Genomic DNA, 54,582 nt, shown 5'->3' with positions numbered 1-54,582 from the left:
AGAGCGCACAATTATTAAGCTGTTTCCCCGTTCGGACCGCAATTCGGCGGGGAAAATTTGCCCAATCCCGCCCATGCTCAAAAGGTATGCATGCCCAACGCCACGCGGGGACATCGCGTCAGGGGGTGTGTGACGGCCCACCATTTGCAACCGGAGGCCGCCACACGGATGCAACGAAGTTGCGGGGACAGACATGGGGAGCGAATGCCCGTTGGGCAAGTGCGACCTGACGTCCCTGCTTGGGAGAGTCTTATGAAATTCATGAAATCCGTTCTTGCCGGCGGCGCTGCCACGCTCGCTCTGTCGACCGCTGCCATGGCGCAGGATTGCCCGATCAAGGTCGGTGTGCTGCACTCGCTGTCCGGCACCATGGCCATCTCGGAAACCACGCTGAAAGACACGATGCTGATGCTCGTCGAAAAGCAGAACGAGGCCGGCGGGCTGCTGGGCTGCGATCTGGAAGCTGTCGTCGTCGATCCGGCTTCGGACTGGCCGCTCTTTGCCGAAAAGGCGCGTGAGCTGCTGACCGTGCACGAAGTCGACGTGATCTTCGGCAACTGGACCTCGGTGTCGCGTAAATCCGTTCTGCCGGTCATCGAAGAACTCAACGGTCTGCTGTTCTACCCGGTGCAGTACGAAGGCGAAGAATCGTCCAAGAACGTGTTCTACACAGGTGCTGCTCCGAACCAGCAGGCGATCCCGGCGACCGACTATTTCCTCGACGAACTGGGCGTCGAAAAATTCGCGCTGCTCGGCACCGACTATGTCTATCCGCGCACCACGAACAACATTCTGGAAAGCTACCTGAAGGATAAAGGCATCGCCGAAGAGGATATCTTCGTCAACTACACCCCCTTCGGTCACTCCGACTGGTCCAAGATCGTCGCTGACGTCGTCGCGCTGGGCGCGGACGGCAAGAAAGTCGGCGTCATCTCGACCATCAACGGCGATGCCAACATCGGCTTTTACAAGGAACTCGCCGCTGCGGGCATTTCGGCCGACGATATTCCGGTCGTCGCCTTCTCGGTCGGTGAAGAAGAGCTGTCGGGTCTCGACACCTCGAACCTCGTCGGTCACCTCGCCGCGTGGAACTACTTCATGTCCGCAGACACCGAAGCCAACGCCGAGTTCATCGCGGACTGGCACGCCTTCATCGGTGACGAAGCCCGCGTGACGAACGATCCGATGGAAGCCCATTACATCGGCTTCAACATGTGGGTGAACGCGGCCACCGAAGCCGGCACCACAGACGTGGACGCCGTGCGCTCGGCCATGTGGGGGCAGGAATTCCCGAACCTCACCGGTGGCACCGCGGTCATGGGTGTGAACCACCACCTCGCCAAGCCGGTTCTGATCGGTGAAATCCTTGAGGACGGTCAGTTCGACATCATCTCGGAAACCGATCCGGTTCCGGGCGACGCCTGGACCGACTTCCTGCCGGAATCGGCGGTCCTGACGTCGGATTGGAAAGATCTCGAGTGCGGTATGTACAACACCGAGACCGAGACCTGCGTCCAGCTGACCTCGAACTACTAATCCCAAAGACTGGGGCGGCGGGCTGACCCGCCGCCCCGACAACCCATCGAGGTGAGGTCGATGCTGAAGCGACTTGTGGTGGTCGTGCTGGCGCTTGTGTGTCTGGGAACCCAGATCGTCGCGCAGGACACTCCGAACGGCGACACGGAAACCGGAACAGACCTTGGCCCGATGCAGCAGGTGTTGCAGGACAACGCCGAGATCATCGTCGAAAGCTCGCGGCGCACGATCCAGCCCGCCATCGACGCGGTCGCAAATTCGGGGCTGGAGGCAGCGCCCTTCGTTCTTGGCACATGGCAGGACCGCGATATGTGGCAGCGTGTGTCGGACGGTCTGTTCTTCAAGGTCGAAAAATCGGGCAGCGATTACGAACTGACCGACTTTGACACTGGCGAGGTTGTGGCGACGGTCACAAAGGACGACATCGAGCAGATCAAGCCGAACTCCGGTATCCGGGGGCTGATCGCGACTGCACTCGTCACCTTTCAGTTGAACGACCCCGATCCCGCGAAACGGCGCGAGGCGCTGGATTCGCTTGAGCGGAACGCGAATGCCGACCTGCTTGGTCCACTGCGCGACTCGATCGAGACCGAGGATGATCCGACGATCCGCGCCCGCAAGGAGCGGCTCGAAAAACTTATCACGATTACTTACGGCGACGACCCCGAGGCGCGGATCGCGGCAATCGAGGCGATGTCGGGCGATCTTGGCGTCGATGTGCGCGCCGCGCTGAACCCGCTGGTCGCGACCCGGACCCGCGCCTTTGATGGCGAGGTGCCGGAGAGCGTGAACGTGGCCAAGATCCTGCGTCCCGGCACAGATGATCTGAGCCGCGAAGACGCCTATGCCCTGACGGACGGCGAGCCGCTTTTGACGGATGACGCGCTGCGCGGCGTGCTTCAGGCCAACATCGTCGACGGTCAGGTGGGCGGTGTCCCGGTCGCGGAACTGTCCGACCCGGCGCGCCGTATCGCTGCCTTCGAGGCGCTGGAAGCCGCCGGAACCGTGCCCGCCGCCGCGACCGAGGCCGACGTGGACGCCGCCATTGCCACCAAGGTTTTCGCGTCCGTCTATGCCGAACCCAACCCCGACATCACCGCCGCCGCGAACCGTGCGCTGGGCCGGATCGAAACCAAGGTCGGCATGAACCAGGTGCTGGATCTTGGGCTGGATGCGCTGTCGCTCGCGTCGATCTACTTTCTGGCCGCCATCGGGCTGGCCATCACGTTCGGCGTCATGGGGGTCATCAACATGGCCCATGGCGAGTTCATCATGATGGGCGCCTACACCGGCTACGTGGTGCAGCAGATCATCCCGAACCACACGACCTCGATCATCGTCGCCATCCCGCTGGCCTTCGCCGTGACGTTTGCCGCGGGCGTGGCGATGGAGCGGCTGGTCATCCGCTGGCTGTACAACCGCCCGCTCGAGACGCTGCTGGCCACATTCGGCATCTCCATCGCGCTGCAACAGCTGGCCAAGAACATCTTCGGTACGCAGGCGCGCCCCCTCACCTCGCCCGACTGGCTGGGCGGGGCATGGGTGCTGAACGACGTGGTGTCGATCTCGACCGTCAGGATCGCGATCTTCGTGCTGGCGCTCATCTTCCTCGCCGTTTTCCTGTTCATCATGAAGCGCACGCGGCTGGGCCTTGAAACCCGCGCGGTGACGCAGAACCCCGGTATGGCGGGCGCGATGGGGATCAATCCGGGCCGGGTGAACATGCTGACCTTCGGGCTGGGCTCCGGCATCGCGGGCATCGCGGGTGTTGCCATCGGGCTTTACGCACAAGTCACGTCCGAGATCGGGCAGGCCTATATCGTGCAGTCGTTCATGACAGTCGTGGTCGGCGGCGTCGGCAACATCTGGGGCACGCTTCTGGGCGCTGGCCTGATCGGATCGCTGCACAAGGGGATCGAATGGTTCAACCCGTCCAACACGCTGGCGGCGCAGACCTACATGATCATCTTCATCATCATCTTCATCCAGTTCCGGCCCCGAGGGATCATCGCCCTCAAGGGCCGTGCGGCGGGGGATTGAGCCATGCGCAACACCTTCATCAGTCGCAACCCGTCGATCCTGATCTTCCTCGCCGTGCTTGCGGCGTTCACCATCGGGGTCACCTTGATGTCGGAAGCTTTCGGGGCTGGCGTCATCTCGACCTCGTTCGTCAAAACGCTGGGCAAGACGCTGTGCCTCGCCCTCGTTGCGGTCGCGATGGACCTGATCTGGGGCTATGCGGGCATCCTGTCGCTGGGCCACTTCGCCTTCTTCGGGCTGGGCGGCTACATGATCGGCATGTGGCTGATGTACGAGCGCACGAAAGAGATCGTGGCGGGGTCCATGGCGGGCAACCCGATCCCGCCGACCGAGCAGGAAATCGTGGACGGCATCGGCACGCAGATTTTCGGCGTCGTCGGCTCGTCCGAGTTTCCGATCATCTGGATGTTCGCGGATAGCCTGTTCCTGCAATTGGTGCTTGTCGTTCTGGTGCCCGGCCTGTTGGCGCTCGTCTTCGGCTGGCTGGCTTTCCGTTCGCGCGTCACCGGCGTCTACCTGTCGATCTTGACGCAGGCGATGACGCTGGCGCTGTCGCTTTACCTTTTCCAGAACGATAGCGGGTTGCGCGGCAACAACGGCCTTTCGGGGCTTCAGAACGTGCCGGGCGTCACCGCAAGTCAGGACTTCGTGTCGATCTGGTTCTTCTGGGCCTCGGCGCTCGCCCTTGCGGTCGGCTACATCTTCGCGGCTTGGATCGTGTCGGGCAAATTCGGCAGCGTCATTCGCGGCATTCGTGACAACGAGGCGCGGGTGCGGTTCCTTGGTTACTCGGTCGAGGGCTACAAGCTGTTCCTCTTCACCGTCACCGCCATGATCGCAGGCATCGCGGGTGCGCTCTATTACCCGCAGGCGGGCATCATCAACCCGGCGGAAATCGCGCCCATCGCGTCGATCTATCTGGCCGTCTGGGTCGCGATCGGCGGGCGGGGGCGGCTTTACGGCGCGGTGCTGGGCGCCGTCTTCGTCAGCCTCGTCTCGACGTTCTTCACGGGCGGTCAGGCCCCCGACATCAACCTTGGCTTCTACACGATCCAATGGGTCGACTGGTGGACCATCCTTCTGGGCCTGTCCTTCGTCTTCGTCACGCTGTTCGCGCCCAAGGGCATCGGCGGGCTGTTCGACTTGCTCGCACACCGCCGCCACCCCGACCGTCACGGTGCCGACCTTGGCCCGGACAAGGGATCGCTTCAGGAACGGGAGGCGACGGAATGAGCAGTCAGCTTCTGGAAGTGAACGGGATTTCTGTCACCTTCGACGGGTTCCGCGCGATCAACAACCTGTCGTTCAACATCGGTTCAGCCGAGTTGCGGGCGATCATCGGGCCGAACGGCGCAGGCAAGACGACTTTCATGGACATCGTGACCGGCAAGACCAAGCCCGACGAGGGCAAGGTGCTTTGGGGCGAGATGTCGAAGAACCTGATCGGCATGAACGAGGCTAAGATCGCGCAGGAAGGCATCGGGCGGAAGTTCCAAAAACCAACCGTGTTCGAGGATCAGTCGGTCGAGGACAACCTGCTGATGGCGCTGAAAAACAACCGCAAATCTTTTGCGGTGCTGTTCTGGAAGCCCACGGATGCCGACATGAACCGGGTGTCGGACCTGGCCGCCGAGATCGGGCTGTCGAACGAGTTGAAGCGCAAGTCGGGCGAACTTAGCCACGGGCAGAAGCAATGGCTCGAGATCGGGATGCTGCTGGCGCAGGAGCCGCGGCTGTTGCTGGTCGATGAACCGGCGGCGGGCATGACGCCTGAGGAGCGCGAGCATACGACCGATATTCTGGTCGAGGCCGCCAAGACCCGCGCGGTCGTTGTGGTCGAGCATGACATGGAATTCGTGCGGCGGCTCAATTGCAAGGTTACGGTGCTGCACGAAGGCTCGGTTTTGGCCGAGGGGTCATTGGATCATGTGACCGCGAACCAGCAGGTCATCGACGTTTATCTGGGGCGCTGAACATGCTGACGATCCGCGATTTCACACTGCACTACGGCCATTCCCAGATCCTGAACGGGATCGACATGGAGGCGGCGACCGGCCAGATCACCTGTGTCATGGGGACGAACGGGGTGGGGAAGACCTCGCTCATCCGGGCGATCTGCGGGCGGCACAACCGGTCCGGCGGGACGATGGAACTGGACGGCGAGGCGCTGGGCGTGCTCCCCGCGCATGTGCTGGCGCAGAAAGGCATCGCGTTGGTGCCGCAGGGGCGCGAGATCTTCCCGCTCCTCACCGTGCGCGAAAACATGGAGACCGCCTTCGCCTGCCTGCCCAAGGGCGAGCACGAGGTGCCGGAGGCGATGTTCGAGCTGTTCCCGGTGCTCAAGGAAATGCAGAACCGGCGCGGCGGCGACCTGTCGGGCGGGCAGCAGCAACAACTGGCCATCGCCCGCGCGCTTATCACCAAGCCCAAGCTCCTGCTTCTGGACGAGCCGACCGAGGGGATTCAGCCGAACATCATCCAGCAGATCGGGCGTGTCATCAAACTCCTGCGCGACGAGGGCAACATGGCCATCGTGCTGGTCGAGCAGTTCTTCGATTTCGCGCACGACCTTGGCGACCGCTTCGTCGTGCTGCGGCGGGGCGCGGTCACGCTGGCGGGGCCGAAGGGCGAAGTCACGCGCGAGCAGCTTCTCAAGGGTGTTTCGGTCTGACGACCTTTCGCTGGGCCTGATCCGTGGCTAACCTTCGCAAAAGCCGAAAGGACGCCCGATGGTTCAGACAATTCCCGCCGGTATCGCCAAGGTGCTCGACCGTCTTCATACCGAGGCCGCCGAAGATGCCGGGCGCTGGCAGGCACGCGTCGGCACGACCGACCCAGCCACGCTCAAGGCGGGGGGCGGCGATCTGGTGCGGCTTGGGGAATTCTACCTTGCCGTCACGCCCGACGAAGGGCGGCTTCTGCATATTCTCGCCCGCACGAAGGGGGCGACGAACGTCGTGGAGTTCGGGGCGTCCTATGGGTTGAGTTCGCTATACCTCGCCGCCGCGATTGAGGGGCGGGGCGGGCGGCTCACGACGACCGAGGTGCACCCCGATAAATGCGCGGCCCTGCGCCGGACGTTCGACGAGGCGGGAGTGACCGATACCGTCACCCTTCTCGAAGGGGATGCGCGCGAAACGCTGGCCGATGTCGAAGGACCGATCGACATGCTGGTTCTTGACGGCTGGAAAAGCATGTATCTTCGCGTGCACGACCTTCTGCGCCCGCGCCTTGCCCCCGGTTGCCTGATCGTCGCGGACAACATCGACCACGAGGCCGCCGCCGATTACCTCGCCTTCGTACGTGGCCCGGACAGCGGCATGATGACCACGGTGATCGGCGATCTTGCTTTGAGTTACGTGGGTCAATGAGCGTCGAGGCGGTTCTGTCTTATTGCTTCCCGGATGGTCTGGATGCGGACCTCGACCGGCATCTGGACTACTGGGGCTGGATGATGCGTGGGGGTGCGGATGCGGGCATCGTGGAGCGTTTTGCCCATCTCGTCCCGGATGCGGCCGAGGGGGCGCTCGATGATTGGGCCGCGACATCGCGGGGGCGGCTGGCCCTGATCCTCGTGCTGGACCAGTTTCCGCGCTCTCTCTACCGCGACGACCCGCGCGCCTACGCGACCGACCCGTTGGCGCTGGCGCTTGCCGAGGACGGGATCGCCAACGGGGATTTCGCCGCGCTGGAACATCCGTGGGAGCGGACACTGTTCGCGCTTCCGCTCGTCCATGCCGAAGGGCCGGATCACACGGGACGGGCGGCTTTGAACGAACGTCTCGCGCTTGAAACGCTCGACATGGCGCCAGAGTTGCTGAAGCCCGCCTACGCGTTCTGTCTGGCGCAATCGCGGCGTCACCGGGCAGTGATCGACAGGTTCGGACGCCACCCGCATCGGAACGCCGTCCTCGGGCGTGAGAGCACCCCGGACGAGGCGGCCTATATCGCGGACGGGACGTTCCCGCACCAGCACGCCATCGACGTGTGATCCGAATCGCGGTCGCGACAGGCGCGGACCCGTCCCCCTGAGCCCCCCTAGGGTGACGACCTCCTGCCAGTTCTGCGTGTGAGCTTGGCCGCCGAAACCCGGTTGCCGGGTGCGATGAAAATTTGTGCGCCTGCCGCGGCCCGGCAAGTTTCGCAGACATTTCCGAAGGGTAGTCGGGGGTGCGTTCCGCTTCCGCATATACCCCGAAACTTGACGCTGGACGCGTGCGAGTCTGGTGGTCCAGAGTGGCCTACGGCTGGGAGCAGCCATCAAACAAAATCACACGGCAGACGCGGCGAGGCGTGATTGAAGAGGCGAAAGTTATCGCTTTTTCAATGAGTTATTCCTGTACCTGCCAAGGACCGGTGACGGCCGGGGGCCGCCTTTCGGGCGCATGGAACGCCGTTGCCAAAGCACTGGGGGACCCACTCACATGACGCTCATCCTCGGCTGGCCCGACGCCACCGAAAACACCCGCCGGATCGGCTTTCGCCCGGCTGCCAAATCGCAACGCAACACCGATGCGCCGGTGCGTGCGAACAACGGCGAAAGCCATTGGCTTTGCGCCGCCCCGACGGGCGCGGGAAAGACCCGTGGCTTCGTCATTCCCCAACTGCTCGACTACCCCGGTTCCGCCGTGGTCGTAGACGTGAAGGGCGAGATTGCGCATGTCACGGCACGCTACCGCCGCCAGATCGGCGAGGTGCTTGTCATCGACCCTTTCAAGACCGTCACGCAAGGCGGTGGCACCTTCAATCCGCTCGCCCATCTGGACACCGATGACCCGGATTACGCCGACGACATTTTCACCCTTTCGGATCTGTTCAACAACCAGACGATCGACAAGGACCGGTTCTGGGACGACAGCGCGCAGAACGTGATCGCCGGGCTGATGGCGGCTGTCGTCCATCTCGCCAAGAAAAGCGGCAAGGACGCGGCGTATTTTCACGAGATTCATGAGAAGTTCCACACCGAGAACCGGATGTACGAGCTTGCCAAAATGCTCGACCTGAACGGCGACCTGCCGCCGCTGGCCAGCGCCTTCATCGGGCAATTCCTTTCCACGAACGAAACCACGCGCGCCAGCATCGCGGCGGTCGTGGCGCAGCAGTTGCGGATGCTGGCGAGCCCCGGCGTGCAGCACAGTTTCGCGGGCGATACCGGCGCGGTGGACCGCTTGATCGAAGGGCGGCCCGTTACGGTCTATATCGTTCTGCGGCCCGACCGCCTGTCCTCACATTCCGGCTTCGTGCGGATCATCCTGACCGCGATCATGCAGCGGCTTATGCGCCGGATCACGCGCCCGCACCATCCGACCCTGTTCCTTGTCGACGAGGCTGCACAACTCGGCAAGCTGGCCAGTCTGGAGACGGCCGTGACGCTGGGGCGTGGCTATGGAATCCGCGTCGCCATGCTGGTGCAGAGCCTGTCGCAACTCGAACGGGCCTATGGTGAGGGCCACAAGGTGTTTCTCGAGAACATGGCGCTGATGACGATGGGACCGCCGAACAACATGGCCGCCTCGCGCGCATTGGCCGAATTCGGTTTCGGAGACGTCACAGCCGAGGCGGTTCATGCGCTGACGCGCGGGCAGGTGATGGTCAAGGACGCCGGTGTGCCGACACGCCAGCTGAGAAAGCTCGATTACCTCGGCGACAAGTTGTTCGCGGGCCGGTTCGATCCGAATCCGGCCTATGGTCCGCCCTGCGACAATTCGGGCGAACAGCTACGGCTGTTCGGGTGATACGATGGGGCCGTGGCAACACGGGGGACGTCATGGCGAAAGACAAGGTGATCGTTCAAAGCTCGCTCGGGATACTGTGGTTCGCGGGGTGGCTGTTCACCCTCGGCTTTCTGCATCTCGGCTTCTTCAAGGGCATCCTCGCCCTATTGCTCTGGCCCTACTACATCGGGATCGAGATGGCGCCGGGCGGCGCGGATTAGAACATCCCGTTCGGGTTCGCGCTCTCGCCGGGCAGGACCTGAAGCACATCCCAGTGCTCGACGATCTTTCCCTGTTCGTCGAGCCGGAAGATGTCGATCCCGGCGTATTCGAGGCCTTCGGGCCAGATCCGGTGGCAATGCAGGATCACCCGGTCGCCCTCGGCCCAGGCGCCTTTGAACAGGACTTCCTTGCCCGGATAGTCGCGCGCCATGCGTTCGAAATAGGCGATGAAACCGTCCTTGCCGGTCGCGACGTGGGGATTGTGCTGGATGTAGTCCGCGCCGACGTATCGCTCGATCGCCTCGCGGGGGCGGCAATCGTTGAACATCATGGCGTAGAACTCCATGACGTTGCGCTTGTTCGTGGCGAGGTCGGGCATAGCGGCTCCTCCGGGTCTGCCCGACCCTAGCACGTTTCCGGGGTCAGCCCAGAAGGTGCCTTGCCATGGTGTTATCCAAGAAGCCGTCTTGCGATGACCTGTGCCTGAATTTCGGCGGCACCCTCGAAGATATTCAGGATGCGCGCGTCGCAGAGGATGCGGCTGATCTGGTATTCCAGCGCAAAACCGTTGCCGCCGTGAATCTGAAGCGCGTTGTCGGCGCAGGCCCACGCCACGCGGGCACCCAGCAGCTTGGCCATCCCGGCCTCGAGGTCGCAGCGCCGGTCGTTGTCCTTTTCCCATGCCGAGAAATAGGTGAGCTGACGCGCAACCATGATCTCGACCGCCATCATGGCGAGCTTGCCGGCCACACGGGGGAAGTTGATGAGCGACTTGCCGAACTGTTTGCGGTCGATGGCATACTGCATGCCCACTTCCAGCGCCGATTGCGCCACGCCGATGGCGCGGGCGGCGGTCTGGATGCGGGCGGATTCGAACGTCTGCATCAGCTGCTTGAAGCCCTGACCTTCCTCGCCACCCAGAAGGTTGGCGGCGGGCACCTTGAACCCGTCGAAGCCCAGTTCGTATTCCTTCATGCCGCGGTAGCCCAGCACCTCGATCTCGCCGCCGGTCATTCCGTCGGTCGGGAAGGGGTTTTCGTCCGTGCCCGGCTCTTTCTCGGCCAGGAACATCGACAGACCCTTGTAGTTGTCGGTCGACGGGTCGGTGCGGGCCAGAAGCGTCATGACGCTCGCCCGTGCGGCATGTGTGATCCACGTTTTGTTGCCGGTCACGGTGTAGGTGTCGCCGTCCTTGACCGCCCGCGTGCGCAGGCTGCCGAGGTCCGATCCGGTGTTGGGCTCGGTGAACACGGCGGTCGGCAACACCTCGCCCGAGGCGATCTTGGGAAGCCATGTCGATTTCTGCTCGTCCGTTCCGCCCGCGAGGATGAGTTCCGCCGCGATCTCGGACCGGGTGCCCAATGAGCCGACTCCGATGTAGCCGCGCGAAAGTTCCTCGGACACGACGACCATCGAGGCCTTGGACAGGCCGAGGCCGCCGAGGTTTTCCGGGATGGTCAGGCCGAAGACGCCCATTTCGGCCAGTTCCTCGATCACCTCCATCGGGATCAGATCGTCCTTCAGGTGCCACTCATGCGCGTGCGGCACGACTTTTTCGTCTGCGTAGCGGCGGAACTGCTCCCGGATCATCTCAAGCTCTTCGTCCAGCCCCGATGCACCGAAGGTCGCGTGGCCGGCGTTGTCCTGCATCAGTTCGACAAGCCGCATCCGGGCGGCCTGCGTGTTGCCCCCAGCCACCAGCGTCATGACGGCGGGCTGCATCATCGCGCCGATGTCCTGCGGGGCGAGGCCCATGTCGATGAGCTTGGCGGTTTCGTTCTGGCTCATCGGGATGCCGCCCTGAATCTGCCAGAGGTATTCTCCGAAAGCGATCTGAAGCAGAAGTCGCTCCATTTCGCCGAGCCGTCCCTCGCCATCCAGTTTGACGGCCCAAGCGCGGGTCTGGCGCAGCGCCTCGACATAGGTGGCGAGCCACGCGAGTGCATGGGCGGCGAACTGGTGTTCCTCAAGCAGAGCCGCCGACACCTTGCCGTCTTGCGAAACCGTCTCGCGCACCTTGGTGGTCGCGGCCTCCAGAACGCCCTCGACCGGGGCGAGCGCCTCGCCGGTCAGGGTCAGAAGATCGTCCAGCAGCGGCTTTGTCATGGCGGCGTCCTTGGGCATGTCAGTCTCCGGTGAATCTATCTCGTCGGTGATATTTAGTTTGCAGGTGCAGCGCAACATTAATTCGCAAACGCTTGTCCAATGGTATGAAAATGTCGCGGATGAATTGGGCTGCATGTGGCCGGCAACCAGCGTAGGAGGAGGCATGGACCTGTTCGGTGTGTTCTCAGACATGGCCGCGACGACCCTGATCGCGGCGACGCTCATCATCCTGTTCGCAGGCTTCGTGAAAGGCGCGGTCGGCTTCGCCATGCCGATGATTATGATTTCCGGGCTGGGGTCCATCCTGCCGCCCGAAACGGCGCTGGCCGCGCTGATCGTGCCCACGCTCGTCACGAATATCCGGCAGGCCTCACGCGGCGGATGGGCCGCAGCTTGGCAATCGGTGAAGGATTATCGCGTGTTCCTGATCGCGATGCTGATCCTGCTGGTCCTGTCGGCGCAGCTTGTCGGCGTGATTTCCTCCAAGGCCCTGTTCCTCGTGATCGGCGTGCCGCTGGTCGCGTTCGCGGTCCTGCAACTCGCGGGCTTCGCGCTCCGCCTCGATCCCGAAAACCGGACGCGTGACGAGGCTTTGATGGGGGGATTTGCGGGCTTTCTTGGCGGTATGTCCGGCATCTGGGGGCCGCCCACGGTGATGTATCTGACGGCCACCGATGCACCCAAATCGGCCGCGATGCGGGTGCAGGGGGTGATATACGGCATCGGGTCGATCGCCCTGCTGCTCGCACATCTTCGGTCTGGCGTGCTGAACCCCTCGACCCTCCCGCTGTCGATTGCATCGGTCGGGCCTGCACTGATCGGCATGTGGATCGGCTTCAAGCTGCATGACCGGATGCCGCAGGCGACCTTCCGGCGGGCAATGTTGTTCGTGCTGGCCGTCGCCGGACTGAACCTGATCCGCCGTGGGCTGTTCGGTTGATCTAGTCTGCGGATACTTCGAGTTCCTTGAGGAAATCGAAATCCCCGGAGCGGTCAGACGAAGCCCAGCAGCCAAGGCCCTTCAGGTCCGCGACTTTCGTGTATCCAAGCCCGCCGAGAAATGCGTCGCATTCAGCGAGGTTATCTTCGATCATCACGAGCGGCCTTTGCGTGCGGATTGTCTGTTCCGCCCCTTTCAGGGCAGACAGCTCATGCCGTTCGACGTCAAGCTGGATGATCGACAGGTCCGAAAGATCCAAGCTGTCGATCGAAAGCCCGGTCATCAGTTGCCCGCTTTCGGCAACGCGAGAGCCCCCGCCGAAGTGTTCGCCATCGGGGGCGGAGGTGTTGATGCGAACCGAAGTCACCTCTTCCGTCAGAGCGGCGTTGAACAGGACGACGTTTTGCAGGTCGTTCGCGTCCTTGCACAGGTTCGCGAGCACGAAGTTTTCCAATGCGGGTTCAAAAGCATATACGCGCTGCGCCCTGGCAGAAAACGAGGGAAGCATGTCGCCGAAAAACGTGCCCGCATGTACCATGGCACCGGGAAAGCGCGACATCACCTCACGAACCGCGCGGTGCGTGTCCGGTTCGTAGTAGGTGTCTGCAAGGATCGCTCGTGCCGCGCTGCGATATGCGGCATAGCGAGGCACCAAATACGTGTTGCCTTCGAAATCGTGGCGGATGAATTCGATCCGGTACTCGCCGTCGTTACCTTTAGTCGGGGACGCGCCGGTCGAGCCCTTCGGCGCGCGAACGATCATGTAGCCTGAACTGCGAATGAGTTTCTTCAGGATTGCTTTCACGTCACTTCGTCCAATCTTCTTGAATGTACCTCAGAGACAATGACGTGGTTTGGATGTCAAACGATACGCCAAAATGACTTACAGGATTCGGCCTGCCGAAAAGTGAGTATCCGAAGCGCGAGTGATGGCTGGTTCGCCTATCCGTTCAGCTCATCAAAGCCGGACCTCGGCACATATCGGCGCTGATGAAGCTGTCTTCCGGCGGGACGATGGTGAATTCCTGCGACAGCACCATTTCGCCGTCGATTTCGACCCCGATGGTCCAGGTGCCGATGGCGACCTCGTACGGGAAATCGAAGGTGAAAAGCGAGGCGTTCGCGCTGTCGTCGTAGACGGTCGTCGCGTATCGCTCCACCGTCACCGGCGGGGAGCCGAACGGCGGGTGCTCGGTGACGATATAGGCGGTGCGCGCGCCCATCCCCTCTTGCAACTGGAACCTCACGCCGAAGCCGATGCCCAGTTCGCCGGGGATGATCGTGGTGTGAAAGTTGGCGGTCAGCTCGCCGTCGATCAGGTCGATGTAGCCGCGTTCCGTTCCCGGCGCCTCTTCGCGGCCCGAGGCTTCGCGGGGGCAGAAGATGCCGGCCTCCACGAAAATCATCGGGTCTTTCACGACGCGGGCGTTCTCGGCCCAAGCGCCATGGGCCAGAAGCGCGAACGCCCCGCCGGTAAGGGCGAGGCGTCCGACAGGTCTGGTTGCACCGATCAGCATCAGCCGATGGCGGCGGCTTTGACGTCGTCGTCGATGTATTCGAGGTACTGTTCGAAGTTCTCGGCGAACATCTTGACCAGTTTCTCGGCCTGCGCGTCGTAGGAGTTCTTGTCGTCCCACGTGCGGCGCGGGTCGAGCAGAACCTCGGCGACGCCGTCGACGTATTTCGGCACCTCGAACCCGAAGTTCGGGTCTTTGCGGTACTCGGCGTCCGACAGCGAGCCATCCAGCGCCGCGGCGAGCAGCGTGCGGGTCGCCTTGATCGGCATGCGCGAACCAACGCCATAGGCGCCGCCGGTCCAGCCGGTGTTGACGAGCCAGCAGGTCGCGCCGTGCTTCGCGATCTTGTCCTGAAGCAGCTTGCCGTATTCCTCGGGACGACGCGGCATGAACGGCGCGCCGAAGCAGGTCGAGAAGGTCGGGATCGGCTCGGTCACGCCCACTTCGGTGCCCGGCGTCTTCGAGGTGAAGCCCGACAGGAAGTGATACATCGCCTGCGCCGGGGTCAGCCGCGCGATCGGCGGCAGCACACCGTAAGCGTCGCAGGTGAGCATGATGATGTTCTTGGGATGCCCGCCCAGCGACGAATTCGACGCGTTCGAGATGTAGTGCAGCGGGTAGGCGCAGCGCATGTTGTCGGTGATCGAGTTGTCCTCGAAGTCGAGCTCCTTGGTGTCCTCGTCGTAGACCATGTTCTCGATCACGGTGCCGAACATCGAGCAGGTCGCGTAGATCTCCGGCTCGGCCTCGGCGGACAGGTTGATCGTCTTGGCATAGCAGCCGCCTTCGAAGTTGAAGGTGCCGCGATCCGACCAGCCGTGTTCGTCGTCGCCGATCAGAACGCGGGTCTCGTCGGCGGACAGGGTCGTCTTGCCGGTGCCCGAGAGGCCGAAGAAGATCGCGGTGTCGACCGGGTTGCCCGGTGCGTGGTTCGCCGAACAATGCATCGCCATGATGCCCTTGCCGGGCAGGATGTAGTTCAGGAGCGTGAAGACCGACTTCTTGTTCTCGCCCGCATATTCGGTGCCGCCGATCAGGATGATCTTCTTGGCGAAGTTCAGCGCGATGACGGTTTCCGACCGGCAGCCGTGCTTGTCGGCATCCGCCTTGAACGACGGGCAGTTGATGATCGTGAATTCGGGCACGAAATCATCCAGCTCGTCGCGTTCCGGGCGGCGCAGCATGTGGCGAATGAACAGGTTGTGCCAGGCAAGCTCGGTCACGAGGCGCACGTCCAGACGGTTCGCGGGGTCCGCGCCACCGAACAGGTCCTGCACGAAATAGTCGCGGCCCTTCATATGCTCGATCATGTCGGCGTAGAGCACGTCGAACTTGGCCGGGTCCATCGGCTTGTTGTTCTCCCACCAGATCGAATCCTCGACGTCCGGGGTGCGGACCACGAACTTGTCCTTGGGTGAACGCCCTGTGTGCTTGCCGGTCTCGACCAACATCGTGCCGCCTTTGCCGAGGTGGCCTTCGCCACGCTTCAGCGCTTCTTCGATCAGCGAGGGTTCGATGAGGTTGTAATAGACGTTGCCAAGCCCCGTGATGCCTTGCTCCTCCAAACGGTACGAAGGGTTCACCCGTCCAATGGTCATCTCGTGTGCTCCTGTTACCGGCCCACCGCCGGCCTTTATGATAGTGCTAGGGGGCCCATACGCCTAACGGGAAAAAGAGCCTCCACCACGGTGCCGGTGCAGCAGCGTGTGGAGCGGCTATAACATGCAGTTTTCGTGTAGGAACAGGGCGCTTTGTCGCGTTAGCGCAAGCAATGCGGCTGTTTGCGCAACCACCAGTGGAACCGTCTCCGGACCCGCCACAAATCAGCCAAAATTAACCCCTATTGGTGCTGAATAGACGCATTCCGGTGGCCGATTCGCACTTGGGAGTTGATTCTGCACGAGAAAGTGGATTCTATGAGTGCAAAAAATTGGCAGAAACGAGCAGAACAAGGACATCTCAAATGTCGAAGATTGCCCTGGTGGACGACGACAGGAATATCCTGACGTCGGTTTCCATTACACTTGAGGCCGAAGGCTTCGAGGTTGAAACGTATAATGACGGTCAGCAGGCGCTCGACGCCTTCAACAAGGCGCTTCCGGACATGGCCGTGTTCGACATCAAGATGCCGCGCATGGATGGCATGGACCTGCTTCAGCGGGTGCGCCAGAAAACGAACATGCCGGTGATCTTCCTCACCTCCAAGGACGACGAGATCGACGAAGTGCTCGGTCTGCGCATGGGGGCCGACGATTACGTGAAGAAGCCGTTCTCGCAGCGTCTTCTCGTCGAACGCATCCGCGCGCTCCTGCGCCGTCAGGAGGCGATCGAGGGCGTGGTCATGCCCGACACCGAAGAAAACAAGGTCATGCAGCGCGGCAACCTGTCGATGGACCCGCTGCGCCATGCCGTGACGTGGAAGGGCAAGGACGTGTCTCTGACCGTCACCGAGTTCCTTTTGCTTCAGGCACTTGCACAGCGTCCGGGCTTCGTGAAAAGCCGCGATCAGCTGATGGACGTGGCCTATGACGATCAGGTTTACGTGGACGACCGCACCATCGACAGCCACATCAAGCGGCTGCGCAAGAAGATGCGGACTGTGGATGACGAGTTCTCTGCAATTGAGACGTTGTACGGCATTGGGTATCGTTACAACGAAGAATGATGGCTAGGCGGGGGGCAACCGCCCGAGCGGAGTGAACTTGGTGCGTGACACCGACACCGTATCTGACGGCGCTGACGTGGTGCTGGGCGAAGACTGGGTCGATCCCCAGTCTTCGGTCGACGTCGAATTGCGCGACTCCCGCCGCCGGCGGAAGGCGATTTCCGTCAATCGTTCACCGCTCGCCCGCAAGATCATCACGTTCAACCTGCTCGGCCTCGTCGTTCTCGTGGCCGGGGTTCTGTACCTCAACCCGGTGCGCGACAGCCTCGTCGCGCAGCGGGAACGGGCCTTGGTCAGCACGGCCGAGCTTCTGGCCGAGGTGTTCGTCGTTCAGCAGTCCGTGGGCATCGCGCCGAGCGATCCGGGCACATCCCCCGATGCGACCGATGCGCCCGACACCCAGCCCGAAGCCGATGGCGGCCTCACGCCCGAGCTTGTGCGGGACATTCTGGCCGAAACCAATATCTACGACAGCGGCGACATCGTCGTCTTCGATGCCGCGGGTGAGGTGCTGGGCACGAACGAAGGCATTCCACGGACCGACCGCCCGGCGGTCGTCGGGCTGGAAAGCGACGAACGATCCACCATCATCACCGATTTCCTCTCGAAGGTGTGGGAGGCCGTTGCGGGCCTGATCGCCGCGCAATCGACCGAGCCACCGATGCCGGTGGACAGCGTGGCGCTCGCGAAGGAATTGCTGCCGGACGTCTACAACGGCAACACGCGGATCAAGGGCGGGCAGGACGCGAGCGGGGCGACCCGATTCACGGTCGTCACGCCGATTACCGTCGACGGCGCGGTCCGTGGTGCGGTTGCGCTGACATCCGTGGGCGGGGAACTGGACGCACTGGTGCGGGCGGAACGCGAGCAGGTGCTCCAGATGTTCGTGATCGCCATCCTCGTCTCGATCGGCCTCTCGCTGGTCCTTGCTTCGACCATCGCGAACCCGCTGGCCGATCTGGCCGCCGCTGCCGAGATCGGGCGCGACAAGAATGCTCAGGCCGCCGTGAACGCAGGCCGGGTGCGTATCCCCGACCTGTCGGGGCGACCGGACGAAATCGGCCGCCTTTCCAAAGCGTTGCGCGGCATGGTCTCGGCACTTTACGACCGGATCGACGCGAACGAGCAGTTCGCAGCCGACGTGGCGCACGAGATCAAGAACCCGCTCGCCTCGCTCCGCTCCGCGGTCGGCACCCTGCGGCTCGCCCGCAAGGACGAACAGCGTGAACGCCTGCTGGACGTGATCGATCACGACGTGCGCCGGCTCGACCGGCTGGTGTCCGACATTTCCAACGCCTCGCGGCTCGACTCGGAGCTTGTGAAGGAAGAGGAAGAGCCGTTCGACCTCATCAAGATGATCCGCAACCTGACCGAATACCTCGGCAACGAGGCGGAGGGGAAAGGCGTCGACTTCATTTCCGATCTGCCGTCGGAAAGCATCGTGATCCACGGCCTCGAAGCGCGGCTCGCACAGGTTTTCGTCAACCTCATCACCAACGCGCTGTCGTTCTGTGAAGAGGGCGACGCGATCCGCGTCTGGGCGCGCCACCGCGACAACCGCGTTCTGGTGGTGGTCGAGGATACCGGACCGGGCATCCCGGAAGAGGCCCTGACCAAGATCTTCAACCGCTTCTATTCCGAACGCCCCGAGGGCCAGTTCGGCAACAACTCCGGTCTCGGTCTGGCGATCTCCAAGCAGATCGTCGAGGCGCATGGCGGCGTGATCTGGGCCGAGAACATCCGCCCGACCGATGCCGACATCACCTCGGAACCGCTGGGCGCACGCTTCGTCGTCGGTCTGCCGGTTTGACCCCGGCGCCTCCGCGCCAATCCAAAGACATCCTTCACGCCACCTCGGTCGCGGTCGACGGCAAGGCCGTCCTCATCACCGGCCCGTCCGGCAGCGGCAAGTCTGGGCTGGCGCTCGACCTGATCGCCTATGGCGCGGTGTTGATCTCGGACGACCTGACCCGCGTGAGCTCGGGCGAAGGCGGCTGGCCCGTCGCGCAGGGCACAGGCCGGATGACCGGCGTCATCGAAGCGCGCGGCATCGGTCTTGTCACGGTCCCGCACGCAGTCAGTGCGCCGATTTCCCTGATCGTCGATCTGTCGCACACCGAGACCGCGCGTCTGCCGGCGCCGCGTCGGACCGAGCTTCTGGGTTCACGGATCGTCACGGTGTCGCGGGTTGACACCCCGCACTTCGCCGCATCCATCATGGCACTGATGAAAGGTGGGATGGTTCAATGAGCGATCAGGGTCCAGGCGAGGTTTCGCCCCGTGTCGTGCTCGTCACCGGGCCATCCGGTGCCGGTCGGACGACGGCACTCAGGGTGTTCGAAGACCTCGGATACGAGATCATCGACAACCTGCCCATCAGCATGATCCCGCGCCTGTTCACCGGCGCGGCCCCCGAGCATCCCATCGCGCTCGGCATCGACGTTCGGAACCGCGATTTTTCGACCCATGCCATTCTCGACCTGATCGACGCGGGCGAAGCGGGCTGGTCGGACCGAATTCAGGTTCTTTACCTGGATTGCCGCCCCGATGTTCTGGTGAACCGCTATTCGGAAACCCGACGGCGCCATCCCGTTTCACCGAACGAGACCCCTGAGGCCGGGATCGCCAAGGAAATCGATCTGCTGCAACCGATCCGCATCCGGGCCGACGTGCTGATCGACACGTCCGAGATGTCTCCGCACGACCTGAAATCCGAACTGCTTGCGGTGTTCGAGGCGGGCGAGGACGCGAACCTATCGGTGTCGGTGCAGAGCTTTTCCTACAAACGCGGGGTTCCGCGCGGTCTGGACCTCGTGTTCGACGTCCGTTTTCTGCGCAATCCGCATTGGGACCCGACCCTTCGGGGTCTCACCGGCCAATCCGAGGGTGTCGTCGACTATGTGACCGCCGACGAACGGTTCGCGCCGTTCTTCGACAAGACCCGCGACCTGATCGAATTCCTGCTTCCGGCCTACCGGGACGAGGGGAAATCTCACCTCGCGATCGGCTTCGGATGCACCGGCGGGCGTCACCGTTCGGTTACCCTTGCGGAAAGAATGGCCAAGGCCCTTGCAGACAAGGGCTGGCAAGTGTCAATTAGGCACCGGGAGCTCGAGCGTCAGGGGGGCGGTGGCGCATAGGGCAAGGGATCAGAACTCGAGGTTCATCGCGTGATCGGAATCGTGATCGTTGCGCATGGCGGCCTTGCCGGTGAATACCTGTCTGCGGTCGAACACGTCGTCGGTAAACTTGAGGCCGTGCGGGCGATAAGAATCGCCGCGGATTGCGACCGTGGTCGCAAGCGGGCCGAGATCATGGCCGCCGCCGATGCGGTCGACCACGGCGATGGCGTGATCGTTGTCGTGGATATGTTCGGTGGATCGCCGTCGAACCTGTCGTTGCCGGCCTGTGCGGGGCGCAACCGCAAGATCCTGTACGGCGCGAACCTTCCCATGCTTGTCAAACTGGCGAAAACCCGCCACGGAACGGTGGAGGAGGCGACACGGGCAGCATTGGCCGCCGGTCGCAAGTACATTGACGCCATCGACGGCGTGCAAGCGGAGGACACGCATCCATGAGCACGTCGCTCGCACGCAAGATGAAGATCGTGAACGAAAAGGGCCTGCATGCCCGCGCATCCGCGAAATTCGTCGATGTCGTCGAAAACCACGATGCGCGCGCCCGCGTCTCCAAGGACGGGATGGAGGCCGAGGGCGACTCGATCATGGGTCTGCTCATGCTCGCTGCGTCGCGGGGGAGCGAGATCGAGGTCGAGACCTCGGGGCCACAGGCCGAGGCGCTTATGGAGGCGCTCGATGCGCTCGTGGCTGACAAATTCGGCGAAGGCATGTAGAAACACGTCTTGCGCGAGTCGAGAACAAAGGGGGCATCCCGTTTGGATCAATCTGTAAACACCGTTGCGCGGGCCCGGGCGGCCCGCCGTGCCGCATCCGATCGGAGTGATGCGGCCAAGCAGGGTGAGCAGTATTCGCCTGAAAAGCCTGCCCTTGGGCACACCTATACCAAGCGCGACCTCAGCTACGCCGACACCTTCGACAACAAGGTGCAGGCCCGTCTCATCCGCTGGATGGAGATGCTGACCGGCAAGCTGATGATCTTCCACATGATCAACAAGTTCGAGAAGCTTGGCGCGCCGACCGGTATCGACTTCTGGTCCGGCGCGATGAAGGCGATGGGGATCGACGTCAACACGCCGAAAGAGCAATATCTGAACATCCCGAAAGAGGGCCCCGTGGTGGTCGTGGCCAACCATACGCATGGCCTTGTCGACGGTATGGTGCTGGGCGACATGATCTCGCGCGTGCGGCCGGACTTTCAGATCCTGACGCGCTCGGTCCTGACTGGGCTGGACGAAGTCGCGTCGTCCTTCCTGATCCCGGTTCCGTTTCCGCACGATCCGGACGCACAGGAAAAGGGCAAGGAAATGCGGGCGCAGGCGCTGGAACGGCTGAAGTCCGGCGGTGTCATCGCGGTGTTTCCGTCAGGTGTCGTCGCGGCGTCGGAAACGTGGTGGGGCCCGCCTGTCGAGGCGGAGTGGAACCTTTTCACGGCGCAGTTGATCCGCAAGACGGGCGCGACGGTCGTTCCGATCAAGTTCCATGGGCGCAACACCCGCGCCTACAACATCGCGAACAAGGTGTCCGCGACGATGCGGCAAGGCCTCTTGATCCATGAGATCGTCCGGGCCTGCAATCAGCCCCATGCGCCGACGATCGGCAAGGCGATCACGCCGGACGAGGTCGACGAGAAATGGACCAGCCCGCGCGAGTTCATCAAGTGGCTGCGCGAGCATACGCTGTCTTTAAAATCCTGAGGTTCGGGGCGCGCGCGGCCTGAACGCCGCTTCGGTCAGCGCGTCGGGACTGGCACGTCGCCGCGATAGTCGTAGAACCCGCGCCCGGTCTTACGCCCGAGCCAACCGGCCTCGACGTATTTCGTCAGGAGCGGGCAGGGGCGGTATTTGGTGTCCGCCAGCCCGTCATGCAGCACGTTCATGATCGCCAGACAGGTGTCGAGACCGATAAAGTCGGCCAGTTCCAGCGGCCCCATCGGGTGATTTGCGCCAAGCTTCATCGACTGGTCGATCGACTTCACCGAACCGACGCCTTCGTAAAGCGTATAGACCGCTTCGTTTATCATCGGCATCAGGATGCGGTTCACGATGAAGGCCGGGAAATCCTCGGCGCTCGCGGCGGTCTTGCCAAGGTTCTCGACCACCTCCTGGCAGGCTTCGAAAGTCGCCTGATCGGTGGCGATCCCACGGATGAGTTCGACGAGTTGCATCACCGGCACCGGGTTCATGAAGTGGAATCCCATGAACTTTTCCGGCCGGTCGGTGCGCGAGGCGAGGCGCGTGATCGAGATCGACGAGGTGTTCGACGTCAGGATCGTCTCGGGTCCGAGATGCGGCAGCAGATCCTCGAAGATCGCCTGTTTGACCGTTTCACGCTCGGTCGCCGCCTCGATAATCAGGTCGGAAGGGCCAAGGTCGGTCAGCGTCAGCGTCGTCTTGATGCGGGCCATCGCGGCGTCCGCGTCCGACTGCGAAATCTTGTCGCGCGACACCTGACGCTCGAGGTTCTTTCGCACGGTGTCGAGCGCGGCGTCGAGCGCATCCTGGCTGATGTCCGTAAGCAGAACGTCGTACCCGGCCAGCGCCATCACATGCGCGATGCCATTGCCCATCTGCCCTGCGCCGACCACGCCCACCGTCTTGATTGCCATTTGCGACCCTTCCACTTGTCTGACGGACCATAGGCGCGGGCGGGTTCAGGGGGCAAGACCCAGCCGTTAACCGTGCCGCCAGAAAAGACCCCTCCCGGCGCGGCTGTCCTTAAGTGTTTGGCAACGAGTCCCTGACAGATTGTCTGTCGGGTGAAAAAAATGGAGTGGGTGGAATGGCCTATGAAAACCTGGGCGAGAGTGCCCTTGACTATGTCCCGTGCCGGTACGGGAAATCCAAACTGTTGTTCCGGGGACCGAAGCGCAAGTTGACGGCGCCTTACGTCGCGATGATCGGGGGGACCGAGACATATGGAAAATTCGTCGAGACGCCCTTTCCGGCGCTGACGGAAAGCGTGCTCGACATGCCGGTGGTCAACCTTGGCTGCGTCAATGCAGGGATCGACGTGTTTTCACAGGACCGGACGGTCGTGGACATCTGTTCCAAGGCCGAGGTGACGGTCGTGCAGGTTACCGGTGCACAGAACATGTCGAACCGCTTCTACGCGGTGCATCCCCGGCGCAACGACAGGTTCCTGCGGGCCTCGAACCTGCTGAAAACGATCTACCGCGAGGTCGATTTCACCGAGTTCAACTTCACGCGCCATCTGCTCACGGCACTTCGCGCGACTTCAGCGGAAAAGTTCGCCATGGTCGAGCAGGAATTGCGCGAGGCGTGGGTCGCGCGGATGAAGACGTTGGTGTCGCGGATCGACAGCCGGGTGGTGCTTCTATGGCTTTCGAGCCATGCGCCGGACCGGGCCGAGACCGACACTGCGGACGGCGCTGACCCGCTCTTTGTCGACAGCGACATGCTGGATGCGGTGGCCCCGTTCGTCGAGGAGATCGTCGAGGTCGTGGTGACACCGGAAGAAATCGTCGACGGGTTCGCGGGCCTTGCCTTCAACGAGTTCGAGGAACCCGTGGCGCGCGGCATGTTGGGCACCGTCGCGCATGCAAGGGCGGCCGCCGCGCTGGATGCGTCGCTCCGGCGATTGCTCTGATCCAATCAAAAAAAAAGGCCCGCCGATCCGGCGGGCCTTTTCGTTGTGCATGTCGCCTGCGCGCCCTGTGCGGAGGACGTACGAACGCCTTTCCGGCTCAGAGCTTTTCGATCAGCTCCGGGACGGCGGTGAAGAGGTCGGCGACGAGGCCGTAGTCGGCGACCTGGAAGATCGGGGCCTCCTCGTCTTTGTTGATCGCGACGATGACTTTGGAGTCCTTCATGCCCGCGAGGTGCTGGATGGCGCCCGAGATGCCGACGGCGACGTAGAGTTCCGGTGCGACGACCTTGCCGGTCTGGCCCACCTGCCAGTCGTTCGGGGCGAAGCCCGAGTCGACCGCGGCGCGGGAGGCGCCGACGGCGGCGCCCAGTTTGTCGGCCAGCTTTTCGATCAGCGCGAAGTCCTCTTCCGAGCCGACACCACGCCCGCCCGACACGACGATGCCCGCCGAGGTCAGTTCCGGGCGGTCGCTTTCGGCAACCTTGTCCTCGACCCATTCGGATTTGCCCGAGGCATCCGGCGCGCCGATGGTCTCGACACTCGCCGAACCGCCGTCACCGGCCGCGTCGAAGGTCGAGGTCCGGAAGGTGATAACCTTCTTTTCATCTTTCGACTTTACGGTCTGGATCGCGTTCCCGGCATAGACCGGGCGTTCGAACGTATCGGCATCCACAACCGCGGAGGCATCCGAGATCACCATCACATCCAGAAGCGCGGCCACGCGCGGCATGATGTTCTTCGCGTCCGTCGTCGCGGGTGCGCAGATGTGCGAGTAATCCCCGGCGAGCGAGACGATGAGGTCCGCGGTCGCCTCGGCAAGGCGGTGGCCGAGGCTGTCGCCTTCCGCGACCAACACCTTGGCCACGCCGTCGATCTTGGACGCGGCCTCACCGGCGGCCGCAGCCGAGGCGCCCGCGCAGAGCACGGTCACATCGCCAAGCGCCTTGGCGGCGGTGACGGCTTTCGCGGTGGCGTCCAGCGCGAGTTCGCCGGAGTTGACTTCGGCAAGAAGCAGAACGGCCATCACACGACCCCCTTCTCTTTGAGTTTCGACACGAGCTCATCGACGCTCTCGACCTTGATGCCCGCCGACCGCACCGGCGGCTCGGCGGTCTTGACCACCTCGAGGCGGGGCGCGACGTCGACGCCGTAATCGGCGGCGGTCTTTTCGTCCAAGGGCTTCTTCTTGGCCTTCATGATGTTGGGCAGCGACGCATAGCGCGGCTCGTTGAGGCGCAGGTCGGCGGTGACGATGGCGGGCAGGCCCACCTTGATCGTCTGAAGACCGCCATCGACTTCGCGCGTCACGGTGGCCGCGTCGCCGTCGATGTCGAGCTCCGAGGCGAAGGTCGCCTGACCCCAGCCGAGCAGGGCGGCCAGCATCTGGCCGGTCGCGTTCATGTCGTTGTCGATCGCCTGCTTGCCGGCGATGACCAGCTTGGGCTGCTCTTCGTCCACGATCGCCTTCAGGATCTTGGCGACTGCCAGCGGCTCGATATCGGTGTGAACGTCGTCGGCCGCCACCACGAGGATCGCGCGGTCAGCCCCCATCGCCAGCGCCGTGCGCAGCGTTTCCTGCGCCTGTTTCACGCCGATCGAAACCGCGACCACTTCCTCGGCCTTGCCCGCTTCCTTCAGCCGGATCGCCTCTTCCACCGCAATCTCGTCGAAGGGGTTCATCGACATCTTAACATTCGCAAGATCGACACCGGAGCCGTCGGACTTAACCTTCGCCTTCACGTTGTAGTCGATCACGCGCTTCACAGGCACAAGCACCTTCATGAGCGTTCTCTCCCGTTGCGCCCCACCGGGGCAGTTGTCTGGGGCATGGTGTAGCGAGAATGTCGGGGGCGTCACAATGCCAAAGCGACCAAAAGTTGCGCTGCGACGCCGCGTTTCGGGGAATTGTGATACGGTGGCGTGACGTCAAATCGGCATGGGAGCGCAAACATGGAGAAGGTCACGGGAATCGGAGGCGTGTTCTTTCGGTCGAACGATCCGACCGCGCTGGCGAACTGGTATCGCGACATGCTTGGCGTGAACCTCGTGCCGCAGGATGCCGATGGAATGCCGTGGATGCAGGAAGCGGGGCCGACCGTGTTCGCACCTTTCGCCGCCGACACCGATTACTTCGGCCGCGACAGCCAGCAATTCATGCTGAATTTCCGCGTGGCCGATCTGGATGCGATGCTCGCCCAGTTGCGTGGTGCGGGGATCGAGGTCAGCCACGAACAGGCGATGGACGGCATCGGTCGTTTCGCGCGCGTGCACGATCCGGAAGGCAATCCCATCGAGTTGTGGGAACCCGCCGGCTAGGGGTTTAGGTTCGGCAACAGCCGCGCTACCGTCCGCGTCAGGAGGTGCCCATGGTCACATTGCCGAATGCCGCCATCGTCGAATCGCGTGCCAAACTGATTATCGGTCTGGTCGGTGACTATTCGTTGGATACCCGGGGCGAGATCCCCAAACTCTACGAACAGTTCTTCGCCATTCGGGACGGGATCAAGCATCGCGTCTCGGACGTGCTGTACGGGATTTCGATGGGCGCAAAGCCGGATGGTTCGTTCCGCTATGGCGTGGGGATCGAGGTCGAAGAGGCCGAAGACCTGCCCGAAGGCGCGTGTGAAATGCACCTCGTTGATGGCGAATACGTCGTCTTCTCGCAGCGCACGCCGATTGCCGAACTGCCCGCGCGCTTCGACGCCGTCTTTGCCGAGTGGTTGCCGCAGTCGGATTTCGTGCAGCGTGAGGGTGCGGTGTTCGAATGCTATCCGGACGACGACAGCCCGGAAGACGGCAAGATGCTTTACGAGATCTGGGTGCCGGTCGCGCCGAAGTAGTCAGCCCTGCTGTTTCAGCAGGCGCTGTTTCTGGCGATTCCAGTCCTTCTTGGCGGTATCCGCGCGCTTGTCGTGGACCTTCTTACCTTTCGCGATGCCGATCTTCATTTTCGCGATGCCGCGATGGTTGAAGTAAAGCACCAATGGCACGATCGTCATGCCCTTGCGTTGGGTGTCGTTCCACAGGCGCGCCAATTCCTTTTTTGAACACAGAAGCTTGCGCCGCCGACGCTCTTCGTGGCCAAAGGTCTTGGCCTGCTCGTAGGGCGCGATATAGCCGTTGACCAGCCACAGCTCTCCGTCCTCCACCGCCGCATAGCTTTCGGCGATGTTGGCGGAGTTCACCCGCAGGCTTTTCACCTCGGACCCTTCCAGCACGATGCCGACTTCGAGATCGTCCTCGATCGCATAGTCGAAACGCGCCCGCCGGTTCTCGGCGATCACCTTGTAGTTCTTGTTTTCATCGGTCTTGGCCATCGACCCCATGTAGGCGGGCGCGCCTCGCCTGTCCAGAGTGGCGCCGGGATGGTATGATCGGGGCTATTGGAACAGACATTTCGGGGGGAGCCATGTTCAGGAGGTTATTTCTTGCGGCCAGTGCCGCGTTGCTCGCGGCGCCGCTTTGGGCCGAGGAAAATCCGGCGCCCGCCACGGCGGACGGTTTCGACTTCGACAGGGTCAGCCCCATTCAGGTGCGCTATTCCGGTTCGCTCGCGGATGGGACGTTCACGATCACGGTTCTGCCGGGGTGGGTCGCCGTGAACGGCGGGACGGATGGGGCGATCTACGGCGATTTCGCAGGCGGAGACATCTGGATCGCCGACGACAAGAACGGACGGTTGATTTCGCAATCGGGCGCGGCGGCGATGCGTGATGCGACCAGTGGCGACGAGATCAGATCGACGCAGGCGTTGGACGAAGCCTTCGCAAAGATGGAAGCCATCCTTCAGGAGCGGCTGGAGGGCGTGCCCGAGGATCAGAGGCCCGCGATGGAACAGGCGATGCGCGACGCGATGGGCCTGCCCCCGATGATCGAAACGGTGGGCGGGGAAGCCATGTCGCTCAACATCTACGAGCTATCGGATTTTCAGGACGATCAGGGCCGCGACGTCTATCGGGCCGAGGCCCGGTCGGGCGGTGAACTGGCCCGTAGCTTCGAGCTGGTCGGGCTGGGCGATGTGCCGGAGGCCGGGAATATCGTGAAAGCCGTGGCGCTGCTGGTCGCGATGCACAGGCAGATCATGGGGGATGACCTGCCGGGCGAAAGCCTGATCCTCGACCTTCTGGCCGTTGGGGCCACCTATTTCATCATCTCGGCCACGGACCATCGGTCCGGCGAAAGCTGGAAGCTGGAGGGGATCAGGCCCTATGCGCTGGGCGCGGCCCCGGGTGGCGCCGATGCGTTGCACAAGGCTATGGCCAGCGACGGGTGATCGCCGGCCGCTGCGCGTGAAATCAGTTCAGAAGGCCCGCGTGGCGCATGGCGCTGTCCATGGCCGCCTTGGTTTCGTCCGACAGGGCCATGAGCGGCAGGCGCACGTCCTCTTCGATAAGGCCAAGCTTGGACATGCCGTATTTCGCGCCCGACACACCCGGCTCCATGAAGATCGCGCGATGCAGCGGCATCAGCCGGTCCGCGATTTCCAGCGCGGTGCCGTAGTCGCCCGCCAGCGTGGCGTTCTGCATTTCGGCGCAGAGTTTCGGGGCGACGTTCGCGGTCACCGAGATGCACCCGACACCGCCCATGGCGTTGAAGCCGTGCGCCGTCGCATCTTCGCCGGAAAGCTGGATGAAATCCTTGCCGCAGAGGTCACGCTGCCAGGCCACGCGGGCCAGATCGCCCGTCGCGTCCTTCACGCCCACGATCATCTCGTGCTTGGCCAGTTCGGCCATGGTCGCCGGGGTCATGTCGACCGCCGAGCGCCCGGGGATGTTGTAGATGATGATCGGCAGGCCGACCTCGGCAATGGCGAGGAAATGCGCGATCAGCCCGGTCTGGGTGGGCTTGTTGTAATAGGGCGTCACGACGAGCGCGGCATCCGCCCCCGCCTTTTTCGCATGCTCGGTGAAATGCAGCGCCTCGACCGTGTTGTTCGACCCGGTGCCCGCGATCACCTTGATCCGGCCATCGACGGCTTTGACCACCTCGTCGACCACCATCAGGTGCTCTTCGTGCAGAAGCGTGGGGCTCTCGCCGGTCGTGCCGACGGGGACGAGCCCGTGCGAGCCTTGCTCGATATGCCAGTCCACGAGCCGTTTGAGCGCATCGACATCCACCTTGCCGTCCTTGAACGGCGTCACAAGGGCCGGAATCGAACCTTTCAGCATGTCACGCTCCTGTTGCTATCTTCGTCCGTGGAAGGGCACGCGAGTCGCGCCCCGGTAAAACGCGGCGGAAACTAGCCGCAGTTGAACCAAATGCCAAGAATGTGTGTTGCGAGAACGATTTGGCGGGCTAGGTATGCGGACATGACGAGACGAGCCATGAATTTCGCCCGCCTTTTCCGCCGTTTGTTCCTTGTTCTCGTGGTGCTGTCCGCGCCTGCCCATGCGCAGGATGCCGCTGACGTCGCCGCGTTGAAGGAAGGACTTTCCCTCATGCGTGAGGGCAAATGGGACGACGCGCTGGAGGCCGCAGGACCGCCGGGCGCCTTGCCCCGCGACATCATCGAATGGAACCGCCTGCGGGCGGGCAAGGGCACTTTCGCCGAAAGCGTCGAGTTTCTGAGCCGGCATCCCGACTGGCCGGGCGAGGATCTGCTGCGCGAACGGACCGAAAGCTCGATTCCGCGCGATGCGGTCGTCCAGGATGTGCTGACCTTCTTTCAGGACGTGAAGCCGCAGTCCGGCACCGGGGCGATCCGCTATGCGCGGGGCCTTTGGGAATCGGGCTACAAGGAAGAGGCTCAGGCCGAAGCGCGGCGCGCGTGGACGACCATGTCGCTCTCCCAGTCGCAGGAAGAGCAGTTCATGCACGACTGGCCCAAGACGCTCGCGGATTATCACTGGGAGCGGATGGATCATCTGCTCTGGCTCGGCCTGACGGACGAGGCCGAGCGGCACATGGCGCGCGTCTCGACCGATCAACAGATTCTCGCCCGTGCCCGGATCGCGCTGCGCAACACCGACCCCGGCGTGGATGCGATGATCGAAAAGGTGCCCGAGGCGCTTCAGGATGACCCCGGCCTCGCCTATGAGCGGATGCTCTGGCGGCTCCGCAAGGGCCGGATCGACGATGCGATCGAAATGGTCCTCGAACGGTCCACCTCGGCCGAGGCGCTGGGCCGCCCGGTGATGTGGGGTGACGAGCGCCGCCGTTTCGCCCGCGAGAAGATGCGCGGGGGCGAAGCGCAAATGGCCTATGACCTCGCCGCGAACCACTACATCGACGAAGCGGTCTGGGACCGCGAGGATAACGAATGGATCGCCGGTTTCGTGTCGCTCAGGATGCTGGACAACGCCGAAACGGCGCTGAAGCATTTCCAGTCGTTCCGCGACTCCGTCGACACGCCGATCAGCCTTGGCCGTGCCGGGTATTGGGAGGGCCGGGCATTCGAGGCGCTCGGGCGCGAGGACGAGGCGCAGGCCGCCTATGCCTTCGGCGCGCAGCATCAGACCGCCTTCTACGGTCTTCTGGCCGCCGAAAAGGCAGGCCTGCCGATGGACCCGAAACTCGCCGGGACCGAGGAGTTTCCCGATTACACCGAAGCCAGCTTCTGGGGCACCCCGATCATGGAGGCCGCGCGGCTGGTCGCGGCGCTGGACGAATACTACCTGACGCAGCGCTTCGTCGTGCATCTGTCCGAGCGGCTCGATCGCACCGAAACCGGTCAGTTGGCCGATTGGGCCGAGGATGTCGGGCTGCCATACGTCATGCTCAAGATCGCCAAGCATTCGGTGAACTTCGAAAAGGTGCTCGAACGCGCCTATTTCCCGACACCGGAAATTGGGAGCGGCAATCCCAACGTGCCGCGCGCGCTGGAGATGGCGATTTCCCGGCGCGAGAGCGAGTTCAACCATACGGTCCGCTCCCATGCCGGGGCGCTGGGGCTCATGCAGCTCATGCCCGGCACGGCGCGCGACATGGCGAACCGTCTGGGCATCGACTATGCGCCGGCCAAGCTGACCACGGACATGGAATACAACGCGCGGCTGGGCTCGGAATACCTCGCCTGGTTGATGGAGCGGTTCGGGGACAATCCTGTGCTGATCTCGGTCGCCTATAACGCCGGTCTCGGGCGCGCCTACAACTGGTCCGAGGAACGCGGCGACCCACGCGACCCGGACGTGGACGTGATCGACTGGATCGAGATGATCCCCTTCGACGAAACCCAGAACTACGTGATGCGGGTGACCGAAACGCTCCCGATCTACGAGGCGCGGCTCAAGGGCGAGGTCGGCGACCTGAACTTCACCGCAATGCTGAAGCGCCGCTGACCTTGCGGCCCTTCTGCCGTTCGCGCCATGCCGTGAACAGCCCGGCGCCGACCACGATGGTGGCGCCGAGCGCCACGTTCCATTCGATGGATTCGCCGAAGAACAGGATCGCGATGATCGAAACGAAGACGAGCTGGAAATAGGCGAAGGGCTGAACCGCGCTCGCCTCGGCCACCTCGTAACAGCGGATCAAAAGGTAGTGCCCGAGAGCGCCTGTGATGCAGAGCATCGCCATCCAGATCCAGTCGGGGCGCTCCATCGGTTCCCAGTGGAACGCGCCGACGGCGGTGATGGCCACGACCCCCGCGATCCCGGTCCAGAAGAACGAGGTCTGGGCGCTGTCCTTGCGCGCGGCATAACGCGTGGCGAGCCCATAGATCGCGAAGAGGAGCGCGGCGGCGACCGCGATCAGCGCCTCGGGCGCGAACACGGCGAACCCCGGTTGCAGGATGATGAGGATGCCGACGAACCCCACGCCGATGGCGAGCCACCGGCGCGGCCCGACGGTTTCACCCAGCACCGGACCGGACAGCGCCGCGATCATCAGCGGGTAGGAGGCGAAGATCGCGTGCGTGGGGATCAGGCCCAGCACCACGAAAGCATAGATCGTGACCAACACCTCGACGATTAGGATCACGCCCCGGAACGATTGCAGGAACGGCTGGCTGGTCGCGACCGCGCGGCGAAGCCCCCCGGCGCTGCGGGCCGCCATGACGGTGACGAACAGCGCGAAGAACCAGTAGCGGATCATCACGATCAGATAGACGTTGTACTTGTCGGCGAGCAGCCGCGAGACCCCGTCCTGCACCGCGAAGGTGAAGACCGCGCCGAGCATCAGGATGATGCCGGCCTTCGTGTTCTGAACCGCCATCAGACGCCCTTTCGTGCCACGGTCATGTGGCGTTTGTGGCCGTAGCCGGGTCGACGCTCGACGGCGAACCCCGCATCCGCCAGCCCCCGGCGCACGAAACCCGCCGCCGTATAGGTTGCCGCCGTGCCGCCCGGAGCCGTGTGGCGCCAAACCTCGGCCATCAGGTCCGGCGACCACAGTTCCGGATTCTTGGCGGGCGAAAATCCGTCCAGAAACCACGCATCCGCTTCGCCGGGCCATTTGGCCAACGTCTCGCGCGCGTCGCCTTCGATCACCTCGACCGTCACCGGGCCGACCGTGAAGAACCGGACCCCTTGATCCCAGACGGCAAGGAACGGGTCCGCGACCGAACGCGCCTCGGGAAACGCCTCGAGTGCATGGGCAATATCTTCGCCGCTCATGGGAAAGGCCTCGAACGAGGTGAAGCGGATCGGGATATTCGTTTCACGCAACGCCAGAACCATCGCCAGCATGTTCAGCCCGGTTCCAAAGCCAAGTTCGGCCACATGGAACCCCGGCACGCAGCGGTCGGGCAGCCCGTTCCCGTCAAGGAACACATGCCGGGTTTCGGCCAGCCCGTTCGCGATGGAAAAATAGGGGTCGTCGAACCGGGTCGAGACCGGGATCGCCCCGTCGCGCCATTCCAACGTCGCTCTCTGGCTCATTTCCAGCCGATCCCCTATCAGTTCGCCAGACGATCCATGACGGAGGGCCTCTGGCTTGGCAATGGTAGACGTGACCGTGCGTGGGGCGGGCGCTTTCGGCCTGTCCGTCGCCTATGCCTGCGCGGCCCGTGGTGCCCGTGTCCGCGTGGTCGACCCCAACGGCGTCGGCGGCGGGGCCTCTGGCGGGATCGTCGGGGCGCTGGCCCCGCATGTGCCGGAAAACTGGAATCCGAAAAAGGCGTTCCAGTTCGCCGCTCTGGACATGGGCGAGGCGTTCTGGCGCGCCGTCGAAGAGGTGGGCGGCGTGCCGTCTTCCTACGCGCGCACCGGACGGCTCCAACCGATTGCCGACGATCAAGCGCTTGCCCTGGCGGAAGCGCGGGCCGAGACGGCGCGCGCGCTGTGGGAGGGGCGCTATGTGTGGGAGGTGGTCGAGGCGACCGGTGCTTGGACACCGCTTTCACCCACGGGCAGGCTGATCCACGATACGCTGACCGCGCGGATGTTCCCCCGTCACGCCTGCGCCGCGCTCGCGGCCGCAGTTCAGGCGCTGGGCGGTTCCATCGTGTCGGACGCGTCGGAAGAGGGTGCGGTGGTCTGGGCTACGGGAGCGGCGGGGCTTGAGGCCCTGAGCGCCGAACGGGGGCGCATGGTGGGGGCGGCGGTCAAGGGGCAGGCGGCGCTCCTCGATGTCGACGCCCGCGACCTGCCGCAGCTTTTCGCGGACACCGTGCATATCGTGCCCCATGCGAACGGCACGACCGCGATCGGCTCCACCTCCGAACGTGACTTCGGCGCAGCGGATACCACCGATGACCAGCTGGACGCGGTGATCGCCCGCGCCCGCGCTGCCGTGCCCGCGCTTGCCGATGCGCCGGTTCTCGAACGCTGGGCCGGGCTGCGGCCTCGCGCCCGCACCCGCGCGCCGATGCTGGGCGCATGGCCCGGCAAGCCGGGACATTTCATCGCCAATGGTGGCTTCAAGATCGGGTTCGGCATCGCGCCGATGGTGGGGCAGGTCATGGCCGATCTGATCCTCGACGGTCGCGACACGATCCCAGCCGAGTTCAGACCCGAAGCCAGCTTCTGATTCTCTCTGATCCGAAATCTCAGACGCGCCGCGCCGGGCATCCTAAGATATGGTCGTTCACCAATCCGCAGGCCTGCATCCAGGCGTAGACGATGGTCGGACCGCAGAAACGGAACCCGGCTTTCTTGAGGTCTTTCGAGATCTGCGTCGATAGCGGTGTCGAGGCAGGCACTTCGCCGAGGGACGCGAAGTCGTTCACCAAGGGCGCGCCGTCGACATAGCCCCACATCCGATCCGCAAAGACCTGCGCCCCGCCCATGTCGAGATAGGCTTGCGCATTGCCGATGGTCGCTTCGATCTTGCCGCGATGGCGAATGATGCCTTCGTTGGTTAACAGCTGCGCCACCTCGGGCTCTCCCCAAGACGCGATGACCTCGGGTTCGAACCCCTCGAAAGCCGCCCGGAAGTTCTCGCGCTTGCGCAGGATCGTGATCCAGCTCAGCCCCGCCTGAAACCCGTCGAGGATGAGCTTTTCCCACAAGGCGCGCCCGTCGTATTCCGGCACGCCCCATTCCGTGTCGTGGTAGGCCACGTAAAGCGGGTCGTCCCCGCACCAGCCACAGCGTTCACCCATCGCGATTTACCTCGAATCCGAAATTTTACTGCTTCTTAGCAGGTCTGGCGCAATGGTGGCGATGCATTGGCGTTTGAGGTTGGTATGCGCTTTGAAATCCCCGACGAACCGGATGTCGTCCTGTCCAGTCCGCTGACCATCGCGATCCAGCAACGGGACCGCGATACCATGGCCATGGTGCGTCGCGCCGTGCAGACGAAACAGGTCATGCTCGCCTTTCAGCCCGTGATGCGTGCGCAGGCCGCCGATACGGTGGCGTTTTACGAGGGGTTGATCCGGGTTCTCGACCACACGGGCCGGATCATCCCGGCCAAGGACTTCATCGACGTGGTGGAAGAGCAGGAACTGGGGCGCATCATCGATGCCCTCGCGCTCGAACTCGGTCTGGCCGCGTTGGAGGAGGAGCCTTCGCTCAGGTTGTCGATCAACATGTCGGCCCGGTCCATCGGCTATCCGCGATGGAAGACGGTGCTCAAGCAGGGGTTGGAGCGTGATCCCACGCTGGGCGAGCGTCTGATCCTCGAAATCACCGAACGCACCGCCATCGTCATGCCCGATCTGGTGCAAGTCTTCATGTCCGAGATGCAGGCCGAGGGTATCTCGTTCGCGCTGGACGATTTCGGTGCGGGCTATACCGCGTTCCGCTACCTGCGCGACCTCTATTTCGATATTCTCAAGATCGACGGCGAGTTCATTCGCGGCATTGCCGACAACCCGGACAATCAGGTGATCGCGCAGGCCATGCTGTCGCTCGCGCGGCATTTCGACATGATGACGGTCGCGGAATGCGTCGAGACACTCGAGGACGCGCAGTTCATGGCCGACAACGGCTGCGACTTCCTGCAAGGCTACTTCTTCGGGGCGCCGACCATACGCCCGTGGTGGAAGGGCGAGGGGCTGGAACAGCGCCAACGCGCGTGACGCAGCGTCACTGTCAACCTTGATTCATTCTGCCGTGCAGCATAATGGTACGACCGACGCGGATGCGGGGGAGAATCGTGCGATTGCACGGTCTGCATCGGCGAACCCCATGCACCGGCCCCTGCCGGATCTGACCTGGAGAGGACATACCATGACGAATGTCGTAATCGCTTCGGCTGCACGCACACCCGTGGGCAGCTTCAATGGCTCGTTTGCGAACACCCCTGCCCACGACCTCGGATCGGTCGTTCTGGAGGCGCTGGTCGCGCGTGCCGGGATCGACAAGTCCGAAGTAAGCGAAACGATTCTCGGTCAGGTTCTGACCGGCGGCCAGGGTCAGAACCCGGCCCGTCAGGCGCATATCAACGCTGGTCTGCCGAAAGAAAGCGCGGCTTGGAGCATCAACCAAGTCTGCGGTTCGGGCCTTCGCGCCGTCGCGCTGGCCGCCCAGCACGTTCAGCTCGGCGATGCCGATATCGTCGCTGCGGGCGGGCAGGAAAACATGAGCCTCAGCCCCCACGTCGCGCATCTGCGTGCCGGTCACAAGATGGGCGACATGAAGTTCATCGACTCGATGATCAAGGACGGGCTGTGGGATGCCTTCAACGGCTACCACATGGGTCAGACCGCCGAAAACGTCGCCGAACAGTGGCAGATCACCCGCGACATGCAGGACGAATTCGCCGTGGCGTCGCAGAACAAGGCCGAGGCGGCCCAGAAGGCCGGCAAGTTCGCGGACGAGATCGTGCCGTTCGTTGTGAAGACCCGCAAGGGCGACATCACCGTCGATCAGGACGAATACATCCGTCACGGCGCGACGATGGACGCGATGCAGAAACTGCGCCCGGCCTTCACCAAGGACGGCTCGGTGACCGCCGCCAACGCCTCGGGCATCAACGACGGTGCGGCTGGCGTGCTGGTCATGTCGGCGGACGATGCCGAGAAGCGCGGCATCCAGCCGCTCGCCCGCATCGCCTCCTACGCGACCGCCGGTCTGGACCCGTCGATCATGGGCGTCGGCCCGATCTACGCGTCGCGCAAGGCGCTGGAAAAGGCGGGGTGGAAGGCATCGGACCTCGACCTCGTGGAAGCGAACGAGGCCTTCGCCGCCCAAGCCTGCGCGGTGAACAAGGACATGGACTGGGACCCGGCCATCGTGAACGTGAACGGCGGCGCCATCGCCATCGGTCACCCGATCGGCGCATCCGGCGCCCGCATCCTGAACACGCTGCTGTTCGAGATGCAGCGGCGCGACGCGAAGAAGGGCCTCGCCACGCTTTGTATCGGCGGCGGCATGGGCGTTGCGATGTGTCTCGAACGTCCTTGACGGAGTAGACTTGGAACCGGGCCCTGAGGGGCCCGTTTTCATATCATGGCAAAGCGACCCGATAACCCCGCGCAAATCGTCTTTTCCGGCGGTGGCCTTCGCTGTTTCTGGCAGGGCGGGTTCATGACGCGACTGGCGGAGGCCGGGGTGAACTATACGCCCGAACGCGTCACCGGCGTGAGCGGTGGGGCCCTCGCGGGGGCGGCCTGGCTTGCCGGATACGAGCGAGAGCTGCTGGACGAGATGTGCGCGGCCTTCGAGAAACGCGATACGAACATCGATCTGTTCGCCGCCGACGCGGATGGCATCACACCACATCAGGAGCTTTACTGTTCGGTCGTCGATCGGGTCATCGACGCGAGCGCCGCGAAACAAATCGCCACCGGCCCGGGGTTTCAGATCCTGATCGGACATCCACCGGAGACGGGGCTTCCAACCATGACCGGTGCGGCATTGGCCTTGGCCTATGAGGCCGAATTGCACACGATCAATTCCCCCCATTTCAATTGGGCCGAAAAGATGGGGCTGACCGCCGACCTGGTCGACGCGAACGACGCGGCACGAAACGGGAAGCTGGTCGAACTCGTCAATGCGGCGGCCGTGATTCCGCCTGTGTTCGAGCCGCCACTTTGGAACGACAGGCGCGTGGTGGACGGCGGCATGGCGGATCAGGCGCCGATGCCGGAGCCGAACGAGGGCGAGACGCTGGTGCTGCTGACGCGGCCCTATGAACGCCTGCCCGACATCGAAGGGCGGGTCTATGTCTGGCCGAGCGAAGAAACGCCGGCCGACAAGATCGACTTCACCGACCCGCAAAAACTGCGGGATACATGGGCGCTGGGCGAGGCCGACGCCGAAAAGTTTCTGGCGCAGGGCTAGGTAATATTGTTGCGCTATCTTGGTGTATTGAGTAACAGAGTTACCGGACTGAAATGACAATTGGAGGACATCTTATGGGCAGAGTGGCACTTGTGACGGGGGGATCCCGCGGCATTGGCGAGGCCATTTCAAAGGGTCTCAAGGCGGCGGGATTCGACGTCGCGGCGACCTATGCGGGCAATGACGAAGCCGCGGCGAAATTCACCGAAGAGACCGGCATCAAGACCTACAAATGGAACGTGGGTTCTTATGAAGAATCGAAGGCCGGGATCGAAAAGGTCGAGGCCGAGATCGGGCCGATCGACGTGGTCGTGGCGAATGCGGGCATCACCCGCGACGCGCCGTTTCACAAGATGACGCCGGAGCAGTGGCAGCAGGTGATCGACACCAACCTGACGGGCGTGTTCAACACCGTTCATCCGGTCTGGCCGGGGATGCGCGAGCGCAAGTTCGGGCGCGTGATCGTCATTTCGTCGATCAACGGCCAGAAAGGCCAGTTCGGTCAGGTGAACTATGCAGCCACCAAGGCCGGCGACCTCGGCATCGTCAAATCGCTGGCGCAGGAAGGTGCGCGCGCGGGCATCACCGCCAATGCGATCTGCCCCGGCTATATCGCGACCGAGATGGTGATGGCGGTGCCGGAAAAGGTCCGTGAATCGATCATCGCGCAAATCCCGGCTGGCCGACTGGGCGAACCGGAGGAAATCGCGCGTTGCGTGGCGTTCCTCGCGTCCGATGACGCCGGGTTCATCAACGGCTCGACCATTTCCGCGAACGGCGCGCAGTTCTTCGTCTGACGCGCCTTCTCTGGGAGGAGAGGAAACCGGCCTTTCGGGGCCGGTTTTTTCGTGGCAGATGGTGCGCATGACGCAATCCCGTGCCACCTTGATCGGCTTTACCGCCGTGCTGCTCTGGGCGCTTCTGGCGCTGTTTACCGTTGGCACGGCGCCGGTTCCGCCATTGCAATTGAATGCGATCTGCTTCGCCATCGGTGGGGTGATCGGGTTGGTGTGGGTCAGCGCGACCGGGGGCTGGGCGCGGCTTCGGGCGGTGCCGTGGACGGTCTATGCCTTCGGGACGGCGGGCCTGTTCGGTTATCACTTCTTCTACTTCAGCGCGCTCAGGCTTGCACCCGCCGCCGAGGCCGGGCTGATCGCCTATCTCTGGCCGCTTCTGATCGTCCTGTTTTCGGGTCTTCTGCCCGGCGAGCGGCTGCGGTCGGGGCATATCGTGGGCGCGCTCGTCAGTTTCGCGGGGGCGGCACTTCTGCTGTCGCGGGGCAGTGGCGGGTTCAGTGCCGAGGCGCTTCCGGGCTACATCTTCGCGGTGCTCTGCGCGCTGACATGGTCCAGTTATTCGGTTCTCTCACGGCGGTTGGGCGCGATGCCGACGGATACGGTCGCCATCTACTGCGTAGCGACGGCGGTGTTGTCGACGCTCGCGCATCTTGTCGTGGAAACGACGACCTGGCCCGAGACCGGCATCGGATGGGTTTCGGTCGTTGCCTTGGGCCTCGGTCCGGTCGGGCTGGCCTTTTACACGTGGGACGTGGGGGTCAAGCGCGGAAACATCCAACTGCTGGGCACCGCAAGTTATGCAGCGCCCTTGCTGTCGACCTTCGTCCTGATCGCATTCGGGGTCGCGCAAGCCAGCCCTGTGCTGATCCTTGCGGCGGCTCTGATTACGTTCGGTGCGTTTCTTGCGGCCCGCGCAGGTCGTTCGCCTGCGCGGTGAGTGTGAGGCTCAGGTGGTGGCGAGACGCTCGATCTCGTCCTTCAGCATGAGTTTCTGCTTCTTCAAGGAGCTGATTTCGGTGTCCGGGGTGCTCGGGCTGCGCTGCGCGGCTTCGACCTGCACGGCCAGCGCCTCGTGTTTCCGGCGGAGTTCCTTCAAGCGCGCACTCAAATCCATGGGGTCCTCCTATTTGGTTATGTAGACCTAAATTGGAGCATAGAACCGCGAGTCTGTCACGAAATCGTTTCAAAACTCGGCGTCTTGGCAAACAAATGCCAAGGATTCAGGTTCTAATGCGTCAGAAAATATCAATGCGATTGAAGGATCACTACCAGAGGGGAAGCGCGGCACCATCCCGCAGGATTGCCGACACCTCACGGCGGTAGGATTCCGAGTCGCCCACATGCTCGGCCCCGTCATGCAATATGAGCGGGGAGGCCAGCCGAAATTCGCCCCGTCCGCCTTTGCGGGCCTGAACGAGGATGAGAACCGCCGCGCGCCCTTCGCGGGGAAGCAGCGGCTTGACCAGAATGCTGCCCATTCGGTCGTCGAAACCCCGCAGGATCTCCGGCAGTCTTTCGGCTTTCTGGATGATCGTCATGTATCCACGATGCTTCAGGCGCCGTGTGCCGACGTCGATCCATGTGGCGAGTGGCGTATCCTCGAACAGCGCGGCGGCCCGTCCGGCATCGTCCGAAGTCGTGGAGCGTTCCCTCAGATGATAGGGCGGGTTCATGATGACGTGATCGTAGCTTTCCTCTTTCACCTCCGAGGGCAGGTCCGAGATGTCGGCCTCCACCACATCCATGTCGATGTCGTTATCGAAGGAATTCTTTCGCGCGAGGTCGGCATAGTCCGCCTGCCGCTCAACCCCGACAAGTCGGATGCCCGGCACCCTCGTCGCAAGGCAAAGCCCGGCAGCCCCGGCGCCGCAGCCCAGATCGAGCACGCTCTCGCCATCATGTGCGGCCACGGAGGCGGCCAGAAAGACAGGGTCGACGCCCGCGCGGTAGCCTTCGCGTGGTTGCATCAGAACAAGCTGTCCGCCGAGGAACTTGTCCTCGGTCACAAGTTGGCGGGCAAACCCCATACTCATTCCTCCTCGAGCTCAATACCGTTCTCGGTCAGCACGCGGCGCGCGCGGACGTAATCATCGGCCCGAACCATAAGGCGACGAGGTAAAATACCTATTGATCCCTCGAGGGTGCTCATATGGACGTCCATCGGAAAGGCAGGTATACCTTCGCCCGATAAAAGGGCGCTCGCAAAGGCGATGATGGTCGGGTCTGTCGTGCGAAGAAGCTCTTTCATATATGGGACTTAGGACTGAAATCGACCGGATGTCGAGGCCATCGTCCGGGCGGCATGAAGAGAGACATCACGTGCTGGACCAAAAAGCGCACAAACCCCACGAACGGCTCGCGGCCCATCTGAAAGACGACTTGTCGCAGGTGGACGAGATGATTCGCGCCCGTATGGCGTCGGAGCATGCCCCCCGCATCCCCGAAGTGACGGCACATCTGGTGGATGCAGGCGGCAAGCGTCTGCGCCCGATGCTGACCCTCGCCTCGGCGCGGCTCTGCGGCTACGAGGGCGGGCATCACATTCACCTCGCCACGGCGGTCGAGTTCATCCACACCGCGACGCTCCTGCATGACGACGTGGTGGACGAAAGCGGTCAGCGGCGCGGGCGCCCGACCGCGAACCTTCTGTGGGACAACAAGTCAAGCGTGCTGGTGGGCGACTACCTGTTCGCACGCTCGTTCCAGCTGATGACCGAGGCGGATTCGCTTCGGGTGCTTCAGGTTCTGTCCAACGCGTCGGCCACCATCACCGAGGGCGAGGTGCTGCAACTGACCGCGGCGCAGGATCTGGGCACGACCGAAGACACCTATTTCAAGGTGGTGCGCGGCAAGACGGCTGCCCTGTTCGCGGCCGCGACCGAGGTGGGGGGCATTCTTGCGGGCGTGTCCGAGGACCGCATCAAGGCGCTGCACGACTACGGCGACGCGCTGGGCATCGCGTTTCAGGTGGTCGACGATCTGCTGGATTTCTGGGGCGGCGACGCGACGGGCAAGAACATTGGGGATGATTTCCGCGAGCGGAAGCTGACCCTGCCGATCATCAAGGCGATCGCGCGCGGCGACGATGAAGAGCGCGCATTCTGGAAGCGGACGCTTGAGAAGAACGATCAGAGGGACGGCGATCTGGAACGGGCGTTGGAGATCATGACGGCCCATGGCGCGCTGGATGACACGCGGGCCGCGGCGCTGGACTGGGCCGCCCGCGCCAAGGCCTGTCTCGACGCTTTGCCGGAAGACCCGATCCGCGACATGCTGAGCGACATCGCGGACTATGTGGTCGCGCGCCTGAACTGACATGAGCGAAGCTGGCGTCTATTTCCACGGCTTGCCCGGCGGGCCTGCCGAGCTTGACGCGCTGGGGCCGGGCTCACCGTTGACGGCGATCGACCGGATGGGCGTCGCGGGCGACGACTACCCTGCGCGGCTCGAGGCGGTGGCGGACAGGTTGCAGGCCGGTGCCCCGTATCGCATCGTCGCGTTTTCGCTTGGGGCCATGTCGGCGCTTAGGCTGGCGGCGGCGCATCCCGACCTCGTGCGGGAGTTGGTGCTGATCGGGCCGGCCGGTCCGCTTCAACTGGGCGACTTTCTGTCGGACATGGCCGGGCGTCCCGTTTTCGAGGCGGCGCAGCGCGGCGGCTTTCCGTTCAAAGGCTTCGTCTATGGGCAGGCGAGTGCGATCCGGATGATGCCGCAGTCGTTTCTGGAAAGCCTGTTTCGTGGCGCACCTGTGCATGACAAGGCCCTGCTGGTCGATCCCGACATCATGGATGGACTGATCGCCGCGTGGCGGTCGGCTTTGTTGAGCGCCCGCGCGGCCTATCGCGACGAGCTTGCGGCCTATGTCGAGGACTGGTCCGATGTGCCGGGCCGGGTGACGGTGCCCGTCACGATCCACATGGGTGCAGCGGACTCCTGGGTGCCGCCCGCCATGGTAAAGGCACTCGCCAAATCCCTTGGAACCGAACCCGAGATGATCGAACATCCGGGCCTCGGTCACTACGGAACGGCAAGCAAGGTTCTGCTCGACATCAGGTAAGCGTGGCGGGGACGACCCACCATTCCGGGTGCACCTCCGCCAGCGCGGCTGCGGCGGCGTTCGCGGCTTCCCGGCTGGCGAAAAGCGCAAAACAGGTCGCACCGGACCCGGACATACGCGCAAGACGTGCGTCCGGCAGCGTGGTGAGGGCGGCGAGCACATCGACGATCACCGGGGCGACCTGCATCGCGGGATCTTCCAGATCGTTGCGCTGGGCCGCGAGCCAGTCGATAAGCTGCTTGGTGCCCTGCCACTTCGGCAGTTTGCGCGGCATCGGGGCGTTCGTCTTGCTCGCAAGGGCCTTGAAGACGGCGGGCGTCGGGACTTCGACGCGGGGGTTGGCCAGAACCGCATGAAGCTGTGGCAGCGGGCCGACCGGCTCGACCATTTCCCCGATCCCGGACATCCGTGCGGCTTGCCGCGTCAGGCAGACACGCACGTCGGCGCCAAGCTGTGCCGTCCCCTCGGGCAGGGTGCGTTCGCCGGTCAGGTCGGACATCGCCAGCAAAGTGGCAGCGGCGTCCGACGACCCGCCACCGATCCCGGATGCAGCGGGCAGATGCTTGGACAACGTGATGGCGACCGGCTGATCGAACAGCTCCGCTGCCCGCCAGACAAGGTTCGTCGCGTCGGTCGGCACACCGTCTGACATCGGGCCGGTCACGTCGAGCGACAGTTCGTCCGCCGCCATGACGGACACACGGTCCCCCACGTCGGCGAAGGCCACGAGGCTGTCGAGCAGGTGGTAGCCGTCCTTGCGCTGCCCGGTGACATGCAGCGTCAGGTTCACCTTGGCCGGTGCGAAAACCTTAGTTAGCAGCCGCGCTCTCCTGCCGAAGGATGGGATCGCCGCCTTCCTCTTCCAGCACCTTGTCCAGACCGACCTCGAGCTTGCGGCGGATGCGGTCGGGTTTGACCTCTTCGAGGTTGGTCTCGTCCGTGATGAAGCTCAGCGCGCGGCTCCACTGGAATTCCGCCTCGCGGGTGCGGCCTACGGCCCAATAGACGTCGCCGAGGTGATCGTTCACGACCGGGTCCACCGGCATCAGCGAAACGGCTTTTTCCATCTGCGGCACGGCTTCGTCGTAACGGCCCAGCCGGTAATAGACCCAGCCGAGACTGTCGACGATGTAACCTTCGTTCGGGCGCTGATCGACGGCCTTCTCGATCATGCCGAGCGCTTCGTCGAGGTTCTCGCGCTTTTCCACGAGCGAGTAACCGAGGTAATTGAGAACCGAAGGCTGGTCGGGCTCAAGTTCCAGCGCCTTTCGGAAATCGCGCTCGGCGTCCTCCCACCGGCCACCGCGTTCGTTCACAATGCCTCGTGCGAAATAGACCGCCCATTGCGCCGCCACTTCCTCGGGATAAAGCGAAATCGCGCGGTCATAGGCCGCAATCGCTTCGGGCCAGGCTTCTTCGTAGCGATAGGCATCGCCGAGCGCGACATGCACGGGGGCGAGATCGGGGTAGCGATCCGCCAGTGTCGTCAGCGTTTCGATGCCCGCGTCGGCCTGATCCGAACGGCGCAACGCGCTTGCCTTGCCCATCATGGCCTGCACATAGGCGCGGCTGTCCGGGGCGATCTGGTTGTAGGTCTGCACGGCGAGTTCGTGGTTCTGCATGTCCTCGAACACCGCGGCACAGAGCAGCGTCGCACTCACGTTCTCGGGGTCGAGGAATTGCGACAGCCGCGCGTAGATCAAGACGAGGCTGGGACTCGCATCATTGGCGAGCACTTCCGCCACGTTGTAAAACAGGGCCGAAAGCCCGTCCTTGGGCGATTTGACCGAGTCGAATTCGACCGTTGCGCCGCTTTCCAGTTCGGCACGCAGCATCGCGATTTCTTCGTCGCCGGTGTTCGGCAATTGCGCGTCGAGCAGGGCGATGGCGTCGTTGTTGCGTTCCAACTGGCTCAGGATCTGCGCATAGGCGATGACGCCCGAGCGGTTCAGGGCAAGCTCGACGCCCGCCTCGCCGGACAGGATCGCGGCCGCACCTTCGTAGTCACCGACATAGGCAAGCGCCTGCGCTTTCTGGAAGGCCGAGACCTGTTTCGCGACGTCGTCCTGCGACAATTCCTCGAAAATTTCGAGCGCGCGGGACATGCGGCCATCGCCGATGGCGGTCCATGCCAGAATAAGCGGGTCCATAAGGCCACCGACCGAAAAACCGCTGTTCATGGTGTCTTCGACCGCAGCCCAATCCTCACGCCCCATCGCGTCCCCCAAAAGGACGATCTGGCCGAGTTCATTGCCCTCGGACATCTCGACGAGGCGGCGGGCCACCGGCACGGCTTGGTCGATCTGGCCCAGACCGAGATGCGCGACCAGCAGCCCCTCCATGATCCCGGCATTGTCGGGACGTTCGGCAAGGGCACGGGTGCCGTATTCGACGAGAGCCTCGAAATCGGCATTCGCGTCGGCGGACCGCGCCGCGAGATACGCCCCGGTGAAACCGTCGGTCGACTGAGCCGAAATCGGCAAAGCGGTGAGGGCGAGAAACGACGCGACACCAAGCGTGCGGGCCGTTTGGAACAGTCGGGGCAAGGGGCACCTCTCCTCAGATGGACATGGAGAAACCTAACGTCGCGCCCGAGCGGGTTCAATGCGGGTGGGCCGCAAATGGCCGCCCACCCACGCAAAGGTTACATATTGGGATAATTCGGCCCGTCGCCGCCCTGAGGCACCGTCCAATTGATGTTCTGGGACGGATCCTTGATGTCGCAGGTCTTGCAGTGGACGCAGTTCTGGAAGTTGATCTGGAACTTGGGTCCGTTGTCGCCTTCGACCACTTCATACACACCCGCCGGGCAATACCGCTGCGCCGGTTCCGCGAACTGCGGCAGGTTCACGTCGATCGGGATCGACGGGTCTTTCAGTTTCAGGTGGCAGGGCTGGCTTTCTTCGTGGTTCGTGTTCGAGAACGATACGTTGGTCAGCCGGTCGAAGGACAGCACGCCATCGGGCTTGGGATAGTCGATGGGCTTGTGCTTGTCGGCCTTCTCGGTCGCCTGCGCATCGTTCTTGCCATGCTTGAGCGTGCCGAACAGCGAGAAGCCACCGAAGAGGGTCTGGAACCACATGTCGAAGCCACCCAGCGCCATGCCGCCGGCAGGGCCGAAGCGGGCGTTGAGCGGCGCGACGTTGCGCACGCGCTTGAGGTCTTTGCCCACCGGGCCGGATTTCAGCGCGGCGTCGTATTCGGACAGCGTGTCGCCGGAACGGCCCGCCTTGATCGCTTCATAGGCGGCTTCGGCGGCCTGACGGCCCGAATGCATCGCGTTATGGTTGCCCTTGATGCGCGGCAGGTTCACAAGGCCTGCCGAGCAGCCCGCGATCACGCCACCGGGGAACGCGGTGTCGGGGATCGACTGGAACCCGCCCTTGGTCACGGCGCGCGCGCCATAGGCCACGCGCTTGCCGCCTTCGAGCACCTGCTTCACACGCGGATGGTGCTTGAAGCGTTGGAATTCCTGATAGGGCGACAGGTAGGGGTTCTTGTAGTTCAGATCGACGATATAGCCGACGTAAACCTGATTGTTGTCGATGTGATACAGGAACGAACCACCGCCGTTCTTGAACCCGAGCGGCCAGCCGAGCGAGTGCGTGACTTCGCCCTCGTTGTGGTTCTCGGGGTTCACCTCCCAGATTTCCTTCATCCCGATGCCGAATTTCGGCACGTCGAAGTCCTTGGCGAGGTCGTACTTGGCGATCAGTTCCTTGGCGAGCGACCCGCGCACGCCTTCGGAGATGATGGTGTATTTCGCCAGCAGCTCCATCCCCGGCTCATAGCCTTCGCCGGGTGTGCCGTCGGGGTTTTTGCCGAACTCGCCCGCGACCACGCCTTTGACCGCGCCGTTGTCGTCATAGACCAGCTCGGACGCGGCCATGCCGGGGTAAACCTCGACACCAAGCGCCTCGGCCTGTTCCGCCATCCAGCGGCAGACGTTGCCCATCGACACGATGTAGTTGCCATGGTTGTTCATCAGGGGCGGCATCAGGAAGTTCGGGATCTTCATCTGCCCGCCTTCGCCGAAGATGTAGAAGTTATCCTTCTTCACCGGGACGTTCAGCGGCGCGCCCTTTTCCTTCCAGTCCGGGATAAGCGCGTCCAGACCGGACGGGTCCAGAACGGCCCCCGACAGGATATGCGCGCCCACTTCCGAGCCTTTTTCGAGCACGACGACCATCAGGTCCTCGTCCAGCTGTTTCAGTCGAATGGCTGCGGACAGGCCGGCAGGCCCGGCCCCGACGATGACCACATCGACTTCCATGGCTTCGCGTTCGATTTCGGCCATAAAAGGCTCCCTCCACGAAATAAAGTTGCGCCTTGGTAACGGTATGCCAAAGGCCGGTCAATCGCGACACGGCGTCATTCGCCGCGTTGCGGCATCCCATCGGCTCCAACTATGCCGTTGCAAATCAAGCCCGATTGCTTTTGTGTTGAGCAAGCCTTTGGGCACTGGCGGCGCTGTCCGTCGTGCATCATGTGAGACCCGAAGAAGACGACGACAAGGCACTCATGGAAAAGATCTTGCTGACCCGCGCGGGCTATACCGCGCTGAACGACGAATTGAAGAAGCTGAAATCGGTGGAGCGCCCCGCCGTCATCGCCGCCATTTCCGAGGCGCGCGAACATGGCGACCTGTCGGAAAACGCCGAATACCACGCCGCGCGCGAGAAGCAGAGCTTCATCGAAGGCCGCGTGAAAGAGCTGGAAAGCATCATCGGTCTGGCGGAAGTCATCGACCCGGCCAAGCTGTCGGGCGCGATCAAGTTTTCGGCCACGGTCAAGCTCGTGGACGAGGATACGGACGAGGAAAAGACCTATCAGATCGTGGGCGAACCCGAGGCCGATCTTGAAAAGGGCAAGCTGAACATCAAGTCGCCGTTGGCCCGCGCCCTGATCGGCAAGGAAGAGGGCGACTCGGTGGAAGTTCGCACACCGGGTGGCGAGAAGTCTTACGAAATCCTCGAGATCGAGTATATCTGACCCTGTGACGGACCCTGTAACGGAACCTGCCGGGGGCGCGATGGCGCAGCAGAACGAAGAGGCGCTGGGCATGGGCATCTTCGGACGCCGGGCGAGGCGTGGCATCGCGCCGTCGGAACTTCTGGCGGCGGCGTTGTGCTGCCTCTGGCTCGTTGGCGCCGCGATCTATTTCCTGTTGATGGGGAACGACTTTTCCGCGGGCGGTGCCGGTGGCTTCATCATGACTCTGCTCGCCGTGTTTCTGCCCGTGGCGGTCATCTGGCTGGCCGCCTCCGCCGCGCGGTCGGCCCGGATCATGCGCGAAGAGACGGTGCGGCTTCAGTCGACCATCGACGCCATGCGTCACAGCTACCTGACCCAATCGCACGCGCATCACGCCGAGCGGAACCCCGAGGTCGAAGCCAAGATCGCGCGGCTCGAGCAGGCGCAGAAACAGACGGAACAGGCGCTCACCACTTTCTCCACGACGCGCAATCTGGTGCGGGCCGAGGCCGAAATCCCACGGCCTCAGGCCCAGCCGGTCGTCGAAGAGCAACCGTCGCTCGCGTTGGAGCCTCAGGCCGCCGACACGGCCCCGCCGCTTGAGCGGGACGACATGATAAAGGCGCTGCATTTCCCGGAGAACGCCGAGGATGAAGCGGGGTTTGCCGCCCTGCGGCGGGCGCTGAAGGACAGAAAGGTCGCAGGGCTCGTGACGGCGGCGCAAGACGTGCTCACGCTGCTTAGCCAAGACGGGATCTACATGGACGACCTGCGCCCGGATCGCGCACGCCCGGAAATCTGGCGCCGGTTCGCGCAGGGGCATCGGGGCCGAGAAGTGGCGGCGCTGGGGGGCATCCGGGATCGGTCGTCCTTGGCGCTCACGGCAGGCCGGATGAAAAGCGACCCGGTGTTTCGGGACGCGGCACATCACTTCCTGCGCCGTTTCGACGACGTGTTTCTGGAGTTCGAGGAAACCGCGACGGATGAGGACATCGCTCGGCTGTCGGATACCCGCACAGCGCGCGCTTTCATGTTGCTCGGGCGGGTGACCGGCACGTTTACCTGAAGAATTGCGATGCCTTGTGCGTGGTTCCCCGGCGGATTCAGGATACTAGAATCCTAGTATCCTGCCTGCGCCGCTTCGAAAAAGGTTATTGTTAAACAATAGGTTGTGCGACTTCGGCGCGTAGCGCGAGTTCAGGAAGATTCGAAAAACCGGGACTAGAGCCCGGCTTCCCGCGCGATCTCGGCTTTTGATTTTCGCGCCCGCTCGGTCTCGGACTTAAGCTGACCGCAGGCCGCCATGATGTCCTCCCCCCGCGGCGTGCGGATGGGGGAGGCATAGCCCGCCTGATAGATGATGTTCGCGAAGGCCCGGATGCGGTTGTTGGACGACCGTTTGTAGGGCGCGCCGGGCCATTCGTTGAAGGGGATCAGGTTGATCTTGGCCGGAATGCCCTCGATCAGCTTGATAAGCCGCCGTGCATCCTCGTCACTGTCGTTCACCCCGTCGAGCATCACGTATTCAAACGTGATCCGCTCGGAGTTGGACAGCTTCGGATATTCCTTGAGCGCCGCGAGCAGCTTTTCGATGTTCCACTTCTTGTTGATCGGCACCAGTTTGTCGCGCGTCTCGTCATCCGTGGCGTGAAAGCTGATGGCGAGCATGCAGCCGATCTCGGCCCCTGCGCGCGCGATTTCGGGCACGACACCTGACGTGGACAGGGTGATCCGGCGGCGCGACAGGGAAATGCCTTCGCCATCCATCGCGATCTTCATCGCGTCGCGCACCGCGTCGAAGTTGTACAGCGGTTCGCCCATGCCCATCAGCACGATGTTCGACACGAGGCGCGGGCGTTCACCCATGCCTTTGCCCGCCGGCACCCAATCTTCAAGATCGTCGCGCGCCATCATGATCTGACCGACGATTTCGCCAGCCGTCAAATTGCGGACCAGCTTTTGCGTGCCGGTGTGGCAGAACGAACAGGTCAGCGTGCAACCGACCTGCGACGACACGCAGAGCGTGCCGCGATCCTCTTCGGGGATATAAACCACCTCGACCTCGTGCCCGCCTGCGATGCGGACAAGGTATTTGCGGGTGCCATCGGTCGAAACCTGCTTCGACACCAGTTCGGGCACCCGGATTTCGAAGTGCTGGTCGAGAAGCGCGCGGTAATCCTTCGACAGGTTGGTCATGCCCGCGAAATCGCGCACACCCTTCTGGTAGATCCACTGCCAAACCTGACCCACGCGCATCTTGGCCTGTTTCTCCGGCGTGCCTGCGGCGATCAGCGCGTCGCGCAGCCCGTCGCGGGTCAGCCCGACAAGGTTGGGCTTGCCGAGAGTCGCATCCTCCTTGCGGGGGATCGTCATTACGTCTTGCGTGATCGGGGCCGAGGCCGTCATGTGTCGCGCTCCTGATGGAATTGCGCCTCATATAGGCGATCATACCATGAATTCAAAAGAAAACGCCCCGGACATCCTGCCGGGGCGCGTCTGTTCTGGCTCTGCGCCGGGTTATTCGCAGCGTTTGCCCGCATCTTCGACCGCGGCGGTGAATCCCATGAGCGAGAAGGTATCCTCGGTCCGGGTGCCGCGCGACGAGTTGCCGACGAGAACGGCGTTGGCGCCACCCTTCATCGCGTTCACGATCTTGGTGTCGTCCTCGGGGCTGGCCGACCAGGCCCATTCACCATCCGTGAACAGCTGAAACTCGGTCTCGCCGATCGACAGGGTGACGGTCGACCCATCGGCAAAGGGGTAGCCCCCCGTGAAGCTTACCTCACCAGTGCCGTTGCCGGACCGGTAGGAGACGAAAAGCAGGATGTCGCCCCGGCGCACCGCGACCGACCGGCCATCCTTGGTGTTCACCGTCTGCTTGGGTTTCGACACGCTCCAGCACTCCTGCGGATCGCCTTCGACGAAGACGCTCCAGTCGGTGTTGGCGGCGACCCGGTTCGTGCTTTCCTGTGCCACGGCGGCGCCGGTCGCAGTCAGCGACAGCGCGGCGATGCACAGACCCCGTGCGATGCGTGATGTCATGTCTAACACAGCCTCCAGCTGCTCTGCCTCTCGGGCCCTTTGCTCCATCCCTCTTTGGGGTGTTTCACGGCGCGGGCACCCTTTTCAACCTAATGGCGTTACCTTAACGGGTTTTTGCCGGTTTTTGAAAGACCTGTTGGCGGAAAACCGCGCGTTATCCTTAGGATGGCAGGGATGTGAACCGCGTGCGGCACCGGCCCGGTTGCGAATCGTTGGCGACGCCGATCCGGCGGGCCGGATCAGGCCCTTCGGAAGTCCGACTTCGCGTAGCCCTGCAAATACAGCAGCGCGGTGAGGTCACCGTGATTCACCCTGATGTCGCATTGGGCGGCGACCGAAGGTTTGGCGTGGAGGGCGACCCCCGATCCGGCAAGCTCAAGCATCCCCAGGTCGTTGGCCCCGTCGCCCACGGCGATGACATCGGCATGTTCCAGCCCAAGGCGCGCCGAAATCTCTTCGAGGGCCGCGACCTTGGCGGCCCGTCCGAGGATCGGGTCGACCACCTGACCGGTCAGTTTCCCGTCCCGAATGTCGAGCGTGTTCGCGCGGTTCTCGTCAAAACCCAGCTCCGCCGCGACCTTGGCGGTGAACGCGGTGAAACCGCCGGAGACGAGCGCGGCATAGCCTCCGTTCGCGCGCATCGTGGCGACAAGCTCGGCGCCGCCGGGCATGAAGGTGATGCGCTCGGCCAAAACCTTGTCAATGACCGTCGCGGGCAGATCCTTGAGAAGGCCGACACGCTCACGCAGAGCGCCTTCGAAATCCAACTCGCCGTTCATGGCGCGGGCCGTGATGTCGGATACGCGTGGTCCGACACCGGCTTCGTCCGCCAGTTCGTCGATGCATTCCTGCTGGATCATGGTGCTGTCCATGTCGGCGAGCAGCATTTTCTTGCGCCGTCCTTCTGTCGGCTGGACGATCAGGTCGACCCCCAACGCCTGAAGTTCGTCCCACGAAGACCAGCGCGTATCGGGGACCGACGGCATGTCGAATTCCGCCGCTTCGTCAGGGGCGAGCCAGCGGGCGGTGGCCCCGCCCCACGCGCCCCGCAAGGCTTCGACCAGCGACAGGTCGAGGGCGGCTTTTCCGGGCGCGGTCAGAAGCGTGGTCGTGAACATCGGAGCCTCCGTTTGATCGGGGTCCGATTACCGTGGCAGGCCACGATGTGCCAGCCCGTTCTAGCCTTGCGGCTGGCGCAGCGCCTCGACCTCGGCCGCCGGGATTTCGTCGCCGGTTTCGAGGATCAGGATCGTCTGGCCCGAAACGACCTTGGCTTCGACGACTTCGGAGTAGACCGACATCGGCTCCTCCGACATCAGACCCCGCGTGTTGTAGCTTTGCAGGGTGAAGCTGTATTCGCCGGGCGGGAACAGCGACCCGTTGTCGTCGAGCCCGGCCCACTGGACCGAGGAGTCGCTTGGCGAAAACTCGATCCGGTCCACGATCGAGCCGGCCGCGTTCTTGACGACCATGAAGGTCTGCGTCGCGCCGGTCGGCGGGTGCGGTGTCACCGTGATCGGCTCCATATCGAACTGCGCCGACACGCCCGCCCGTGCTTCCATCCCGACCCATCCGGCCAAGTCGGACATGGACATGACGCCAAGCTGGGTCTGCAATGCCTTGAGCAGATCGTTGGTCTGGACCTGCTGCTCGACGCCTGAGAACGTGGCCAGCTGCACGGCGTAGTCCGAGCTTTCGATCGGATTGAGCGGGTCCTGATTTTCCATCTGGACCGTAAGCATTTTCAGAAACGTCTCGAAGTCCGACGAGATGGCCGAGTTGGACTTGGGGTCTTCAGAGGCAGCGCCGGACGCGGCGGATGCACCATACGAGACGGTCGTCGAGGTCTGCGAAAGCTCCATTCTATGTCCTTTCAAGCTGTCAAAGACGAAGGTCGACGCCGCCCCGTGCGGCGTGCGCCGACAGGTTGGCGCTCGGGGGCTGCGTGTCTTCGGGTGCCGGGCCTTGTCCGGCAGCCATTGCCGCATCGCGTGACTCGTCGGATTGACCATCCCGCCGTCCGCCGTCGTCGAAGGCGAAGTTCAGGCTGTCGTAGCCGAGATCGCGCAGGTCCTGCTCGAGAAGCGCGAGATTGCGTTTGATCAGATCGAGTGTTTCCGGGCGATCAGCAGACAGAGCCACCGAAAGCGTGTTGCCGTCGCCGTTGAAAGACAGGCTGAGGCGACCGAGTTCTTCGGGCCGCAGGGTGACCTCGAGCGTTCCGTCACGCGAGGCGCGGATCACATCCGCCACCTGCTGGGCGACGAGGCGTGGCGTTTCCGGACGGTTGAAGACCTGTAGTTCTGGCCCCGCGCTCCGCCCAGTGTCCGAACGCATTTGTTCAGTCCCCGAGACTTCCGCGATGATCGGGTCGGAGGTGACGTCGACAGCGGCGCCCACTGTCTCGGCCACCGCGGGCATGGCGGGAGGCGGTGTGGTTTGAACGGTAGGTGAGCGTTGCGTGGACGGGGCCTCCGGGGGCGCGGCTTCCGCGGTCCGTTTGGGGTCAATCGGGTCTGACGGTATCTCCGCACGCTCGCCTTCTGTCGCGTCTTGGCTAATCAGGTCTGGGCGTTGCGTGGGCGAGACACCTTGCGTTGGGCTGCCGCTTTGCGTTGCTTTGGGCTCGCCCATCTGAGGGGTCCCGGCGATCTTTTCCGACGCATCCGCAGCGGCGTTCTCAGCATCGGTCGCTCCGCCCGTCGGGTTCGTAGTTAGCTCAGTGCGATGTCCCGGAACGGAAGACGGGGTTGTTGCGGCGGGAGATGTCGCAGCCGCGAACCCCTCCTGTTCTGCCTGAAGTGCGATTGTCTTTACCGTGGCCTGAGCGTCGTTTTCGGCGACGACCGGGCTTGGCGCGACGAGGGCGGAGGTGTCCCGTAGCAATGCTGGTGCCGGCCTGCGGTCGGACGCCCCCAAAGCCGTCGACGTTTTGGAAACAGCGTTTCCGGTGGGCACGGTGGCCGGCGATTCCTTGTTGTCGACCTGGGTCGCCAGATGCACAGAAGGCCCAGACAATGCCCGCGTCGCTTGAATTGGCTCTGCCGGGATGAGTGACACCGTGGCGTCGTCCGGCTCGGGCGTCGCAGCAAGTCCTTGAATTCTCGCGTGATCCGAAACCAGCGCGAACCCTAAATGCGGCGGCGTGGCGGGTGTGCGGTCCGCATCGGTCGTGCTCGCCATGTCCGGCGCTGCTGCATAACTGCCTTCACTCTCTTCCAGCGTCGGCTCTGCCTCAGCTGTCTTGGCGTGGCCCTGCCGTGTGTCCTCACCTCCGGCCTTGAGGCCTTGCGCGGCTTGAAACGCGTCGTCGAACGCGGTGCCTTTCGGGGATCCGGTTTCGGGCGCATGGTCAGCGCGGCCCTGTTTGGGCGCCATGAAGGCGATATTGGTGACGTCCATCGTCGCTCCGGGAATTCTGTCTCCGAGTGGCGCGATACTCCCCCACAGAAATTACCGAATCTTTACCGGTTGCCGTCATCCTTTGCCGAAATGCCCACAATTCGACGGAACCGACGATGAACCCGGTCTTGCCAGTCTCACCGCGACCACCTCTTCAGCCCGCGCCCGTTTCCGCAGACGACAAACTGCGCGAGGCCGCGAAGGAGTTGGAGGCCACATTTCTGTCGGAAATGCTGAAATCGGCGGGACTGGGCGAGCTTTCCGAGACGTTCGGCGGTGGTCCGGGTGAGGAACAATTCGCGTCGTTCCTACGTCTGGAACAGGCGAGGGCGATGGTCGATGCCGGGGGAATCGGTCTGGCCGAAACCCTCTTTGAAGCGATGAAGGAGCGTGCCGATGGGGCTGTTTGATGGATCTGGCACCCTCGCCGCTCTGGATACCTTGCTGGACCGTGAAAAGGCGCTGATCCTGAAAGGGGATATCGAGGGCGTTCGGCATCTCGCGCCAGAGAAAGAGCGTCTCCTGTCGCGGATCGGGCGTAATCGGTTCAAGCGCGAAAGGCTCGAAAACCTCAGAAAAAAAGCCGATCGGAACAATGAACTGCTGGCCGCGTCGGCCCGGGGTTTCAAGGCCGTTCAGGAGAAGCTGATCGCGCTGCGCGCGGCGGGGGGGCAGCATTCGATATACGATCGGGAAGGGCACCGCGCACGCATGGGAAATCGCCCGACGGACTTCAACAAGCGGGCCTGACGCCCAGCAAGTTCCGCGCTTTCGCCTAAAATCCGACGCAATCGCATTTCACACGTTCACTGTTCTTTTAGCACTCCGGCTTCAGGTTGCTCGCGCATCCTGAGGGGGTGGCGCGGACCGGAAACCGAAACGGAGACCGGCGTCCGCAGAGGTCAGAATGGCTCTGGAACCTGCCCTGAGCGGGCGGACCTCTAACCCGGCGTGAAATCTGCGCCGAACGACTGAAGGAACTGAAAATGGCGACCTTCCACGCCCCACCGTGGTGTCCTTCGCCACTGACCTTTTTGACCTTCTTGATGATGGGCGCATTGGCTTGCGCACTCATCCCACCACACCTCTCTATTCACCCGAGGTCAGGTGTAGGTCTCGCCAGTTAAGCTGCGGTTTACGGATGCCCCGGCACGGGCATTTCTTGCTTCAGGGTTAACGGCCCGTGTCAGAGCAGGTTGTCCAAGCCCCGCAGCAGCCCG

The 54,582-nt window shown here is 63.3% G+C and carries 59 protein-coding genes and 1 pseudogene (1 of these 60 only partly in view); 34 read left to right on the top strand and 26 right to left on the bottom strand.

Going from position 1 to position 54,582, the window contains the following annotated elements; all coding sequences use genetic code 11:
• Window positions 1-252: 252 nt before the first annotated feature.
• The 9 genes from urtA to FCT00_RS21400 all read left to right on the top strand — a co-directional run bounded on the left by urtA (window position 253) and on the right by FCT00_RS21400 (window position 9,511).
• On the top strand, window positions 253-1,536 hold the full coding sequence (gene urtA / locus FCT00_RS04720; RefSeq protein ID WP_138422035.1) for an urea ABC transporter substrate-binding protein: 1,284 nt from the start codon (window positions 253-255) through the stop codon (window positions 1,534-1,536).
• Window positions 1,537-1,596: 60 nt separating this feature from the next.
• Window positions 1,597-3,576, top strand: a complete 1,980-nt coding sequence (gene urtB / locus FCT00_RS04715) for an urea ABC transporter permease subunit UrtB (RefSeq protein ID WP_138422034.1) — start codon at window positions 1,597-1,599, stop codon at window positions 3,574-3,576.
• A 3-nt stretch (window positions 3,577-3,579) separates the two neighbouring features.
• On the top strand, window positions 3,580-4,809 hold the full coding sequence (urtC, locus tag FCT00_RS04710) for an urea ABC transporter permease subunit UrtC (protein WP_138422033.1): 1,230 nt from the start codon (window positions 3,580-3,582) through the stop codon (window positions 4,807-4,809).
• A complete protein-coding gene (gene urtD, locus FCT00_RS04705) occupies window positions 4,806-5,549 on the top strand; it encodes an urea ABC transporter ATP-binding protein UrtD (RefSeq protein ID WP_008333364.1) in 744 nt (247 codons plus the stop codon). The genes urtC and urtD overlap by 4 nt, the downstream gene beginning before the upstream one ends.
• A 2-nt stretch (window positions 5,550-5,551) precedes the next feature.
• A complete protein-coding gene (urtE, locus tag FCT00_RS04700) occupies window positions 5,552-6,247 on the top strand; it encodes an urea ABC transporter ATP-binding subunit UrtE (RefSeq protein ID WP_138422032.1) in 696 nt (231 codons plus the stop codon).
• Between the two features lie 58 nt (window positions 6,248-6,305).
• Window positions 6,306-6,947 (top strand): O-methyltransferase, encoded by a 642-nt coding sequence (locus FCT00_RS04695; protein WP_138422031.1) that lies wholly within the window; start codon window positions 6,306-6,308, stop codon window positions 6,945-6,947.
• The gene (locus FCT00_RS04690) at window positions 6,944-7,567 is read left to right on the top strand and encodes a DUF924 family protein (RefSeq protein WP_138422030.1); all 624 of its coding nucleotides are present in this window, start codon (window positions 6,944-6,946) and stop codon (window positions 7,565-7,567) included. The genes FCT00_RS04695 and FCT00_RS04690 overlap by 4 nt, the downstream gene beginning before the upstream one ends.
• Window positions 7,568-8,000: 433 nt before the next feature.
• Window positions 8,001-9,311 (top strand): type IV secretory system conjugative DNA transfer family protein, encoded by a 1,311-nt coding sequence (locus FCT00_RS04685; protein ID WP_171042885.1) that lies wholly within the window; start codon window positions 8,001-8,003, stop codon window positions 9,309-9,311.
• A gap of 32 nt (window positions 9,312-9,343) precedes the next feature.
• Entirely contained in the window at window positions 9,344-9,511 is a 168-nt protein-coding gene (locus FCT00_RS21400; RefSeq protein WP_171042884.1) for a hypothetical protein, read from the top strand.
• Here the strand turns inward: FCT00_RS21400 and FCT00_RS04680 are convergent.
• On the bottom strand, window positions 9,508-9,891 hold the full coding sequence (locus tag FCT00_RS04680; RefSeq protein WP_138422028.1) for a nuclear transport factor 2 family protein: 384 nt from the start codon (window positions 9,889-9,891) through the stop codon (window positions 9,508-9,510). The two genes, FCT00_RS21400 and FCT00_RS04680, sit on opposite strands and share 4 nt — an antisense overlap.
• 71 nt (window positions 9,892-9,962) lie before the next feature.
• Complete coding sequence (locus FCT00_RS04675) at window positions 9,963-11,636, bottom strand: acyl-CoA dehydrogenase family protein (protein ID WP_138422027.1); 1,674 nt, start codon at window positions 11,634-11,636, stop codon at window positions 9,963-9,965.
• Window positions 11,637-11,781: 145 nt separating this feature from the next.
• Here FCT00_RS04675 and FCT00_RS04670 point away from each other — a divergent pair, with 145 nt between their 5' ends.
• Window positions 11,782-12,558, top strand: coding sequence for a sulfite exporter TauE/SafE family protein (locus FCT00_RS04670; protein ID WP_138422026.1), 777 nt, complete (start codon window positions 11,782-11,784; stop codon window positions 12,556-12,558).
• Window position 12,559: 1 nt separating this feature from the next.
• Here the strand turns inward: FCT00_RS04670 and FCT00_RS04665 are convergent, their stop codons facing one another.
• The 3 genes from FCT00_RS04665 to FCT00_RS04655 form a co-directional block, all read right to left on the bottom strand.
• Window positions 12,560-13,321 (bottom strand): FkbM family methyltransferase, encoded by a 762-nt coding sequence (locus tag FCT00_RS04665; RefSeq protein ID WP_138422025.1) that lies wholly within the window; start codon window positions 13,319-13,321, stop codon window positions 12,560-12,562.
• Between the two features lie 187 nt (window positions 13,322-13,508).
• Window positions 13,509-14,075 (bottom strand): DUF3859 domain-containing protein, encoded by a 567-nt coding sequence (locus FCT00_RS04660; RefSeq protein WP_138422024.1) that lies wholly within the window; start codon window positions 14,073-14,075, stop codon window positions 13,509-13,511.
• Complete coding sequence (locus tag FCT00_RS04655) at window positions 14,075-15,673, bottom strand: phosphoenolpyruvate carboxykinase (RefSeq protein WP_040885046.1); 1,599 nt, start codon at window positions 15,671-15,673, stop codon at window positions 14,075-14,077. Before FCT00_RS04655 ends, FCT00_RS04660 begins: the two co-directional genes overlap by 1 nt.
• A 365-nt stretch (window positions 15,674-16,038) precedes the next feature.
• Between FCT00_RS04655 and FCT00_RS04650 the strand changes: the two genes are divergently transcribed.
• Genes FCT00_RS04650 through FCT00_RS04620 form a run of 7 tightly spaced genes read left to right on the top strand, consistent with a single transcriptional unit; the run spans window position 16,039 to window position 21,574 of the window.
• Complete coding sequence (locus FCT00_RS04650; RefSeq protein ID WP_008333383.1) at window positions 16,039-16,740, top strand: response regulator transcription factor; 702 nt, start codon at window positions 16,039-16,041, stop codon at window positions 16,738-16,740.
• Window positions 16,741-16,771: 31 nt separating this feature from the next.
• Window positions 16,772-18,550 carry a sensor histidine kinase gene (locus tag FCT00_RS04645; protein ID WP_138422023.1) on the top strand — a complete coding sequence of 593 codons (1,779 nt, stop codon included), beginning with the start codon at window positions 16,772-16,774 and terminating at the stop codon, window positions 18,548-18,550.
• Window positions 18,547-18,990, top strand: coding sequence for an HPr kinase/phosphorylase (locus FCT00_RS04640; RefSeq protein ID WP_171042883.1), 444 nt, complete (start codon window positions 18,547-18,549; stop codon window positions 18,988-18,990). The genes FCT00_RS04645 and FCT00_RS04640 overlap by 4 nt, the downstream gene beginning before the upstream one ends.
• Window positions 18,987-19,880, top strand: coding sequence for an RNase adapter RapZ (gene rapZ, locus FCT00_RS04635; RefSeq protein ID WP_138422021.1), 894 nt, complete (start codon window positions 18,987-18,989; stop codon window positions 19,878-19,880). Before FCT00_RS04640 ends, rapZ begins: the two co-directional genes overlap by 4 nt.
• A gap of 30 nt (window positions 19,881-19,910) precedes the next feature.
• Window positions 19,911-20,318, top strand: a complete 408-nt coding sequence (locus tag FCT00_RS04630; protein ID WP_008333392.1) for a PTS sugar transporter subunit IIA — start codon at window positions 19,911-19,913, stop codon at window positions 20,316-20,318.
• Complete coding sequence (locus tag FCT00_RS04625) at window positions 20,315-20,593, top strand: HPr family phosphocarrier protein (RefSeq protein WP_008333394.1); 279 nt, start codon at window positions 20,315-20,317, stop codon at window positions 20,591-20,593. The genes FCT00_RS04630 and FCT00_RS04625 overlap by 4 nt, the downstream gene beginning before the upstream one ends.
• 42 nt (window positions 20,594-20,635) lie before the next feature.
• Window positions 20,636-21,574, top strand: coding sequence for a lysophospholipid acyltransferase family protein (locus FCT00_RS04620; protein ID WP_138422020.1), 939 nt, complete (start codon window positions 20,636-20,638; stop codon window positions 21,572-21,574).
• A 35-nt stretch (window positions 21,575-21,609) separates the two neighbouring features.
• Here FCT00_RS04620 and FCT00_RS04615 read toward each other — a convergent pair whose 3' ends face one another.
• Window positions 21,610-22,485 carry a 3-hydroxybutyryl-CoA dehydrogenase gene (locus FCT00_RS04615; RefSeq protein ID WP_040885048.1) on the bottom strand — a complete coding sequence of 292 codons (876 nt, stop codon included), beginning with the start codon at window positions 22,483-22,485 and terminating at the stop codon, window positions 21,610-21,612.
• Window positions 22,486-22,658: 173 nt separating this feature from the next.
• Here FCT00_RS04615 and FCT00_RS04610 point away from each other — a divergent pair, with 173 nt between their 5' ends.
• Window positions 22,659-23,486 (top strand): DUF6473 family protein, encoded by an 828-nt coding sequence (locus FCT00_RS04610; RefSeq protein ID WP_008333399.1) that lies wholly within the window; start codon window positions 22,659-22,661, stop codon window positions 23,484-23,486.
• 97 nt (window positions 23,487-23,583) lie between these two features.
• Here the strand turns inward: FCT00_RS04610 and FCT00_RS04605 are convergent, their stop codons facing one another.
• A complete protein-coding gene (locus tag FCT00_RS04605) occupies window positions 23,584-24,510 on the bottom strand; it encodes an electron transfer flavoprotein subunit alpha/FixB family protein (protein ID WP_138422019.1) in 927 nt (308 codons plus the stop codon).
• Complete coding sequence (locus FCT00_RS04600) at window positions 24,510-25,268, bottom strand: electron transfer flavoprotein subunit beta/FixA family protein (protein WP_008333406.1); 759 nt, start codon at window positions 25,266-25,268, stop codon at window positions 24,510-24,512. Before FCT00_RS04600 ends, FCT00_RS04605 begins: the two co-directional genes overlap by 1 nt.
• Before the next feature lie 168 nt (window positions 25,269-25,436).
• On the opposite strand from FCT00_RS04600, the gene FCT00_RS04595 reads away from it, so the two are divergent.
• Window positions 25,437-25,802, top strand: coding sequence for a VOC family protein (locus FCT00_RS04595; RefSeq protein WP_008333407.1), 366 nt, complete (start codon window positions 25,437-25,439; stop codon window positions 25,800-25,802).
• Window positions 25,803-25,852: 50 nt separating this feature from the next.
• Complete coding sequence (locus FCT00_RS04590; protein WP_008333408.1) at window positions 25,853-26,326, top strand: GyrI-like domain-containing protein; 474 nt, start codon at window positions 25,853-25,855, stop codon at window positions 26,324-26,326.
• On the opposite strand, the gene smpB is transcribed toward FCT00_RS04590, so the two are convergent.
• Entirely contained in the window at window positions 26,327-26,803 is a 477-nt protein-coding gene (smpB, locus tag FCT00_RS04585) for an SsrA-binding protein SmpB (protein ID WP_138422018.1), read from the bottom strand.
• A gap of 92 nt (window positions 26,804-26,895) precedes the next feature.
• Between smpB and FCT00_RS04580 the strand changes: the two genes are divergently transcribed.
• Window positions 26,896-27,759: a hypothetical protein gene (locus FCT00_RS04580; protein WP_138422017.1), complete on the top strand. Its 864-nt coding sequence runs from the start codon at window positions 26,896-26,898 to the stop codon at window positions 27,757-27,759.
• 22 nt (window positions 27,760-27,781) lie between these two features.
• On the opposite strand, the gene dapA is transcribed toward FCT00_RS04580, so the two are convergent.
• Window positions 27,782-28,654 (bottom strand): 4-hydroxy-tetrahydrodipicolinate synthase, encoded by an 873-nt coding sequence (dapA, locus tag FCT00_RS04575; protein ID WP_008333415.1) that lies wholly within the window; start codon window positions 28,652-28,654, stop codon window positions 27,782-27,784.
• Window positions 28,655-28,810: 156 nt separating this feature from the next.
• Between dapA and FCT00_RS04570 the strand changes: the two genes are divergently transcribed.
• Window positions 28,811-30,763: a lytic transglycosylase domain-containing protein gene (locus FCT00_RS04570; RefSeq protein ID WP_171042882.1), complete on the top strand. Its 1,953-nt coding sequence runs from the start codon at window positions 28,811-28,813 to the stop codon at window positions 30,761-30,763.
• Here FCT00_RS04570 and FCT00_RS04565 read toward each other — a convergent pair.
• Window positions 30,738-31,634, bottom strand: coding sequence for a DMT family transporter (locus FCT00_RS04565; RefSeq protein ID WP_008333417.1), 897 nt, complete (start codon window positions 31,632-31,634; stop codon window positions 30,738-30,740). The two genes, FCT00_RS04570 and FCT00_RS04565, sit on opposite strands and share 26 nt — an antisense overlap.
• Window positions 31,634-32,299, bottom strand: coding sequence for a tRNA (5-methylaminomethyl-2-thiouridine)(34)-methyltransferase MnmD (mnmD, locus tag FCT00_RS04560; protein ID WP_171042881.1), 666 nt, complete (start codon window positions 32,297-32,299; stop codon window positions 31,634-31,636). The genes FCT00_RS04565 and mnmD overlap by 1 nt, the downstream gene beginning before the upstream one ends.
• A gap of 61 nt (window positions 32,300-32,360) precedes the next feature.
• Between mnmD and FCT00_RS04555 the strand changes: the two genes are divergently transcribed.
• Window positions 32,361-33,389: an NAD(P)/FAD-dependent oxidoreductase gene (locus FCT00_RS04555; RefSeq protein ID WP_138422015.1), complete on the top strand. Its 1,029-nt coding sequence runs from the start codon at window positions 32,361-32,363 to the stop codon at window positions 33,387-33,389.
• 19 nt (window positions 33,390-33,408) lie between these two features.
• Here FCT00_RS04555 and FCT00_RS04550 read toward each other — a convergent pair whose 3' ends face one another.
• Window positions 33,409-33,963 carry a DNA-3-methyladenine glycosylase I gene (locus FCT00_RS04550; RefSeq protein ID WP_138422014.1) on the bottom strand — a complete coding sequence of 185 codons (555 nt, stop codon included), beginning with the start codon at window positions 33,961-33,963 and terminating at the stop codon, window positions 33,409-33,411.
• Window positions 33,964-34,047: 84 nt separating this feature from the next.
• Between FCT00_RS04550 and FCT00_RS04545 the strand changes: the two genes are divergently transcribed.
• The 5 genes from FCT00_RS04545 (at window position 34,048) to yddG (ending at window position 38,824) form a co-directional block, all read left to right on the top strand.
• The gene (locus tag FCT00_RS04545; protein WP_138422013.1) at window positions 34,048-34,884 is read left to right on the top strand and encodes an EAL domain-containing protein; all 837 of its coding nucleotides are present in this window, start codon (window positions 34,048-34,050) and stop codon (window positions 34,882-34,884) included.
• Window positions 34,885-35,035: 151 nt separating this feature from the next.
• Entirely contained in the window at window positions 35,036-36,211 is a 1,176-nt protein-coding gene (locus FCT00_RS04540; protein ID WP_040885060.1) for an acetyl-CoA C-acetyltransferase, read from the top strand.
• Window positions 36,212-36,256: 45 nt separating this feature from the next.
• Entirely contained in the window at window positions 36,257-37,090 is an 834-nt protein-coding gene (locus FCT00_RS04535) for a patatin-like phospholipase family protein (protein ID WP_138422012.1), read from the top strand.
• 74 nt (window positions 37,091-37,164) lie between these two features.
• Window positions 37,165-37,887, top strand: a complete 723-nt coding sequence (gene phbB, locus FCT00_RS04530; RefSeq protein ID WP_008333425.1) for an acetoacetyl-CoA reductase — start codon at window positions 37,165-37,167, stop codon at window positions 37,885-37,887.
• Between the two features lie 67 nt (window positions 37,888-37,954).
• Window positions 37,955-38,824 (top strand): aromatic amino acid exporter YddG, encoded by an 870-nt coding sequence (gene yddG, locus FCT00_RS04525; RefSeq protein WP_138422011.1) that lies wholly within the window; start codon window positions 37,955-37,957, stop codon window positions 38,822-38,824.
• A gap of 9 nt (window positions 38,825-38,833) precedes the next feature.
• Here yddG and FCT00_RS04520 read toward each other — a convergent pair whose 3' ends face one another.
• The 3 genes from FCT00_RS04520 to FCT00_RS04510 form a co-directional block, all read right to left on the bottom strand.
• The gene (locus FCT00_RS04520; protein WP_008333427.1) at window positions 38,834-39,001 is read right to left on the bottom strand and encodes a YdcH family protein; all 168 of its coding nucleotides are present in this window, start codon (window positions 38,999-39,001) and stop codon (window positions 38,834-38,836) included.
• Between the two features lie 151 nt (window positions 39,002-39,152).
• Window positions 39,153-39,914: a tRNA1(Val) (adenine(37)-N6)-methyltransferase gene (locus FCT00_RS04515; RefSeq protein ID WP_138422010.1), complete on the bottom strand. Its 762-nt coding sequence runs from the start codon at window positions 39,912-39,914 to the stop codon at window positions 39,153-39,155.
• Between the two features lie 2 nt (window positions 39,915-39,916).
• Window positions 39,917-40,135 carry a putative signal transducing protein gene (locus tag FCT00_RS04510; RefSeq protein WP_008333434.1) on the bottom strand — a complete coding sequence of 73 codons (219 nt, stop codon included), beginning with the start codon at window positions 40,133-40,135 and terminating at the stop codon, window positions 39,917-39,919.
• A gap of 71 nt (window positions 40,136-40,206) precedes the next feature.
• On the opposite strand from FCT00_RS04510, the gene FCT00_RS04505 reads away from it, so the two are divergent.
• Together FCT00_RS04505 and FCT00_RS04500 are read left to right on the top strand one after the other, a co-directional pair.
• Window positions 40,207-41,202, top strand: a complete 996-nt coding sequence (locus tag FCT00_RS04505) for a polyprenyl synthetase family protein (RefSeq protein WP_008333436.1) — start codon at window positions 40,207-40,209, stop codon at window positions 41,200-41,202.
• 1 nt (window position 41,203) lies between these two features.
• Window positions 41,204-41,944, top strand: coding sequence for an alpha/beta fold hydrolase (locus tag FCT00_RS04500; protein WP_138422009.1), 741 nt, complete (start codon window positions 41,204-41,206; stop codon window positions 41,942-41,944).
• On the opposite strand, the gene FCT00_RS04495 is transcribed toward FCT00_RS04500, so the two are convergent.
• From FCT00_RS04495 to FCT00_RS04485, 3 genes are all read right to left on the bottom strand, one after another.
• On the bottom strand, window positions 41,937-42,764 hold the full coding sequence (locus FCT00_RS04495) for a 4-(cytidine 5'-diphospho)-2-C-methyl-D-erythritol kinase (protein WP_138422008.1): 828 nt from the start codon (window positions 42,762-42,764) through the stop codon (window positions 41,937-41,939). The two genes, FCT00_RS04500 and FCT00_RS04495, sit on opposite strands and share 8 nt — an antisense overlap.
• The gene (locus FCT00_RS04490; protein ID WP_138422007.1) at window positions 42,754-44,490 is read right to left on the bottom strand and encodes a tetratricopeptide repeat protein; all 1,737 of its coding nucleotides are present in this window, start codon (window positions 44,488-44,490) and stop codon (window positions 42,754-42,756) included. The genes FCT00_RS04495 and FCT00_RS04490 overlap by 11 nt, the downstream gene beginning before the upstream one ends.
• Window positions 44,491-44,588: 98 nt before the next feature.
• The gene (locus FCT00_RS04485) at window positions 44,589-46,241 is read right to left on the bottom strand and encodes an electron transfer flavoprotein-ubiquinone oxidoreductase (RefSeq protein WP_138422006.1); all 1,653 of its coding nucleotides are present in this window, start codon (window positions 46,239-46,241) and stop codon (window positions 44,589-44,591) included.
• Between the two features lie 224 nt (window positions 46,242-46,465).
• Between FCT00_RS04485 and greA the strand changes: the two genes are divergently transcribed.
• Complete coding sequence (gene greA, locus FCT00_RS04480) at window positions 46,466-46,936, top strand: transcription elongation factor GreA (protein WP_008333447.1); 471 nt, start codon at window positions 46,466-46,468, stop codon at window positions 46,934-46,936.
• A gap of 40 nt (window positions 46,937-46,976) precedes the next feature.
• A complete protein-coding gene (locus FCT00_RS04475; protein ID WP_138422560.1) occupies window positions 46,977-47,984 on the top strand; it encodes a hypothetical protein in 1,008 nt (335 codons plus the stop codon).
• A gap of 155 nt (window positions 47,985-48,139) precedes the next feature.
• Here FCT00_RS04475 and rlmN read toward each other — a convergent pair whose 3' ends face one another.
• The 5 genes from rlmN to FCT00_RS04450 all read right to left on the bottom strand — a co-directional run bounded on the left by rlmN (window position 48,140) and on the right by FCT00_RS04450 (window position 53,362).
• On the bottom strand, window positions 48,140-49,324 hold the full coding sequence (gene rlmN, locus FCT00_RS04470) for a 23S rRNA (adenine(2503)-C(2))-methyltransferase RlmN (protein ID WP_138422005.1): 1,185 nt from the start codon (window positions 49,322-49,324) through the stop codon (window positions 48,140-48,142).
• A gap of 111 nt (window positions 49,325-49,435) precedes the next feature.
• Window positions 49,436-49,960: an invasion associated locus B family protein gene (locus tag FCT00_RS04465; RefSeq protein ID WP_008333454.1), complete on the bottom strand. Its 525-nt coding sequence runs from the start codon at window positions 49,958-49,960 to the stop codon at window positions 49,436-49,438.
• Between the two features lie 239 nt (window positions 49,961-50,199).
• Window positions 50,200-51,078: a phosphoserine phosphatase SerB gene (serB, locus tag FCT00_RS04460; protein ID WP_138422004.1), complete on the bottom strand. Its 879-nt coding sequence runs from the start codon at window positions 51,076-51,078 to the stop codon at window positions 50,200-50,202.
• A gap of 60 nt (window positions 51,079-51,138) precedes the next feature.
• Window positions 51,139-51,822, bottom strand: a complete 684-nt coding sequence (locus FCT00_RS04455; RefSeq protein WP_138422559.1) for a flagellar hook capping FlgD N-terminal domain-containing protein — start codon at window positions 51,820-51,822, stop codon at window positions 51,139-51,141.
• Between the two features lie 19 nt (window positions 51,823-51,841).
• Entirely contained in the window at window positions 51,842-53,362 is a 1,521-nt protein-coding gene (locus FCT00_RS04450; protein ID WP_138422003.1) for a flagellar hook-length control protein FliK, read from the bottom strand.
• 116 nt (window positions 53,363-53,478) lie between these two features.
• Between FCT00_RS04450 and FCT00_RS04445 the strand changes: the two genes are divergently transcribed.
• Complete coding sequence (locus tag FCT00_RS04445; RefSeq protein ID WP_138422002.1) at window positions 53,479-53,772, top strand: rod-binding protein; 294 nt, start codon at window positions 53,479-53,481, stop codon at window positions 53,770-53,772.
• A complete protein-coding gene (locus FCT00_RS04440; RefSeq protein WP_138422001.1) occupies window positions 53,759-54,112 on the top strand; it encodes a flagellar protein FlgN in 354 nt (117 codons plus the stop codon). The genes FCT00_RS04445 and FCT00_RS04440 overlap by 14 nt, the downstream gene beginning before the upstream one ends.
• Before the next feature lie 238 nt (window positions 54,113-54,350).
• Here the strand turns inward: FCT00_RS04440 and FCT00_RS21660 are convergent.
• Both FCT00_RS21660 and dapB read right to left on the bottom strand, forming a co-directional pair.
• Window positions 54,351-54,437 (bottom strand): annotated as a pseudogene (locus tag FCT00_RS21660) (chemotaxis protein MotB); the annotation flags it as partial.
• Between the two features lie 111 nt (window positions 54,438-54,548).
• Window positions 54,549-54,582, bottom strand: partial view of a 4-hydroxy-tetrahydrodipicolinate reductase gene (gene dapB, locus FCT00_RS04430; RefSeq protein ID WP_138422000.1) — the final stretch only. The gene runs 740 nt beyond the window's last position; 34 of the gene's 774 nt are visible here — the last part of the coding sequence; its start codon lies off the right edge, out of view; it ends in the stop codon at window positions 54,549-54,551.

This window comes from Maritimibacter alexandrii (genome assembly GCF_005871115.1).
Lineage (GTDB): Bacteria > Pseudomonadota > Alphaproteobacteria > Rhodobacterales > Rhodobacteraceae > Maritimibacter > Maritimibacter alkaliphilus.
This window is presented reverse-complemented; position numbering and strand designations above follow the sequence as displayed.

Coding starts and splice junctions, on each gene's coding strand:
- urtA (WP_138422035.1), top strand. CDS start 253: ATGAAATTCATGAAATCCGTTCTTGCCGGCGGCGCTGCCACGCTCGCT.
- urtB (WP_138422034.1), top strand. CDS start 1,597: ATGCTGAAGCGACTTGTGGTGGTCGTGCTGGCGCTTGTGTGTCTGGGA.
- urtC (WP_138422033.1), top strand. CDS start 3,580: ATGCGCAACACCTTCATCAGTCGCAACCCGTCGATCCTGATCTTCCTC.
- urtD (WP_008333364.1), top strand. CDS start 4,806: ATGAGCAGTCAGCTTCTGGAAGTGAACGGGATTTCTGTCACCTTCGAC.
- urtE (WP_138422032.1), top strand. CDS start 5,552: ATGCTGACGATCCGCGATTTCACACTGCACTACGGCCATTCCCAGATC.
- FCT00_RS04695 (WP_138422031.1), top strand. CDS start 6,306: ATGGTTCAGACAATTCCCGCCGGTATCGCCAAGGTGCTCGACCGTCTT.
- FCT00_RS04690 (WP_138422030.1), top strand. CDS start 6,944: ATGAGCGTCGAGGCGGTTCTGTCTTATTGCTTCCCGGATGGTCTGGAT.
- FCT00_RS04685 (WP_171042885.1), top strand. CDS start 8,001: ATGACGCTCATCCTCGGCTGGCCCGACGCCACCGAAAACACCCGCCGG.
- FCT00_RS21400 (WP_171042884.1), top strand. CDS start 9,344: ATGGCGAAAGACAAGGTGATCGTTCAAAGCTCGCTCGGGATACTGTGG.
- FCT00_RS04680 (WP_138422028.1), bottom strand. CDS start 9,891: ATGCCCGACCTCGCCACGAACAAGCGCAACGTCATGGAGTTCTACGCC.
- FCT00_RS04675 (WP_138422027.1), bottom strand. CDS start 11,636: ATGCCCAAGGACGCCGCCATGACAAAGCCGCTGCTGGACGATCTTCTG.
- FCT00_RS04670 (WP_138422026.1), top strand. CDS start 11,782: ATGGACCTGTTCGGTGTGTTCTCAGACATGGCCGCGACGACCCTGATC.
- FCT00_RS04665 (WP_138422025.1), bottom strand. CDS start 13,321: ATGATCGTTCGCGCGCCGAAGGGCTCGACCGGCGCGTCCCCGACTAAA.
- FCT00_RS04660 (WP_138422024.1), bottom strand. CDS start 14,075: ATGCTGATCGGTGCAACCAGACCTGTCGGACGCCTCGCCCTTACCGGC.
- FCT00_RS04655 (WP_040885046.1), bottom strand. CDS start 15,673: ATGACCATTGGACGGGTGAACCCTTCGTACCGTTTGGAGGAGCAAGGC.
- FCT00_RS04650 (WP_008333383.1), top strand. CDS start 16,039: ATGTCGAAGATTGCCCTGGTGGACGACGACAGGAATATCCTGACGTCG.
- rapZ (WP_138422021.1), top strand. CDS start 18,987: ATGAGCGATCAGGGTCCAGGCGAGGTTTCGCCCCGTGTCGTGCTCGTC.
- FCT00_RS04625 (WP_008333394.1), top strand. CDS start 20,315: ATGAGCACGTCGCTCGCACGCAAGATGAAGATCGTGAACGAAAAGGGC.
- FCT00_RS04615 (WP_040885048.1), bottom strand. CDS start 22,485: ATGGCAATCAAGACGGTGGGCGTGGTCGGCGCAGGGCAGATGGGCAAT.
- FCT00_RS04610 (WP_008333399.1), top strand. CDS start 22,659: ATGGCCTATGAAAACCTGGGCGAGAGTGCCCTTGACTATGTCCCGTGC.
- FCT00_RS04605 (WP_138422019.1), bottom strand. CDS start 24,510: ATGGCCGTTCTGCTTCTTGCCGAAGTCAACTCCGGCGAACTCGCGCTG.
- FCT00_RS04600 (WP_008333406.1), bottom strand. CDS start 25,268: ATGAAGGTGCTTGTGCCTGTGAAGCGCGTGATCGACTACAACGTGAAG.
- FCT00_RS04595 (WP_008333407.1), top strand. CDS start 25,437: ATGGAGAAGGTCACGGGAATCGGAGGCGTGTTCTTTCGGTCGAACGAT.
- FCT00_RS04590 (WP_008333408.1), top strand. CDS start 25,853: ATGGTCACATTGCCGAATGCCGCCATCGTCGAATCGCGTGCCAAACTG.
- smpB (WP_138422018.1), bottom strand. CDS start 26,803: ATGGCCAAGACCGATGAAAACAAGAACTACAAGGTGATCGCCGAGAAC.
- FCT00_RS04580 (WP_138422017.1), top strand. CDS start 26,896: ATGTTCAGGAGGTTATTTCTTGCGGCCAGTGCCGCGTTGCTCGCGGCG.
- dapA (WP_008333415.1), bottom strand. CDS start 28,654: ATGCTGAAAGGTTCGATTCCGGCCCTTGTGACGCCGTTCAAGGACGGC.
- FCT00_RS04570 (WP_171042882.1), top strand. CDS start 28,811: ATGAATTTCGCCCGCCTTTTCCGCCGTTTGTTCCTTGTTCTCGTGGTG.
- FCT00_RS04565 (WP_008333417.1), bottom strand. CDS start 31,634: ATGGCGGTTCAGAACACGAAGGCCGGCATCATCCTGATGCTCGGCGCG.
- mnmD (WP_171042881.1), bottom strand. CDS start 32,299: ATGAGCCAGAGAGCGACGTTGGAATGGCGCGACGGGGCGATCCCGGTC.
- FCT00_RS04555 (WP_138422015.1), top strand. CDS start 32,361: ATGGTAGACGTGACCGTGCGTGGGGCGGGCGCTTTCGGCCTGTCCGTC.
- FCT00_RS04550 (WP_138422014.1), bottom strand. CDS start 33,963: ATGGGTGAACGCTGTGGCTGGTGCGGGGACGACCCGCTTTACGTGGCC.
- FCT00_RS04545 (WP_138422013.1), top strand. CDS start 34,048: ATGCGCTTTGAAATCCCCGACGAACCGGATGTCGTCCTGTCCAGTCCG.
- FCT00_RS04540 (WP_040885060.1), top strand. CDS start 35,036: ATGACGAATGTCGTAATCGCTTCGGCTGCACGCACACCCGTGGGCAGC.
- FCT00_RS04535 (WP_138422012.1), top strand. CDS start 36,257: ATGGCAAAGCGACCCGATAACCCCGCGCAAATCGTCTTTTCCGGCGGT.
- phbB (WP_008333425.1), top strand. CDS start 37,165: ATGGGCAGAGTGGCACTTGTGACGGGGGGATCCCGCGGCATTGGCGAG.
- yddG (WP_138422011.1), top strand. CDS start 37,955: ATGACGCAATCCCGTGCCACCTTGATCGGCTTTACCGCCGTGCTGCTC.
- FCT00_RS04520 (WP_008333427.1), bottom strand. CDS start 39,001: ATGGATTTGAGTGCGCGCTTGAAGGAACTCCGCCGGAAACACGAGGCG.
- FCT00_RS04515 (WP_138422010.1), bottom strand. CDS start 39,914: ATGGGGTTTGCCCGCCAACTTGTGACCGAGGACAAGTTCCTCGGCGGA.
- FCT00_RS04510 (WP_008333434.1), bottom strand. CDS start 40,135: ATGAAAGAGCTTCTTCGCACGACAGACCCGACCATCATCGCCTTTGCG.
- FCT00_RS04500 (WP_138422009.1), top strand. CDS start 41,204: ATGAGCGAAGCTGGCGTCTATTTCCACGGCTTGCCCGGCGGGCCTGCC.
- FCT00_RS04485 (WP_138422006.1), bottom strand. CDS start 46,241: ATGGCCGAAATCGAACGCGAAGCCATGGAAGTCGATGTGGTCATCGTC.
- greA (WP_008333447.1), top strand. CDS start 46,466: ATGGAAAAGATCTTGCTGACCCGCGCGGGCTATACCGCGCTGAACGAC.
- FCT00_RS04475 (WP_138422560.1), top strand. CDS start 46,977: ATGGCGCAGCAGAACGAAGAGGCGCTGGGCATGGGCATCTTCGGACGC.
- rlmN (WP_138422005.1), bottom strand. CDS start 49,324: ATGACGGCCTCGGCCCCGATCACGCAAGACGTAATGACGATCCCCCGC.
- FCT00_RS04465 (WP_008333454.1), bottom strand. CDS start 49,960: ATGACATCACGCATCGCACGGGGTCTGTGCATCGCCGCGCTGTCGCTG.
- serB (WP_138422004.1), bottom strand. CDS start 51,078: ATGTTCACGACCACGCTTCTGACCGCGCCCGGAAAAGCCGCCCTCGAC.
- FCT00_RS04455 (WP_138422559.1), bottom strand. CDS start 51,822: ATGGAGCTTTCGCAGACCTCGACGACCGTCTCGTATGGTGCATCCGCC.
- FCT00_RS04450 (WP_138422003.1), bottom strand. CDS start 53,362: ATGGACGTCACCAATATCGCCTTCATGGCGCCCAAACAGGGCCGCGCT.
- FCT00_RS04445 (WP_138422002.1), top strand. CDS start 53,479: ATGAACCCGGTCTTGCCAGTCTCACCGCGACCACCTCTTCAGCCCGCG.
- FCT00_RS04440 (WP_138422001.1), top strand. CDS start 53,759: ATGGGGCTGTTTGATGGATCTGGCACCCTCGCCGCTCTGGATACCTTG.